At 66.6% G+C, this 54,339-nt stretch carries 51 protein-coding genes, 2 tRNA genes and 1 rRNA gene (1 of these 54 running past the window's edge); 35 read left to right on the forward strand and 19 right to left on the reverse strand.

Annotated elements, in window-relative coordinates:
* The 4 genes from ACFWFP_RS28440 to ACFWFP_RS28455 all read left to right on the forward strand — a co-directional run.
* Positions 1–1,103, forward strand: partial view of a tyrosine-type recombinase/integrase gene (locus ACFWFP_RS28440; RefSeq protein ID WP_379300029.1) — the end only. The gene continues 1,105 nt to the left of window position 1, outside the view; 1,103 of the gene's 2,208 nt are visible here — the last part of the coding sequence; its start codon lies beyond the left edge, outside the window; the stop codon is at positions 1,101–1,103.
* The gene (locus ACFWFP_RS28445; RefSeq protein ID WP_379300031.1) at positions 1,090–1,704 is read left to right on the forward strand and encodes a DUF6262 family protein; all 615 of its coding nucleotides are present in this window, start codon (positions 1,090–1,092) and stop codon (positions 1,702–1,704) included. Before ACFWFP_RS28440 ends, ACFWFP_RS28445 begins: the two co-directional genes overlap by 14 nt.
* An 18-nt stretch (positions 1,705–1,722) precedes the next feature.
* Positions 1,723–2,814, forward strand: coding sequence for a DUF4238 domain-containing protein (locus ACFWFP_RS28450; protein ID WP_379300033.1), 1,092 nt, complete (start codon positions 1,723–1,725; stop codon positions 2,812–2,814).
* A gap of 213 nt (positions 2,815–3,027) precedes the next feature.
* Positions 3,028–4,149: a hypothetical protein gene (locus ACFWFP_RS28455; RefSeq protein WP_379300035.1), complete on the forward strand. Its 1,122-nt coding sequence runs from the start codon at positions 3,028–3,030 to the stop codon at positions 4,147–4,149.
* Positions 4,150–4,168: 19 nt separating this feature from the next.
* Here the strand turns inward: ACFWFP_RS28455 and ACFWFP_RS28460 are convergent, their stop codons facing one another.
* The 5 genes from ACFWFP_RS28460 to ACFWFP_RS28480 all read right to left on the reverse strand — a co-directional run bounded on the left by ACFWFP_RS28460 (position 4,169) and on the right by ACFWFP_RS28480 (position 6,888).
* Positions 4,169–4,534 carry a hypothetical protein gene (locus ACFWFP_RS28460; RefSeq protein ID WP_379300037.1) on the reverse strand — a complete coding sequence of 122 codons (366 nt, stop codon included), beginning with the start codon at positions 4,532–4,534 and terminating at the stop codon, positions 4,169–4,171.
* Between the two features lie 8 nt (positions 4,535–4,542).
* On the reverse strand, positions 4,543–5,259 hold the full coding sequence (locus tag ACFWFP_RS28465) for a hypothetical protein (RefSeq protein WP_379300039.1): 717 nt from the start codon (positions 5,257–5,259) through the stop codon (positions 4,543–4,545).
* A 262-nt stretch (positions 5,260–5,521) separates the two neighbouring features.
* Complete coding sequence (locus ACFWFP_RS28470; protein WP_379300041.1) at positions 5,522–5,911, reverse strand: thermonuclease family protein; 390 nt, start codon at positions 5,909–5,911, stop codon at positions 5,522–5,524.
* A gap of 224 nt (positions 5,912–6,135) precedes the next feature.
* On the reverse strand, positions 6,136–6,435 hold the full coding sequence (locus tag ACFWFP_RS28475) for a hypothetical protein (protein WP_379300043.1): 300 nt from the start codon (positions 6,433–6,435) through the stop codon (positions 6,136–6,138).
* A 90-nt stretch (positions 6,436–6,525) separates the two neighbouring features.
* Positions 6,526–6,888 (reverse strand): hypothetical protein, encoded by a 363-nt coding sequence (locus tag ACFWFP_RS28480; RefSeq protein WP_379300045.1) that lies wholly within the window; start codon positions 6,886–6,888, stop codon positions 6,526–6,528.
* A gap of 199 nt (positions 6,889–7,087) precedes the next feature.
* Here ACFWFP_RS28480 and ACFWFP_RS28485 point away from each other — a divergent pair, with 199 nt between their 5' ends.
* Together ACFWFP_RS28485 and ACFWFP_RS28490 are read left to right on the forward strand one after the other, a co-directional pair.
* Positions 7,088–9,901, forward strand: a complete 2,814-nt coding sequence (locus ACFWFP_RS28485; protein WP_379300047.1) for an SNF2-related protein — start codon at positions 7,088–7,090, stop codon at positions 9,899–9,901.
* Positions 9,901–10,650, forward strand: a complete 750-nt coding sequence (locus ACFWFP_RS28490) for an SWIM zinc finger family protein (protein WP_379300049.1) — start codon at positions 9,901–9,903, stop codon at positions 10,648–10,650. The genes ACFWFP_RS28485 and ACFWFP_RS28490 overlap by 1 nt, the downstream gene beginning before the upstream one ends.
* A gap of 22 nt (positions 10,651–10,672) precedes the next feature.
* Here the strand turns inward: ACFWFP_RS28490 and ACFWFP_RS28495 are convergent, their stop codons facing one another.
* From ACFWFP_RS28495 to icmF, 3 genes are all read right to left on the reverse strand, one after another.
* Positions 10,673–11,080, reverse strand: a complete 408-nt coding sequence (locus ACFWFP_RS28495; protein WP_379300051.1) for a DUF3224 domain-containing protein — start codon at positions 11,078–11,080, stop codon at positions 10,673–10,675.
* Between the two features lie 52 nt (positions 11,081–11,132).
* Positions 11,133–12,200 (reverse strand): amidohydrolase family protein, encoded by a 1,068-nt coding sequence (locus ACFWFP_RS28500; RefSeq protein ID WP_379300053.1) that lies wholly within the window; start codon positions 12,198–12,200, stop codon positions 11,133–11,135.
* An 81-nt stretch (positions 12,201–12,281) separates the two neighbouring features.
* Complete coding sequence (icmF, locus tag ACFWFP_RS28505) at positions 12,282–15,491, reverse strand: fused isobutyryl-CoA mutase/GTPase IcmF (RefSeq protein ID WP_379300055.1); 3,210 nt, start codon at positions 15,489–15,491, stop codon at positions 12,282–12,284.
* Between the two features lie 135 nt (positions 15,492–15,626).
* On the opposite strand from icmF, the gene ACFWFP_RS28510 reads away from it, so the two are divergent.
* Complete coding sequence (locus ACFWFP_RS28510; protein WP_379300057.1) at positions 15,627–16,604, forward strand: DUF2157 domain-containing protein; 978 nt, start codon at positions 15,627–15,629, stop codon at positions 16,602–16,604.
* Positions 16,605–16,640: 36 nt separating this feature from the next.
* Here the strand turns inward: ACFWFP_RS28510 and ACFWFP_RS28515 are convergent, their stop codons facing one another.
* Positions 16,641–17,192 carry a hypothetical protein gene (locus ACFWFP_RS28515; protein ID WP_379300059.1) on the reverse strand — a complete coding sequence of 184 codons (552 nt, stop codon included), beginning with the start codon at positions 17,190–17,192 and terminating at the stop codon, positions 16,641–16,643.
* A 140-nt stretch (positions 17,193–17,332) separates the two neighbouring features.
* Here ACFWFP_RS28515 and ACFWFP_RS28520 point away from each other — a divergent pair, with 140 nt between their 5' ends.
* A complete protein-coding gene (locus ACFWFP_RS28520) occupies positions 17,333–18,127 on the forward strand; it encodes an enoyl-CoA hydratase (RefSeq protein WP_379300061.1) in 795 nt (264 codons plus the stop codon).
* On the opposite strand, the gene ACFWFP_RS28525 is transcribed toward ACFWFP_RS28520, so the two are convergent.
* The 3 genes from ACFWFP_RS28525 to ACFWFP_RS28535 form a co-directional block, all read right to left on the reverse strand.
* Complete coding sequence (locus tag ACFWFP_RS28525) at positions 18,124–19,176, reverse strand: hypothetical protein (protein WP_379300063.1); 1,053 nt, start codon at positions 19,174–19,176, stop codon at positions 18,124–18,126. The genes ACFWFP_RS28520 and ACFWFP_RS28525 overlap by 4 nt on opposite strands.
* Positions 19,177–19,201: 25 nt before the next feature.
* Positions 19,202–19,789, reverse strand: a complete 588-nt coding sequence (locus tag ACFWFP_RS28530; protein WP_379300065.1) for a MarR family winged helix-turn-helix transcriptional regulator — start codon at positions 19,787–19,789, stop codon at positions 19,202–19,204.
* A 38-nt stretch (positions 19,790–19,827) separates the two neighbouring features.
* Positions 19,828–19,898: transfer RNA gene (locus ACFWFP_RS28535), tRNA-Cys, on the reverse strand.
* A 115-nt stretch (positions 19,899–20,013) separates the two neighbouring features.
* On the opposite strand from ACFWFP_RS28535, the gene ACFWFP_RS28540 reads away from it, so the two are divergent.
* On the forward strand, positions 20,014–21,447 hold the full coding sequence (locus ACFWFP_RS28540; protein WP_379300067.1) for an RNA-guided endonuclease InsQ/TnpB family protein: 1,434 nt from the start codon (positions 20,014–20,016) through the stop codon (positions 21,445–21,447).
* A 118-nt stretch (positions 21,448–21,565) separates the two neighbouring features.
* Here ACFWFP_RS28540 and ACFWFP_RS28545 read toward each other — a convergent pair whose 3' ends face one another.
* The 3 genes from ACFWFP_RS28545 to ACFWFP_RS28555 all read right to left on the reverse strand — a co-directional run bounded on the left by ACFWFP_RS28545 (position 21,566) and on the right by ACFWFP_RS28555 (position 24,702).
* A complete protein-coding gene (locus tag ACFWFP_RS28545) occupies positions 21,566–22,582 on the reverse strand; it encodes an iron ABC transporter substrate-binding protein (RefSeq protein ID WP_379300069.1) in 1,017 nt (338 codons plus the stop codon).
* Positions 22,583–22,665: 83 nt separating this feature from the next.
* On the reverse strand, positions 22,666–24,021 hold the full coding sequence (locus tag ACFWFP_RS28550) for a metallophosphoesterase (RefSeq protein WP_379300071.1): 1,356 nt from the start codon (positions 24,019–24,021) through the stop codon (positions 22,666–22,668).
* Positions 24,022–24,078: 57 nt separating this feature from the next.
* Positions 24,079–24,702 carry a hypothetical protein gene (locus ACFWFP_RS28555; RefSeq protein ID WP_379300073.1) on the reverse strand — a complete coding sequence of 208 codons (624 nt, stop codon included), beginning with the start codon at positions 24,700–24,702 and terminating at the stop codon, positions 24,079–24,081.
* 394 nt (positions 24,703–25,096) lie between these two features.
* Here ACFWFP_RS28555 and ACFWFP_RS28560 point away from each other — a divergent pair, with 394 nt between their 5' ends.
* Complete coding sequence (locus ACFWFP_RS28560) at positions 25,097–26,128, forward strand: alpha/beta fold hydrolase (protein WP_379300074.1); 1,032 nt, start codon at positions 25,097–25,099, stop codon at positions 26,126–26,128.
* A gap of 14 nt (positions 26,129–26,142) precedes the next feature.
* Here the strand turns inward: ACFWFP_RS28560 and ACFWFP_RS28565 are convergent, their stop codons facing one another.
* Entirely contained in the window at positions 26,143–26,952 is an 810-nt protein-coding gene (locus ACFWFP_RS28565; protein WP_379300076.1) for a Cof-type HAD-IIB family hydrolase, read from the reverse strand.
* A 307-nt stretch (positions 26,953–27,259) separates the two neighbouring features.
* On the opposite strand from ACFWFP_RS28565, the gene ACFWFP_RS28570 reads away from it, so the two are divergent.
* Positions 27,260–27,688 carry a hypothetical protein gene (locus ACFWFP_RS28570; RefSeq protein WP_379300078.1) on the forward strand — a complete coding sequence of 143 codons (429 nt, stop codon included), beginning with the start codon at positions 27,260–27,262 and terminating at the stop codon, positions 27,686–27,688.
* Positions 27,689–27,737: 49 nt separating this feature from the next.
* Here ACFWFP_RS28570 and ACFWFP_RS28575 read toward each other — a convergent pair.
* From ACFWFP_RS28575 to ACFWFP_RS28585, 3 genes are all read right to left on the reverse strand, one after another.
* A tRNA-Arg gene (locus ACFWFP_RS28575) sits at positions 27,738–27,810 on the reverse strand.
* Positions 27,811–27,922: 112 nt separating this feature from the next.
* Complete coding sequence (locus tag ACFWFP_RS28580; RefSeq protein WP_379300080.1) at positions 27,923–28,648, reverse strand: DUF305 domain-containing protein; 726 nt, start codon at positions 28,646–28,648, stop codon at positions 27,923–27,925.
* Positions 28,648–29,535, reverse strand: coding sequence for a DUF3105 domain-containing protein (locus ACFWFP_RS28585; protein WP_379300082.1), 888 nt, complete (start codon positions 29,533–29,535; stop codon positions 28,648–28,650). The genes ACFWFP_RS28580 and ACFWFP_RS28585 overlap by 1 nt, the downstream gene beginning before the upstream one ends.
* An 89-nt stretch (positions 29,536–29,624) precedes the next feature.
* Between ACFWFP_RS28585 and argS the strand changes: the two genes are divergently transcribed.
* The 24 genes from argS to ACFWFP_RS28705 all read left to right on the forward strand — a co-directional run.
* A complete protein-coding gene (argS, locus tag ACFWFP_RS28590; protein ID WP_379300084.1) occupies positions 29,625–31,286 on the forward strand; it encodes an arginine--tRNA ligase in 1,662 nt (553 codons plus the stop codon).
* Between the two features lie 35 nt (positions 31,287–31,321).
* Positions 31,322–32,743 (forward strand): diaminopimelate decarboxylase, encoded by a 1,422-nt coding sequence (lysA, locus tag ACFWFP_RS28595; protein WP_379300086.1) that lies wholly within the window; start codon positions 31,322–31,324, stop codon positions 32,741–32,743.
* Positions 32,740–34,080 carry a homoserine dehydrogenase gene (locus ACFWFP_RS28600; RefSeq protein ID WP_379300088.1) on the forward strand — a complete coding sequence of 447 codons (1,341 nt, stop codon included), beginning with the start codon at positions 32,740–32,742 and terminating at the stop codon, positions 34,078–34,080. The genes lysA and ACFWFP_RS28600 overlap by 4 nt, the downstream gene beginning before the upstream one ends.
* Positions 34,077–35,168 carry a threonine synthase gene (gene thrC / locus ACFWFP_RS28605; RefSeq protein WP_379300090.1) on the forward strand — a complete coding sequence of 364 codons (1,092 nt, stop codon included), beginning with the start codon at positions 34,077–34,079 and terminating at the stop codon, positions 35,166–35,168. The genes ACFWFP_RS28600 and thrC overlap by 4 nt, the downstream gene beginning before the upstream one ends.
* Positions 35,169–35,193: 25 nt before the next feature.
* Positions 35,194–36,120 (forward strand): homoserine kinase, encoded by a 927-nt coding sequence (gene thrB, locus ACFWFP_RS28610; protein ID WP_379300126.1) that lies wholly within the window; start codon positions 35,194–35,196, stop codon positions 36,118–36,120.
* A 268-nt stretch (positions 36,121–36,388) separates the two neighbouring features.
* Positions 36,389–38,530 (forward strand): transcription termination factor Rho, encoded by a 2,142-nt coding sequence (rho, locus tag ACFWFP_RS28615; RefSeq protein ID WP_379300092.1) that lies wholly within the window; start codon positions 36,389–36,391, stop codon positions 38,528–38,530.
* A 228-nt stretch (positions 38,531–38,758) separates the two neighbouring features.
* Positions 38,759–38,995, forward strand: coding sequence for a 50S ribosomal protein L31 (rpmE, locus tag ACFWFP_RS28620; protein WP_067447685.1), 237 nt, complete (start codon positions 38,759–38,761; stop codon positions 38,993–38,995).
* Between the two features lie 98 nt (positions 38,996–39,093).
* Positions 39,094–40,164, forward strand: a complete 1,071-nt coding sequence (gene prfA, locus ACFWFP_RS28625; RefSeq protein WP_379300094.1) for a peptide chain release factor 1 — start codon at positions 39,094–39,096, stop codon at positions 40,162–40,164.
* 150 nt (positions 40,165–40,314) lie between these two features.
* Entirely contained in the window at positions 40,315–41,196 is an 882-nt protein-coding gene (gene prmC / locus ACFWFP_RS28630) for a peptide chain release factor N(5)-glutamine methyltransferase (RefSeq protein WP_379300096.1), read from the forward strand.
* 313 nt (positions 41,197–41,509) lie between these two features.
* Positions 41,510–42,175 carry an L-threonylcarbamoyladenylate synthase gene (locus ACFWFP_RS28635; protein WP_379300098.1) on the forward strand — a complete coding sequence of 222 codons (666 nt, stop codon included), beginning with the start codon at positions 41,510–41,512 and terminating at the stop codon, positions 42,173–42,175.
* A 13-nt stretch (positions 42,176–42,188) separates the two neighbouring features.
* Positions 42,189–43,319 carry an MraY family glycosyltransferase gene (locus tag ACFWFP_RS28640; protein ID WP_379220585.1) on the forward strand — a complete coding sequence of 377 codons (1,131 nt, stop codon included), beginning with the start codon at positions 42,189–42,191 and terminating at the stop codon, positions 43,317–43,319.
* A 28-nt stretch (positions 43,320–43,347) separates the two neighbouring features.
* On the forward strand, positions 43,348–43,806 hold the full coding sequence (locus ACFWFP_RS28645) for a hypothetical protein (RefSeq protein ID WP_379300100.1): 459 nt from the start codon (positions 43,348–43,350) through the stop codon (positions 43,804–43,806).
* A 286-nt stretch (positions 43,807–44,092) separates the two neighbouring features.
* Positions 44,093–44,947, forward strand: coding sequence for a F0F1 ATP synthase subunit A (atpB, locus tag ACFWFP_RS28650; protein ID WP_379300102.1), 855 nt, complete (start codon positions 44,093–44,095; stop codon positions 44,945–44,947).
* A gap of 72 nt (positions 44,948–45,019) precedes the next feature.
* The gene (locus tag ACFWFP_RS28655) at positions 45,020–45,268 is read left to right on the forward strand and encodes an ATP synthase F0 subunit C (RefSeq protein WP_056817903.1); all 249 of its coding nucleotides are present in this window, start codon (positions 45,020–45,022) and stop codon (positions 45,266–45,268) included.
* A gap of 5 nt (positions 45,269–45,273) precedes the next feature.
* The gene (locus tag ACFWFP_RS28660; protein WP_379220589.1) at positions 45,274–45,831 is read left to right on the forward strand and encodes a F0F1 ATP synthase subunit B; all 558 of its coding nucleotides are present in this window, start codon (positions 45,274–45,276) and stop codon (positions 45,829–45,831) included.
* A 19-nt stretch (positions 45,832–45,850) separates the two neighbouring features.
* Positions 45,851–46,663, forward strand: coding sequence for a F0F1 ATP synthase subunit delta (locus ACFWFP_RS28665; protein ID WP_379300104.1), 813 nt, complete (start codon positions 45,851–45,853; stop codon positions 46,661–46,663).
* A gap of 58 nt (positions 46,664–46,721) precedes the next feature.
* On the forward strand, positions 46,722–48,362 hold the full coding sequence (gene atpA / locus ACFWFP_RS28670; protein ID WP_379300106.1) for a F0F1 ATP synthase subunit alpha: 1,641 nt from the start codon (positions 46,722–46,724) through the stop codon (positions 48,360–48,362).
* A gap of 58 nt (positions 48,363–48,420) precedes the next feature.
* Positions 48,421–49,392 carry a F0F1 ATP synthase subunit gamma gene (locus ACFWFP_RS28675; RefSeq protein WP_379300108.1) on the forward strand — a complete coding sequence of 324 codons (972 nt, stop codon included), beginning with the start codon at positions 48,421–48,423 and terminating at the stop codon, positions 49,390–49,392.
* Between the two features lie 25 nt (positions 49,393–49,417).
* The gene (atpD, locus tag ACFWFP_RS28680; protein WP_056817894.1) at positions 49,418–50,866 is read left to right on the forward strand and encodes a F0F1 ATP synthase subunit beta; all 1,449 of its coding nucleotides are present in this window, start codon (positions 49,418–49,420) and stop codon (positions 50,864–50,866) included.
* Between the two features lie 6 nt (positions 50,867–50,872).
* Entirely contained in the window at positions 50,873–51,250 is a 378-nt protein-coding gene (locus ACFWFP_RS28685; RefSeq protein WP_378963587.1) for a F0F1 ATP synthase subunit epsilon, read from the forward strand.
* A gap of 186 nt (positions 51,251–51,436) precedes the next feature.
* Positions 51,437–51,865 carry a DUF2550 domain-containing protein gene (locus ACFWFP_RS28690; RefSeq protein ID WP_379300110.1) on the forward strand — a complete coding sequence of 143 codons (429 nt, stop codon included), beginning with the start codon at positions 51,437–51,439 and terminating at the stop codon, positions 51,863–51,865.
* Positions 51,862–52,440 (forward strand): cob(I)yrinic acid a,c-diamide adenosyltransferase, encoded by a 579-nt coding sequence (locus ACFWFP_RS28695; RefSeq protein WP_379300112.1) that lies wholly within the window; start codon positions 51,862–51,864, stop codon positions 52,438–52,440. The genes ACFWFP_RS28690 and ACFWFP_RS28695 overlap by 4 nt, the downstream gene beginning before the upstream one ends.
* A 91-nt stretch (positions 52,441–52,531) precedes the next feature.
* The gene (gene murA, locus ACFWFP_RS28700) at positions 52,532–53,812 is read left to right on the forward strand and encodes a UDP-N-acetylglucosamine 1-carboxyvinyltransferase (RefSeq protein ID WP_379300114.1); all 1,281 of its coding nucleotides are present in this window, start codon (positions 52,532–52,534) and stop codon (positions 53,810–53,812) included.
* 444 nt (positions 53,813–54,256) lie between these two features.
* Positions 54,257–54,339 (forward strand): 16S ribosomal RNA (locus ACFWFP_RS28705); the annotation flags it as partial.

The following is a 54,339-nucleotide window of genomic DNA, read 5'->3' on the forward strand; positions in this document are numbered from 1 at the left end:
CGCACATCGACCTGCTGGGCAGCCATTCCAGCTACGCGATGGCCGGATGGGCGGCAACGGATTTCGCCAGGATGTATCAGACGGTCTACAAGATCCTGCGCGACACCGGTCGCCGCCCGAACGAGATCACGTCGCTGCGACGCGGTTGCCTGGACTGGGTCGAGGGCAAGCCGACGCTCATCTACGACAACCACAAGCGCCGGCGGATGGGACGGCGGCTGCCGATCCACCAGGATACCGCCACGGTGATCCGATCCTGGCTCGACCATCTTGAGCAACTCTCTGTTCCGGATACGTTGCACGAGTGGGTATTTCCCACTCCGGGTACCCGCAACAACATTCGCCGGGGGCACCTGACGTCCCAGCACTTCGGTACGAAGGTCTTCGCGAGTTGGACCGACGCCATCCCCGAGATCGTCGATCAGCGCCTTGATGACGCGGGAAACCCCATTCCCTTCGACCGGTCGGTGATCACCCCCTACGGCCTGCGGCATGCCTATGCGCAGCGCCATGCCGACAACGGCACTCCGGTCGATGTCCTCTGCGAACTGATGGACCATCGCAGCATCGAGACCACGATGGGCTACTACTCGATCTCGTTGAAGCGCAAGCGATCTGCGACCGAGAAGATCGCCGCATTCGTCGTTGACCGGTCCGGGCGCCCCGCGGCTTTCACCTCCGCCACCGACTACGAACGCCAGTCGGTGGCCGTCCCGTTCGGCAACTGCACCGAGCCGTCGAACATCAAAGCCGGCGGCCAGCGCTGCCCGGTCCGATTCCAATGCGCGGGCTGCTCGTTCTACGCCCCGGACCCGTCCTATCTTCCGGCGATCGAACAGCACGTCGCCAGCCTGCGAGCCGACAAGGAGGTCGCGCTGGCCACCGACGCCGCCGACTGGGTCATCGGCAACTTCGATGCTCAGATCAGCGCGTTCTCCACCGTTGTCACCTCGATGGCCGACATGCTCGCCGGACTGCCGCCCGAGCAGCGCGCCGGTGTCGAAGACGCCGCGCGCGAACTGCGCAAGGCGCGCCAAGCCGCCGCGTTCATCCCCCTCGCCTCGATCACTACCCGCAAGGACGCACGCCATGGCAGTAGCTGATCGTGCCGAACGCACCCGCCGACTCATCGATGCCCGCCGCCGTGACAGCACCGCCAAACACGAGCGCGCCCTGGCCGCCGTCGCTGACCTGCTCGCCGCGGGCGAGCGGATCACCATCAGCGAGGTCGCGCGGCGCGCGGCCGTGTCCACCTGGTTCATCTACAACACCACCGCAGTCCACGATGCAGTCCAAGCCGCCATCGCCCAGCAGGTAACCACCAGCCCAAGCCCGCGGCGAGGGGCAACCACCAACGCTAGCGCTGAGGGTCTGCGCACCGAGTTGCTGCTGGCACGTGACGAAATCCGCAGCCTGCGGGCCGAACGGGAGCAACTGAGCAAGAAGGTTCAATTGCTGCTCGGCGGGCAGCTCGAGCAAGTTCCCCACGAACGGCTCGTCGAGCGCATCCACGAGCTCGAACGAATCGCCGCCGACCTGCGATCGCAGGTCGAAACCGAACGCGATCGTGCTGATACCGCCACTGGCCGTGCAGCCGCGCTGGACGAGGAACTTCTCGCTGCCCGCACCGCGCTCAAGCGCATGATGCAGACAGCATCTCCATCTCGGCAAACCGGGCAAGATCGTGAAAGCGACTCGGCGTGACCGCTATCGTCATCGATCATGGCGATCGTCAACAAGTGGCTCAGCGACGCGGAGATCGAACGATCCAAGGAACTCACGCGCAACAACTCGCAGCGCACGCGGATACACCACTTTGTCCCACAGATGTATTTGCGCCGATGGACGGCCGGACCCGAACGCCAACTACGGTTCACCGAGCTCGCGACCGGCCACAGTGACCTCGATGTTCCGGAGGCGATCGCGAACGACGAATTCTTCTATCAGATCGTTGGTAGCGACATCGATCCCGCCCAGGAACCGGACCTCTGGTTCGAGACCCACATGGGCAGGATCGAGGATGCTGCGGCGCGCTGGCTTCGGTCGCTTGACGATCGCGCGGTCGGGAAGATTACCGACCCCAATATGGTTGGAAATCTGGCCGTGTTCGTCGGCCTCCAAAGCCAGCGCACACCGCGAGCGCGGGCAGCGAACTTTGACATCACCGCTGCTCGGGGTCGATTCGATGTCCGTGAAGCACTCGATCATCCGGTGATTCTGCCGATCGTCTGCGCCGCTCTCGGACGTGATTACACGCCAGCGCGGCATTACGAGATCATCGACGAGATGCTGGCTGGGCCGGATTTCAGCAGTGATGCCAAGGCAGACGCGATCGGCACGGCGATCGGGGTTTGGCGGAATCACATCACCGGTTATCTGGCTCAGCGCACCTGGTGGCTCGTGACGTCCGACGATCCACTCCTGACCTGCGACGAACCGGTCGTGCTGATCGGCTGGCCCGGGCAACCGCGTCATCCGGCGCCGAGCTTTTCCACAGCGGCATTTGTGCTGTTTCCGATCGGTCCTCATCGACTACTGCTGGCAACACACGAAAAGTTGCGCATGCAAACACCTTTCGCGCTCACTCCGGAGGAGACTCGCGCAGTCAACCTGGAAATCGCCTCGAATGCACTCGAATTCACCTACGAAGAACCGGACACCGACATCGCCGCGCACATGACACTGCCGCCCCTGCCGCCCTTCGACCGGTCGACCGCATCCAGCTTCTGGGAGGCAGTGCTTCCACCGCCTGGTCGTTGGGCACGTGCTGACGCGCCTGCCTGGCCACTACAGCGTTGGACTGCCGCTAGCTAGGTCCGGGCGGTACCGCACATCGGCTTGTGCTGTAACGGCACTCTCCTGAGGCCATACGGGGAGATGTAGGGTGTGGTGTTGAATCATAATGTGGCCGAGTTGGATTCGCTGGTTGCCAGGATTGGTGTCCGGTTCACCCGGCCCGAGCCTCGGTGACCCGGCTGCGGCTGTGCCGGATCGGCATGTGGGCAGCGTTTGTCTCGGAGGGATGGAATGGTCGACTTCACTGTTGATGTGTCGAAGCTGTCCGGCTTCACACTGGATCTCCAGGACATCGGCGTCAATTTCACCGAGAACGCGGGCCGATTGCTACCGGGTTTAGCGCTACCAGCCGGAACATCCGGACAGCTGGCACAGCTGTCGCTGCCGATCCAGAAGCTGCAAACCACACTGTCTGGCGACCATCAGAAGGACACGAGCGCCCTCGGCACGCTGGGTTCCGGGCTGGGGACCGCGGCCACCGCGTACAAAAATTCCGATGAGCAGCACGCTGTGTCGATCAACCAGGCCGCGGCCACCATGACCGACGGGCAGGGTGTCGTAGTGACAAACCCGGCCGGGGACGTTCGCCGATTCACCGGCCTGCAGCAGCCCAGCCTGCAGAACGTGGAGGAAGCCCAGTGCACGGTCCGCCAGGTCGTCACCGGTTGCGTCGAGCTGCTCACCTCCTACGACGAGCCGCTCGGCCGGACCATCGGAATCAAGCCTGTCGCCGATTACCTGGCGCCGGTGGAAGCGGACTGGGAGGCGCTGCGGGGGGTGGGTAAGCGTATCGGCCTGCTCGGCATCAACGACTTCGCCCACTCGCAGAACCTGTCCGCGGGCACCGGGTGGATACAGGCCGACTGGACCGGTGCAGCCGCGACCGCGTTCGGAGCTACCGCGACCACCCTCGGACAGTCGTTCGACACCCGCAGCATCGATCTCGACGCGGTCTCCAAGATCGTCGAGAACGGCGCGTTACTGCTCGAACGGCTTGTCTACAACCAGGCCGCGGACCTGGCGAGCGCTCTCACGAAGCGCATGACTTTCGCTAATTTCACGCTCCCCCTGGCCAGTTGGGCGCAGCTGATCGACCAGCCGATGGACGAGCCGACCAAATCTCAGATCACCTCCGCCGTCGACGCGCTGAGGAAGTCGGCCGCGACTCGCCAGGACGCGATAACGACCACGATCCAGCGGATCTCCGGCGCTTTGGGCTACGAGTCCGGCCGGGCCACCCCGGTCTACAACGCGAGCGAATTCGAACTCCCGGAGAAGGTGATCGTCGACCTGGGTGCCATTCGGTACGGATACGGAGACAACGTGTGGTTCGAACACGCTGTCTCCGTCTGACCCGGCTACTCCGGTCAGGTCAGTCGGGTGCGAATCCGTTGATCTCGAAGGAAATCACGACAGCGGCGACCGCGGCAGCGCCGAGGACGAACGTCACCGTAGACGCCAGTGCGAAAACCCGGATGCGCCGCCAGCAGGACAATCCCAATCCGGCGGGAATCGCGACGAGCGCCGGAACCATCCACGTTATCCAATACCACGGCGAGATTGGTTCCGTGTCGCCTCGGTATTTCTTGGGAGTCGCAGTGGGCTCGGGCACGTCGAAGACGTTCTGCAGTAGCACGACCAAGGGGAAATAGGCGATCACCGCCAGTAAGCCGCCGATGATGACTCCGAAGATCGCCGGGACCAGTACATCATCGGTCCTGCTGTTCCTATCATTCATATCCCCACCTATTTCGAACCCGACCAGGAGTGCACCGCACCGGAACCGTATACCAGGAACGACTTGGCGAGGCCGAGTTCCTCGCTCTGCGCCATGGTGTTCACGGCGGACTGGGCCATGTTGCCGTAGTCGTCGTCGGTATGGAAATTGTAGATGTCGCAGATGTGGGACTGCTGCCTCAGTTCAATCTGATGTGATCCGGCCGCACCTGGATGGGCGACCACCACCGTGGTCGAGGCAAGGCTGTACCGGCCGAGCGATTGGACATGATCGTTCGAGATTCCGGCGACGATGACCCAGTCGGTGGACAGGATGACCTTGACGGGGTTCTGCGTCTTGTCCACTTCTGCGATCGCCCGGCTTATCGCGGCCTCCTTGTTGGCGGAGATCGCCGCGGGGCAGGTTGAAATCGCCGGGTTGTTGTACGCGTGGCGGTCTTCGCTGATCCAATTTTCGATCGTCGATTCATCCAGCACGTAATCATCACCGGTCACGCGATAATAGTGGTCGAACAATTTTTTGGCGACGGGGCGATCTCTCGAGCTGAAGTAGATCCCCACGGCCGCCGCTTGGGTAGCATTGGCTTGAATCAGCTCACCGGTGTAATCGCGAAGCGTCTTGAATTTACTCGTGTCCACTACCGGAAAATTTGGATGGATAGAAGTGTCGTAGCTCTTGATCGGCGGAGCCTGTCCATTCTCGCCACCTAGAACTTCCTCGTACATCACATTCTCCAACTCGCAGGTCTTCGATATTCCTGCGTGGTCCGATGCTGGTCGGGCCACTCGGACTCTACTTCGCCGGGGGTTCGATGGTCAATTTCGGTCGCATCGAATCTGTTGCGGTGCAGTGCGTCTGGGCTATCGGCGGTCAGTCCAATCGTAATCCGTGCGGGGCGGCCAGTACTGCAACTGCACTCGGTGGTCAGTCGAGCGGGTGCTCCGCCACCGGTAGTGCGATAGCCATCACACGGGTGCCGTTGCAGTATTAGTTCGTGACGCCGTTGCATGTCGCCGGGTTCCATAGCCCCAGGTGATGGACGCGCGCATACCGCGCTGCGGCGCGGAACTCGCGCTGATACCGGTAGGGGTGCGAGTGCGAATACGTGTATTCGTGTCCAAACCCCTGTGTGATCTGGTTGAGGTTGAACAGCGCCCCGTCCACCCAGACATACGCAAGGAGCCGACCGTATTTGTCGGTGCGGTCCTGCGACGGATCGGGCATCACCACTACTTGCTTGCCGACCAGTATCTGTGTGGCATGGTTCGCCGCCTCGGCCCCGAAGCACTGCACCGGCTTGCGCGGATCCTCGGTCTCAGGGGTGTCTAGACCCAACATCCGGATCTTCACCTCCCTGCTGTCCTTCAGGATCGACACTGTGTCACCGTCGATCACCCGTGACACCGGAAACGGCCCCTCCGCATCAGCCGGAACCGGAACTGGACTCGGCATCTCACCGGCAGGTGATGCCGACCCGACTCCCGGCGCCTGGCCACATGCCACAGCCAACGAGACCATCACCAGGGTGCAGACAGCTGCGACACCGTGCCTCACGTCCCTCGCACCGTGTCGTACCGGGCACTGCCGCACCACCAGGGAAATCACGCCGCATCTCCATTAACAATCCAGATAATGCGGGTGTCGCAGCCGTCGTGGCTGCCCGGTGCGTCGGAATCGTCGGTCCAGGCCGGGCCGAAGACGCAGGCCTGGCCCGCCTTGCATCCACGTTCGTAGCCGCCGGGCCGGGGGCGCGCGGCGATCACGCGCACCGTGTCGAGCAGGGCGGTGACCTCGGCGCGCGTCGGACTGCCGGGTGCGGGTGTGACCGGCTCATCCGGTCCGGCCACCGCGCACCCGGCAACCACGAGCACTGTGACGAGCAACCACGCCGGTTTCCCCATACCCGCATGTTGTAGCCGGTGGCACCGACAACAACCGCGCCGCGATCAGCGCTGGGTGAGGGGAACGGCCGCGTCAGGCGGCGATGCGGCCTATAACCAGGCTCGCGCGAGCAGGTCGTCGGCGGCCTGCTCGGCCGGGTTGGGCGGGAATCGGGTGGCCGCGATCGAGGAGACATGGACGCCGTCGTGGCCGACCAGCCACGAACCGCCACGGTCTTCGCATTCGGCGATCTTGGCGAAGACGGTGAGCAGGAAGGTGATGGATTCCCTGGGGTCGATGGTGTGCGCCAGGCGCTGGGATTCGCCTGGCCGCGACAGATCGAGCCAGACGCCCGCCTGGCCGTCCAGCCGCATGCCGAGGATCTTCGTGGTGTCGATGAAGGTGAATTTGCGCCGTTCCCATGGGGTGTTGGGTGTGTAGCTCTGCTCGAGAACCTGGAGCAGAATCGTCATCGCTGCCCTCCGCACGAATTACAAGGGGGTCATCGGTCGAACCGGATCCGTCCGGTCCGCCTGGGTCCGTATGGAGTTGTCGCCGGTGGGTGTTCCGGCCCATGACCTGGGGTTATTTAAGTATGTTCTCGTTGCGGCGAGAAATCCAGGGGGATGGCGGCCGTGATCGGTGTCGGTGCCGCCTGCTTGGATGGTGCCCATGCTGCACGGTCTGTGGTCCCCCGAATCGGGCCTGCTGCTGTGGCACGACGCGGAGCCGGTCGCCGTGGGGTCGGTGCTCGGCGACATCCTCGATCGCGCCAGGTTCCGGCACCGGGCCCAGGTGCTCGTCGTCGATGCCGAGGGGCAGTCCGGGACCGCCGAGGTTCGCGCGCACGCGCTCGCGCCACCGACGGCGGCCGTTGTGCTGCGCAGCCGACTGCCGCGCGAGAACATCTCCGGCGATCTGCGGTTCCTCGCCCACGTCGCGCGCGGCGTCGAACGGTGGGTGCGGGCCGGGCGCGTGGTGCCACAGATCGAGCGGGCCGACGGGCAGTGGTGGGTGCGGTGGCGGCTCGTCGGCGGACAACGGCAACGGGCCTGGCTGGCCGAGCTGGCCGCCGCGATGCCGCAGGCGCTGCGGGTGGCGGGCCCGCCCGCCGCCGTGCTCGACGACCTGTGCGCGCATCTCACCGACCCGATCGCCCGCGAATATCTCGCGCACCGCACGATGACGCACCCGCTGCTCGCCGCGCTGGTCGCCGACACCCCGTTGGACGTCGGCTCCTACCGCCTGTCGGAAACGCTGACGCAGTGGCGGGAAGGCTACGCCGCCGACGAGCCGGAACTGGTGTTGCGCCTGTGCGAACCCGACGGCGAATTCGGCACGGCCGACGAATCGGTGGCGCTGTGGCGACTCCAGGTGTGCCTTCGCCCGGTTGATGACGCGCCCAAACCCGTTGTCTTCGACGATGATCCGGTGCTCGTGCGCACGGCGGCGGAGAAACTCGGCCAGGCGCGCAAGGCCTACCCGCGCCTGCGCGACCTGCCCACCGATCCGCGCGGCCTCGACCTGCTGCTGCCCACCGAGGTGGTCGCCGATCTGGTGGCCCACGGCGCACATGCCCTGCAGGAAGCCGGCATTCGGTTGCTGCTGCCGCGCGCTTGGAACATCGCCGAACCGAGCATGCGATTGCGCGTGAGCAGCCCCGCGGCCGCCGAATCCACGGTCGGCCTCAGTGGGCTGCTCTCCTACCGGTGGGAGTTGGCGCTCGGCGATCTGGTGCTCACCCAGGCCGAGATGGAACGGCTGATCAGCAGCAAATCCGATCTGGTGCAGTTGCGCGGCGAGTGGGTGCAGGCCGACCACCGAGCACTGGCCGCCGCCGCCCGCTACGTCGCGCTGCACGCCGACGACAGCCCGATCACCCTGGCCGACATGATCGGTGAACTCGCCGCCGAGCGGGTCGACAATGTTCCGGTCACCGAGGTCACCGCCGACGGCTGGGCGGCCGAATTGTTCGCCAGGGAAAGCGAACCCGAGCCGGTTCCGGTGCCGGTCGGCCTGAAAGCCCAGCTGCGGCCCTACCAGGAACGCGGGCTGAGCTGGCTGGCCACGATGAGCCGGTTGAACTGCGGCGCGATCCTCGCTGACGACATGGGTCTGGGCAAGACCGTGCAGGTGCTGGCGCTTTTGGTGCACGAACGCGAGGTCGGAGCGACTTTCGCCCCGTCGTCACAGGTCGGACCGACGCTGCTGGTGTGTCCGATGTCGGTGGTCGGCAACTGGCAGCGGGAGACGCAACGCTTCGCCCCTGACCTGCGCGTGCTCGTGCACCACGGTCCGAGTCGGCTCCAGGGAGCGGAATTCGCCGCGGCGGTGGCCGATGCGGACTTGGTGATCACCACCTACGCGCTGCTCGCCCGCGATGTCACCCTGCTGAACGAGCAGCGGTGGGAGCGAATCGTGCTCGACGAAGCCCAGCACATCAAGAACGCGGTGACCAGGCAGGCGCGCGCGGCCAGAGCGCTCACCGCGCGACATCGGCTGGCGCTCACCGGAACTCCGGTGGAGAACCGCCTCGAAGAACTGCGCGCGCTGTTCGACTTCGCGATGCCGAAGCTGCTCGGCAGCCCGCAATCGTTTCGCGCCAAGTTCGCGGTGCCGATCGAACGCGAACGCGACCAGCAGGCCATCGATCGGCTTCGCCTGATCACCGATCCGTTCGTGCTGCGCAGGCTCAAAACCGATCCGGCGGTGATCAGCGACCTCCCGGAGAAGCTGGAAATGACGGTGCGGGCCAACCTCACCGTCGAACAGGCCGCCCTCTACCAGGCCGTCGTCGACGACATGCTGGACAAGCTCAAAGACGCGAAAGGGATGGCGCGCAAGGGCGCGGTGCTCGGCGCGCTGACCCGCCTCAAACAGGTCTGCAACCACCCCGCGCACTACCTGGGCGACGGGTCGCCGATCCTGCGACGCGGCGGCCACCGCTCCGGCAAGCTGGCGCTGGTGGAGGACGTGCTCGACGCGGTGCTCGCCGACGGCGAGAAAGCCCTGCTCTTCACCCAGTTCCGTGAGTTCGGCGACCTGATCCTGCCCTACCTCACCGAACGGTTCGGCACCCCGATCCCGTTCCTGCACGGCGGCGTGGCCAAGCAGCGTCGCGACGATATGGTGACCGGCTTCCAGGGCGAGAACGGCCCGCCGCTGATGCTGCTCTCGCTCAAGGCGGGCGGCACCGGCCTGAACCTCACCGCCGCCAATCACGTGGTCCACCTGGACCGCTGGTGGAATCCGGCCGTCGAGAACCAGGCCACCGACCGCGCGTTCCGGATCGGCCAGCAGCGCGCGGTGCAGGTCCGCAAGCTGGTGTGCGTCGACACCATCGAAGAGCGGATCGACGAAATGATCAACGGCAAGAAGCAATTGGCCGATCTGGCCGTCGGCGCCGGGGAGAACTGGATCACCGAGATGAGCACCGACGAACTGCGCGAGCTGTTCACCCTCGGCGCCGAGGCGGTGGGTGACTGATGGCCGACTTCAGCCAGTTCGGTCCGCGCAAACCGGTGCGCGGCGGCGCCCAGGCTCGCGGCGGTTTCGGCCGGACCTGGTGGGGCAAGTCGCTGCTCGACGCGGTGGAGAAGGTGGCCGACGCGGGCAGGCTCTCGCGCGGACGCACCTACGCCAGGGTCGGTCAGGTGGTGAACTACCGGATCGAACGCGGCGCGGTGACCGCGGAGGTGCAGGGCAGCCAGCCGAGCCCGTTCACTTCGGTGCTGTCGATCCGGCCGCTGCGCGAGGACGAGGTGGACCTGCTGCTCGCCGAGATCAGGGAGGCGCCCGGCATGCTCGCCGAGATCGCCTCGGGCGCGCTCCCGCCCGCGCTCGGCCCGCACCTGCTGCCGACCACGGCCTCCGAACTGGACTTCACCTGCAGCTGCCCGGACATGGGCTGGCCGTGCAAGCACGTCGCGGCGGTCTGCTATCTGCTCGCCGAGCGCCTCGACGAGCAGCCCAGCGAGATCCTCACCCTGCGCGGCCTCGACCTCGACACTCTCATCGGGGGTGTCGAGAAGTCCGCGCGCACCGCCGATTCCGACGACCCCTACGGCGACGAGCTGGTTCTGCCCGAGCTGCCCCGCGTGGAATTCCACGCCGTCATCGACGACCTCGACGCGACTGCACTGCGTCGCGCGCTGCGGATGTCGGCCGAGGACGAACCGACCGCGGCCACCGGCTTACGCGAACTGCGCTCGCTCTATTCCGAATTCGATATCTGAGTCTCGCGGGGACAGCCGAGGTTCAGCCCAGTTCGTACTCGAACCAGATGTGGTGTCCGCCTTCGGCATCCACGTACAGGGCGCCGGTACCGGTAATGCCGGTCAGTTCGCCGGTGCCGCTGCGGGGGACGATGTGGAAGAACTCGTCGGTGCGGTCGGTACCGCCGGTCGTGGCGGAGTGGACGAAGTTGAACGCACCGGCCTTGCCGTGCAGCGCGCCCTCGAACGACTCCATCGCTAGATAGGTGCCCGCGCCGGTGCTCATGTCGAACGCGGCGGTGAACAGCGTGGCCGAGAGCCCTTCGATCTCGCCCGCGTAGGACTTCGTCATGGTCGAGATGCCGACCGGCATCCCGGTGACGATGGGAGGCTGCGGCGTCAGCTCGGTGGGGTCGAACGCGGTGACTTCGAAGGTGCCGATGGCTTTCATGCGCCGATGCTAAACCCGTCCGCCGACAGAAACCGGCTCGCGGGCGCGCGATTCACGCGCTGGGCTCGATCCGGTAGAACCGGACGGCATTGCCGCCGAACACCTTCCGCAGGTCGCCGGTGCCCGCGCCCGCGTCGCTCAGCGCGGTGGACACGGTTTCCACCGCGCCGCGCAGGCTCGTGATCGGCTTGTCGACCGGAAAGTTCGACCCCCAGATCAGGCGGTCGGCGCCGAACACCGCCAGCGCGTGCGCCAGCAACGGGCCCACCCGTCCCAGCAGGGCCGGGACAGGCGTCGGAGTACCGCGTCGGGGCACCGGATGCCCGAGCACCGGCATCATCAGACCGCTCACCTTGGCCACCACGTTCGGCTGCGCGGCCAGATCGGTGAGGTCCTCGCGCCACCGCTCGAACAGGGCCGCCCGTTGCCCGGCGGTGTGCCCGGTGTCCTTGCCGACCGGCCCGAAGATGCCCGCGGGCGTCCCCAGGTGATCGAGCACGATCGGTACCTCGGGGAACCGTTCGGCCAGCGCCGTCACCTCGGGTAGCTGCCCCGAATACACCCACGCGTCGAACGAGAGCCCGCGCTCGGCGAGCTGCCCGAAGCCGTTCAGGAACGCCGGCGCGGTGAGTGCGCCGTCGTGGGCGGCGAAGGACTTCACGGCGGGATCCGGGTGGTAGGCGACCATCGTCCGGATGCCACGCAACAGCGGCGACGCGGACTGGTGCGCATCGAGCACCGCGCCGAAGTCCGCGGCGGCCGGGTCGGCCGAGCCGATGATCGTGGCCAAGGCGGGTGTGTCGACACCGAACGGCAGGCTCGCCACCCAGCGCGTTTCGTCGGGCTTCCAGCCCGTCCATTGCGCCTCGATTTCCACCACCGATTCGACCGGCGTATTTCCGCGGTCCGCGCGGTAGTCGGCGGGCAGATAGGGCTGGAGGTAGGCGCTGGGCTCGCCGACGAATTGGCGGTCACGCAGCGGGGCCAGCTTTGCCACGATATCGACCGGTAACGGCAGACAGCGCATCAATTTCGCGAGCTTGCTGAACTCGCGTGGTGTGGCGTGCGGATCCCATTGGTGAATATGGGCATCGATGATGTCGAAGTCGGTCAGATCCATGCTGTGCGTCCCATCGCCGCCGCTGGCAGAGCTCACGGCGATTGTCACACGCCAACTGCGCGCAGCGACGGATTACGCTGCTCAAACTGTGCGCCGATACTGTCCTCCCACCGCGAAGAAGGCATCGGTGACCTGCTGCAATGTGCATACCCGCGCCGCGTCCATGAGCACGTCGAAGATATTGCCGTCGGTGTGCGCGACCTCGGTCAGCCGGGCCAGCGCGCGATGGGATTGCTCGGCGTGATCAGCCTGGAAACTGTGCAGCCGGTCCAGTTGGGAGCGGCGTTCGGCTTCGGTGCCGCGAGCCAGTTCCAGCGGTGCGTGCTCGGTGCCGTCGTCGCGGCCGCGGAAGGTGTTCACCCCCACGATCGGCAGTGATCCGTCGTGTTTGCGCTGCTCGTAACGCATGGACTCGTCCTGGATGCGACCGCGCTGGTAACCGGTCTCCATCGCGCCGAGCACGCCGCCGCGTTCGCTGATCCGCTCGAATTCGACCAGCACGGCCTCTTCGACGAGGTCGGTGAGTTCGTCGACGATGAAACTGCCCTGGAGCGGATTCTCGTTGACAGCCAGACCCCATTCTTTGGCGATGATGAGCTGAATCGCCAGCGCGCGGCGCACCGAGTCCTCGGTCGGGGTGGTGACCGCCTCGTCGAAGGCATTGGTGTGCAGGCTGTTGCAATTGTCGTAGACGGCGATCAGTGCCTGCAGAGTGGTGCGAATGTCGTTGAACTGCATTTCCTGCGCGTGCAGCGAACGCCCCGAGGTCTGCACGTGGTACTTGAGTTTCTGGGCGCGTTCGCCCGCACCGTAGCGGTCGCGCATCGCGATCGCCCAGATCCGGCGGGCCACCCGGCCGATCACCGTGTATTCGGGATCCATGCCGTTGGAGAAGAAAAACGACAGATTCGGGGCGAAATCGTCGATCGCCAGCCCGCGTGCGAGGTAGGTCTCCACATAGGTGAATCCGTTGGCGAGGGTGAAGGCGAGCTGGCTGATGGGGTTCGCGCCCGCCTCGGCGATGTGATACCCCGAAATCGAGACCGAATAGAAGTTCCGGACCTCGTTGCGCACGAACCATTCCTGGACGTCGGCCATCATGCGCAGGCTGAATTCGGTGGAGAACAGGCAGGTGTTCTGGCCCTGGTCCTCCTTGAGAATGTCGGCCTGCACGGTGCCGCGCACGGTCGACAGCGTGCGTGCCCGGACATCGGCGGCTTCCGCCGATGTCGGTGCGCGGCCCTCGGCCTCGGAGAAGCGTCGCAGCGCTTGATCGATCGCGGTGTTGAGGAAGAAGGCGAGGATCGTCGGGGCCGGCCCGTTGATGGTCATCGAGACCGAGGTGGCCGGTGCGCCGAGGTCGAAACCGTCGAACAGGGTGCGCATGTCCTCGACGGTGGCCACCGAGACACCCGAGGTGCCGACCTTGCCGTAGATGTCGGGGCGCTCGGCCGGATCGTGGCCGTAGAGGGTGACGGAGTCGAACGCGGTGGACAGCCGGGTGGCGTCGGCATGGGCGCTGAGGACTTTGAAGCGGCGGTTGGTGCGGGCCGGATCACCCTCGCCCGCGAACATCCTGGCGGGGTCCTCGTTGTCGCGTTTGAACGGGAAAACGCCTGCGGTGAAAGGGAATCGGCCGGGCAGGTTCTCCGCACGCAGAAACCGCAGGAGTTCGCCGTCGTCGGTGTATCGCGGAAGGGCGACACGGGCGATGCTGGTGCCGGACAAAGATTCCCGGCGCAGCGGCGTGCGCAGTTCGCGGTCGCGGATGCGCACCACCTGTTCGTCGCCGCGATAGCTCTCGGCGACCGTCGGCCATTCGGCCAGCGCCGCGGTCGAGGCCGCGGAGAGGGTGGGCCGGGCCCGCGTGAGCAGGTCGGTGACCGCCGCGTCGTCGGGGAGCTCCTCGTGTACCAGCGCCAGCCGTTGAATCCGTTGGGCGGCAGCGGCTTCCCGCCGGGTATCGGCGTGGTAGCCGCGGACCGTGTCGGCGATGTCGGCCAGATAGCGGACCCGTGACGGGGGCACGAGCTGGGCGAAACGGGTGGAGACCGAGGTGTCGACACGGGGCAGGGCGCCGGGCTCGAGCGCCAGGCCGTGTTCGGTGAGCAGGCCGGTGAGGTGCTGGTACAGGGCGGTGACGCCGTCGTCGTCGAAGGTCGCCGCGCTGGTGCCGAAGACGGGCATGTCAGCGGGGCTCGCGCCGAATTCCGCGCGGTTGCGGATCAATTGGCGCGCCACGTCGCGGACCGCGTCGGCCGCGCCGCGGCGTTCGTACTTGTTGATCGCGACGACGTCGGCGTAGTCGAGCATGTCGATCTTCTCCAGCTGCGAGGCGGCGCCGAACTCCGGCGTCATCACATACAGCGCCACGTCCACGTGGTCGACGATGCCCGCGTCACCCTGGCCGATGCCGGGGGTCTCGAGGATGATCAGGTCGTGACCGGCGGCCCGGCAGGCGGCGATCATGGTGTCGATATCGTCGGGCAGTTCGTGATTGCCGCGGGTGGCCAGTGATCGGAAGTACACGTGATCGCCGTCGAGGGCGTTCATCCGGATCCGGTCACCGAGCAGGGCGCCGCCTGCTCGCCTGCGGGTCGGGTCCACCGCGAGCACGGCGATGCGCAGCTTGTCCTGCTGGTCGGTCCGCAGCCTGCGCACCAATTCATCGGTGAGGGAGGACTTTCCGGACCCGCCCGTGCCGGTGATGCCGAGGACGGGAACACGCCGTGTGGTCGCGGCCGCGAGAATCGCATCACGATCGGAGTCGGGCAGCGAGCCCTGCTGCAGGCAGGTGATGGTGCGCGCCAGCGCGTGTCGATCGCCGGTATAGAGCGCGTCGAGATCGGGGGCGGTGCACGCGGGGTCGACATCGCAGAGCTGGATCAGTTCGTTGATCATGCCGGGCAAGCCGAGGCGCTGGCCGTCCTCGGGGGAGAAGATCCGCACGCCGCTCGCCGCGAGCCGCTCGATCTCCTCGGCGACGATCACCCCGCCGCCACCGCCGAAGATCCGCACCTCACCGGCACCCGCCTCGCGCAGGGCCTGCGCCAGGTACTCGAAGAACTCGATGTGCCCGCCCTGATAGGAGCTCACCGCGACGCCCTGCACGTCCTCCTCGATCACCGCGTCGACGATCTCGCGCACCGACCGGTTGTGCCCGAGATGGATCACCTCGGCGCCCTGGGCCTGCAGAATCCGCCGCATGATGTTGATCGCCGCGTCGTGCCCGTCGAACAGCGCCGCCGAGGTCACGAATCGCACGGGATTCACCGGAACGTGCAGGCTCATGACCGCCTCCGCCATTGATAGATCGCCCGATACTAGGACATCAAACTAATTCTACTGTGAACTGCGTCACTTGGGGGCGAAACGCCCCGCCCGGCTTGCGGCGGAATCGCCGTCGCGGGTCGACATACTCGGCGGATGGTTCGCGAGCACCGGGTGGATGTGGCGTTGGAGCGACTCGTGGCGTCCGGAGTGCTCAGCGGGGAGCAGCGAGGGGCGGTGCTGCGGGCGGTCGACGAGCAGGAGCGGGCCGGGCGCGCCGGCGGGGGACGGGTGGCCGCCGAGATCGTGGCGTACGTGGGGGCCGCGCTGGTGGCCGCGGGTTTGGGCCTGTTCATCGACGAGGCGTGGGCGCAGGTGGCGCAGTCGGGGCGGGTGGTGTTGCTGGTGGTGGTGGCCGGGTGCGCGATGTGGGGAGCGGTGGTACTGGCCGGTGGATGCGCGGGGGTGTTGCGCCGGGTGCCGATCGCGTCGGCGGGGCGGGTGCGGTTGGCCGCGGTACTGCTCGTGCTGGCCGCGGTGTCGGTGACCGGGGCGGTGGCGACGGCGTTCGACGGACAGCACGGCGACGCGACGGCCATCGCGGCCTCGATCGCGGGACTGTTCGTCGCGATTCTCGGATATCTGCTGGTGCCGAGCGTGCTCGGGATGATCGCCACGGCGTGCTTCGGTGTCGCGAGCATTCTGAGCGTCACCGCGGAGCTGTTCGATGTCCGGTCGCCGTGGCAGGGAATCGCGCTGATGGTGTTCGGTGCGCTGTGGTTCGGACTCGCGTCGGCTCGCCTGCTGGTGGCCGAATGGGCCGGATATCTGCTCGGCGGGGTGATCGCGGTGATCGGGGCGCAATCGGTGACGTTCGGCGAATCGCTGTGGCGACCCGGCCTGACCGCGCTGATCGGGGTGCTCTGCTTCGCGCTGTACGTGTCGCGTCGCGAGGCCGTGCTGGTGCTCGGCGGGGCGGCGGGGACCGCGGTCGCGGTCGTGCAGGTGGTGGCCGACTACACCACCGGTGGACCGGTCGTCGCGAGCGTGGTGTTGGGGATCGGCGCGCTGGTGCTCACCGCCGGGGTCGTGGTCGTGGTCGGCAGGAAGGCCGACCCGGGTCGTGGCTGGTAACACGCGGGCCGCGAGGCCTCGGGAGGAACGGTTCGATCAGCGGATCAGGGTGGTTTCCTGAGCGCGGATCGTGCGGAAGAAGCGCGGGCCCACGTCGGCGCCGTCGTGGTTGTAGCTGTCGATGATCTCGGCGAGTTCGTCGGCGAGTCGCCGCAGGTCCTTTGTGGCGGTGATGCGGTCGAATTCGTCGGGTTCCCAGCCCCACGCGGGTGGGATGTCGGTGATGGTCACGACGATCTGGTCGGCGAACGGGGTCGTCACGGCCACGGTGAGCTCGGCGGGTGCCGCGGCGAGGGGACTGTGGACGGTGACCTCGCCGGGCGCGCCCGCGGCCACGAAAGTACGGGCGAAGGCGATGTCCTCGCGGACCGACTCCACGATCGACGCGGTACTCGCGTGCCTACCCGCACGGTGGTGCCGCGACCCGTAGACGCGGTCCGGCGCGGCATGGGAAGCAGTGTGGTCCACGGATTTTCGAAGCAATCGGTCGAGCATGCGCTCCGCGGTGGCGCGCTCGCCCGCGCCGGTGTTCTCGTGGTCGATCAGTGCGCGCAGGCGGGTGATCCGCACGAAGTGGTCGCTGCCCATGCCGACGATTGTGCCGCAAATCGGGCGCGGTGGAATGCGTCACAGACGGCGTGCCACAGTTCAGATCCAGGTCACCGGAGGGCGGTGCGGCTCGGTATGGTCTGCACCATCCGTGACCGTTGATTGACAAGAGGGTGGCTGTGACCGAATTCGAGACGATTCTGCTGGAGCGCAAGGGCGGCACCGACGGTAAGGGCGGGGTCGGCTGGATCACCCTCAACCGGCCCAAGGCACTCAATGCTCTCAATGCCCAGGTCCTCGACGACGTCATCGCCGCGCTCGACGAGCTCGACCGCGATGACACCATCGGCGCCGTCGTGATCACCGGCTCGGCGAAGGCCTTCGCGGCGGGCGCCGACATCAAGGAGATGGCGCCCAAGTCGTACATGGACATGTTCCTGGCCGACTACTTCGCCCGCTGGGACCGCCTGGCCAACTTCCGCAAGCCCACCATCGCCGCCGTCTCCGGATACGCGCTCGGTGGCGGCTGTGAGCTGGCGATGCTGTGCGACATCCTGATCGCCGCCGACAACGCCAAGTTCGGCCAGCCCGAGATCACGCTCGGCGTCATCCCCGGTATCGGCGGCTCGCAGCGTCTCACCCGGGCGATCGGCAAGGCCAAGGCGATGGATCTGATCCTGACCGGCCGGATGATCGGTGCCGAGGAAGCCGAGCGCTCCGGGCTCGTCTCGCGGGTCGTGCCCGCCGACGAACTGCTCGACACCGCGCTCGAGGCCGCGCAGACCATCGCGTCGATGTCGCTGCCGGTCGCGATGATCGCCAAGGAAGCGGTGAACCGCTCGTTCGAGAGCACGCTCGCCGAGGGGCTGCTGTTCGAACGCCGGGTGTTCCATTCGCTGTTCGCGACCGAGGATCAGAAGGAAGGCATGGCCGCCTTCGTCGAGAAGCGTCCGCCGAACTTCACCAACCGCTAGTTCGGTCTCCAGTGCGGCGCACCGTCGATGAAGTGCGCGGTACTCGGCGCGGTGCCCTGTTCAGGGGACCGCGCCGAGGGACTGTCGTTGCTGAGCAGGCCGGCGACCGTACCACCGAGGGTGGCCGTCACCGCGACCGCGGCGAGAAGTTTTCGGCGGCCCTGGCGCGGCGGCACTCCGATGACGCCCGCGCCTCGTCGCGGCATCCGTAACCGCGCCGACGGACGCCGGGCGCACAGCAGCACCGCCCCCCGCGCCGAAACATATTCCGGCTCAGGGTCGTACACGATCGGCAAGCCGATCAGCTGGGCCAGATCCGCGCGCAGACTCGGGTTGCGGGTGCAGCCGCCCAGCAGCGCCAGCGCTCCCGGCTGCACCCCCGTCTCCTCGATCAGCAGGCGCACGAACGACGCCGAATGATGCAGTCCCGCTTCGCAGAGCGCGGCCAGATCGCTGCGGGTCAGCACGGCGCGGCCACCGGTGTCGGCATCGGCGGCGGTGACAACTCTGGTGCGGCTCAACGATTCTCGGTGTTCGCGGCTGGCGTGCGCGTCGGCCGAGACGCCACTGCGCGCGAGTTGCCAGCGCAGGAGCGCGTCGTAGCCGTTGCCGCTGAGGACGGTGCTGCGCTTGCCGGCGAGGATGGTTTCGGTGCGGCAATCGGCGTGGGTGATGGTCAGGCCGGAACTGCCGAGGTCGTAGAGCATCACCGAGTCGGTGGCGGGCAGCAGTCCGCTGAAACGCAGGTAGCGCAACTGAGCCAATGGTTCGTCGACGATCGCGAAGTCGGCCCGGCCCGCTGCCGCTCTGATCGCGTCGGCCTGTAACTCGCTGCGGCAGGTGACCGCGGTGCCGGAAATGTACTCGTCGCGTTCAGCGGCCGCGGCGCGCATGCGATGGATCGCGGTGAGGACCGATTCCTCCACCGATCCGCCCGCCCGGCGCGGTACGTGGATCCGGTCGATGGGCGGCATGTGGGGCTGATCGGAATGGGTCAGCAACGCACGGGCTCCACCCGCGCCCGCCGACACCCCGAGGATCAGCACCATGGGCTACATCGTGGACCTTTTCGGGCTAGCTGCCAAGGGAATCGGCAGAAGATTCTCCGGTCGATTGCCAGGTCGCGTGGAATGTGAGGTTTTCCGGATCGTCGACCTCGAAATCGCCCGCGTCGTGACGGAATTGTGCCAGCAGTCGTAACAGGTCGCGGCCCTGGTCGGCGGGCAGGCCAGGTTCGGCGAACACCTCGGCGTTCAGTGCCGCCGTGGCGTCGGCCACGGATTGCCTTCCCTCGCTGGTGATTTCGATGAGAGTTGCCCGTCGATCACTGGGGTGCGGAACGCGGACCACCAGTCCGGCGGCTTCGAGCCGATCGACGGTATTGGTCACGCTCGTCGGGTGCACCTGCAGACGTGCACTCGCCTTGGCCATCGGCAGCGCGCCGGTGCGGCTGAAACTGAGCAGTTGCAGGAGTTCGTAGCGGGAAAATGTCAGCCCCGACGGTTTGAGCGCCTCGTCGACACGCGCCATCACGATCTGCTGCGCCCGAACCAGCGAGGTCACCAGGGCCATCCCATCGGCAACCGACTCCCAGCCGTGGGCGACCCACTGCCGGTGAGCCTCGGCGATCGGGTCCTCGGAAAGCGGTCTGGGCCGTGACATGAAAACGATCATTCCACGACCCAGCCGCTTTCCCACAGAGCGAGCGGCGGGAATTGAACCCGCGTAGACGGCTTTGCAGACCGTTGCCTTACCACTCAGCCACGCCCGCCTCGCGATAGATATTGCCGTGCCCCATTGCTCGCGGCGAGGGTTGGGATCAGCGTGATCTCAACCCTCAATCTCGTGAAAATCTGATGTCGGTGGCCTGTGTCACACTGTCGACGATGAGCCGACACACGACTTTCCGGTACTGCCTCGACCCCACGGTCGAGCAGTCTGTCGTGCTCGCCCGTCATGCCGGAGCGGCGCGGTTCGCGTTCAACCAAAGCCTAGATTTTGTCAAGGACGCGCTAGCCAAACGAAAGATCTCTCGGAAACATCCAGTGCCGTGGACCCGGTTCGATCTGATCAACACATTCAACACCTGGAAGAAGTCCGAAGACGCGGGACGGGTCTTCGCTGTCGACGCGGACGGGGTCACCGAGATCCTCGTGACCGGGCTGGCGTGGCGTACCCAGGTGTGCCAGCAGGTCTTCGAGGAAGCCGCCGTCGACTGCGGTCGCGCCTTGGCTGCGTTCTCGGACTCCAGGACCGGCAAACGCGCAGGTAAGCGGATCAGGTTTCCTCGATTCAAGAAGAAGATCAACACTGTCCCGGCGTTTCGGATCCGCAACAAACATGCCAAGGCTGGATGGACGGCGATCCGAATCGGTGACGACCAGATCGCGCGGTCGGTGACCTTGCCGGGGATCGGTGCGGTCAGGGTGCGTGAGGACACGCGCCGGTTGCGGCGGATGCTCGCCAACGGACGAGCGAAGATCCTCTATGCCACCGTCACTTTTCGGGCGCGGCGCTGGTGGATCAGCCTGACTACCGAGGCATCCGATCTGCACCCGGCTCACCATCACCGGCCGCGGGAACACAACGATGACGGAGGCTGGGTCGGCATCGACCGAGGGTTGACCGTGTTCGCGGTCGCGGCGACCGCCGACGGGGCCGAAGTCGCGCGCGTCGCCACCGCTCCCAAACCCTTGGCTACCGAACTGGCCGAGCAACGCCGTCTGGCGAAGTCGTTGTCTCGGAAACAGAAAGGGTCACATAACCGCAGACAGGCAGCTGCCCGGCTGGGACGCCACCATCATCGAGTCGCCAATATTCGTCGCCACTTCACCCATCAGATCGCGAACAGTCTGGTCAAAACCCACGACCGGATTGTTGTCGAAGACCTGAACGTGGTGGGGATGCTCGGCAACCACCGCTTGGCGCGCGCAATCAGCGATGCCGGATGGTCCGACTTCGCTCGGCTGCTGACTTACAAACAAGCGTGGTGCGGCGGCACGGTCACTATCGCGAATCGCTGGTATCCCTCGAGCAAACGGTGCTCGGCCTGCGGAACGATCAACCCCGACTCGTCGCTGGCGAATCGAGTATTCCTCTGCAAGTGCGGATTTCGTGCTGATCGTGATCACAACGCGGCGATCAACCTCGCCAAATGGCCGACGATCGAACAGGACTTCTCACGATCCCCGGACCCCCGAGCAGGAGGCCGGGTAAACAATGTCCGCCGACGGGCAGGCGCTGACCGGCACCTTGCGGGTGCTGGTGAAACCATTCCGATTGACGCGGAAACAGACGTTTGTGCCACATTTGTGGCGTGAACCGACGACGCCCGAGAAGGGCGGTCTCTGGAAACCGTCTGGTTTCCGGAGATGTTGTAAACCACTCAGCCGCGCGCCGGCACTTCGGTGCGCTCGACCAACGAGGTCGACCCGGCGCCTAGAGCAGCCCCGCCTCGGTCATCAGCTGGGTGACCTTCTTCGCGTCGAGCTTGCTCGGGTCGATCGCGGGCGCCTGCAGGTCGGCCAGTGGTGGCAGCGCGGGGTTGGCGGCGACATCGCCTGCCACCGGGTACACCATCGAATCGCCGTCGCGCAGGATTTCCTGGCCCTTCTTCGCGGTGATGAAGGCCAGGAATCTCTGCGCGGATTCCTGCTTCTTGCTCGACTTCAGCACGCCGCCACCCGATACGCTGACGAAGGCGCCGGGGTCCTGGTTCTTGAAGTAGTGCAGCGCCGTGTTCGCGCTGCCCTGCGCGGCTTGGTCGCGGTACCAGGAGGAGTGGTAGATCACGCCGCTGTCGGGAGTGCCCGCGTTGACCGCCTTCATGGTCGCGACATTGTTGCGCACGGTGGTCGCGTTGGCCTTCATGCCGCGCAGCCAGGCGCGGGTGACGTTCTCGCCCTTCACGGCGAGCAAACCCGCCACGAGCGCCTGGAAGTCGGCGCCGAACGTGGCCGCCGCCCAGCGGCCCTGCCACTGTGGCTGCGCGAGATCCAGCAGCGAGGCGGGCAGCTCCGCGATCTGGAGATCGTCCTTGTTGTAGACGAAAACCGTTGCACGAGCGGCGGTTCCTGTCCACATGCCCGTCGACGGACGGTACCGGGCCGGCACCTGATCGAGGGTCGCCTTGTCGACATCGGCAAACAGACCCGCGTTCTCCACGAGCGTCATGGCCGGCGAGTTCTCGGTGAGGAAGGCGTCGGCGGGGGAGTTGGGGCCCTCGGCGACGAGCTGATCGCCCAGCGCGGTGTCACCACCCTGGCGCAAGGTGACCTTGATGCCGGTCTCCTCGGTGAACGCCGCGACCCACTTCTTGGTGAGCGACTCGTGCTGGGCGTTGTAGACGGTGATCTCGCCGGCGCTGCCAGAGGAGGAGGAGCAGGCGCTCAGACCGAGCGACACCATGGCGACCGTCATCAGCCCGGCCAAAGGTTTCCAACCGCGCGAGGCCATTCGCGTCCTTCCACCAGGGGCCCATCCTGTGATGGGGGGTGCCTCAGGCAAGATACCCCGCGTGACATGCGCAGACCGGCGAATCAGAGTCCGGAGAGATCCCGGGTGACGACGTGGTTGCGGTCCTCGATCGTGCCGAGGAGATAGTCCGGCGCGGTGCCGAAGTACTGGCCGCGAGTCAGGCTGCTCCAGCGGCGGGCATCCTCGGATCGGGTCTTGTAGAAGTTCGCCCGGTAGCCGCCCTCGTAGATGTGGAGCAGGCAGTACCCGCCCGGATACTCCTTCACCGCACCGACTTCCAGGAATTCCACCGCGCAGGACAGGTCGGGCCGGGTGCGCCGGGTTCGGTGGGTATGACCGCTGTGGTGCAGGAACACGCCCGGTGCCCGCTGGTAGAGGCCCTGTAGTTCGAGGGCGGCAGCGCGGTCGAGGATGAAGCCGGGGCCGCCGATGTTGGTGAAGCCCGCCTCGGCGGTGACGGGATGGTGGCCGAACACGATGGTCGGCCGGTCCGGGTCGGCGCGCAGGGTCGCGGTGAGAGCGTCGAGTTGCGCGCGGTCCATGGTGCCGCCCGCCGCGTCAGGGGCGCTGGTGTCGAGGCCGAGGATGCGCAGGTCGCCGAGATGGTGTTCGGTCACTTGCTGACGGGGCAGGAAATGGTCGCCCCAGCAGTCGGCGCAGTCCGGATAGCTGTGCGGGCGGTCGTGGTTGCCACGGGCGACCAGGTAGTCGGTGCCGAGAGTCCCCCACGAGTCCAGATGTGCGCGGACAGAACGGGATTCGTCGGCGGTTGCCTCGTTCGTGAGATCGCCGGCCAGAAGCAGAAGCGAGGCGTCGCGGGCACTGATATCGGCCAGGAGGGCGTCGAGCATAAACCGCGGATACGGCGGGTCGCTCTGGTATCCGGGTGGGAAACCGGCGATCACGATGCCACTCACCGTTTCGCCGTAGTGCACGTCATTGGCCAGAGCGATGGTGTGCAGCAGGCGGCCGGGAGGTGGGGTGAGCGTGGTGAATTCGCCGCGTGCTTCGGAAGTGCCGGGTCCAGCCGTGGTGAGCGTCGGGGCGGGGGCCGCGCGAATTCCGTTGGACAGGGCCTGGAATCGGTACGGGCGGCCGGGTTCGAGGTCGTCGATCTCGGCGTAGTGGAACGGGGTTCTGGTGTCGTCGTAGTAGACGGTGACCGGCTCGCGGAAGGAATCCGCCGGGGCCAGGCGCACTTCGGTATCAGCGGGGACCGGGAACGGTCGGCCTCCCGGGTCGAGACCGAACGTGGTCCAGGTCAGCACCACGCCACGATCGGTCACCGTGACGACTTCCAAGTCGAGCGCGATCAGCGGATCGAAGTGCGCCGCACCGGAACCCGGTATCGCCGCGGCGAGCGCCGTGCCCACCGCGGCGGCCAGTACTGTCCGGCGCGACGCTCCGCAGCAGCCCATGTTTTCGAGGGTAGCGGCGGTTCCAGGCGATACCGGGAGGCGTCACCGGGTGTTCGGTCAGTGTTTGTTGGCCGGTGCCGAGCAGATCTTCCAGGTGCCGTCTTCCTTGGTGAGGTGCTCCTCGGTGCTCGACTCGGTATCGGGCTCCTCGCCCTCCACCGACAGCGTCAGCTGGCCGGTGACCGTCGCTTTCGCGTCGTCGCCGGTGATGACGATGTCCTTGACCTCGTCGATCGTCACCTGCACCGTCGCCCGCTCGAACTGCGCCCGCTGTTCGGGGGTGAGATTGTCGATCTCCGTGCGATCCGCCTGGCAGGCCAGTTGCGCGGCGGCGATGAAACCCTCGGAATCGAGCGTGTCGTAGAAGTCGCGCACCGCGACTTCGATCTGCTTCTCGTCCGACGACAGCGGCGTACGTCCCTGCAACGTGAGTACGACGCCCGCCACCAGCACGCCGATCACCACCAGCGCGACAATCCCCAGCGCGACGAACAACCCGGTCCGCTTCTTCTTCGGCGCGGGCGGCGGCACGAACACATCGGGCCCATCCGGATACTCGGGCCCCGGCGGCCCGCCCGCCCCGAACCCCGCATGTGGATACCCCGGCGGCCCGGACGGCATCCCCGGATCGGGCGGCTGCTGACCGAAGGGAGGCTGTTGTCCCTCGGGCGGATTCGTCATGGCAACGCTCCTGATGTCATCGGGGGCGTCGGCCCCCACAACGTATGGAACCGTGCGAGATCAAAAACCAACATCGAACTGTGTCCCGGCGGGAATCGAAACCGCGGCCTTCTGCTCCGAAGCAGCCTCGCCCGGTTCGTGCGGGTACACCAAGCTTTCGGCGTACCGTAACCTGCCGATCCGGTCCCGCCAAATTTGGCCGGTTATCCGCCACGCCGCGCGAAACCTCCCGGTGTCGTTCCGTGCGCACCCGCCTGTCGCCGATGCCGACGCTGGAACGATCACGGCTACTCGCTGCCGTCACTGTGGTCTGTGACCATTCACCCTCAGCACCAGCAACCGGGCACCTCCGTGGCCTTACTGTCTCGATCAGTAACAACAAAGGAGTTGTCCGATGCTTGCCTTGCTGGCGGCGGCGTGGACGGGCATATCCAGTGCTCTGTTCGACGCTCACCGCGCCGACCTACGGTCCCGTTCCTACGCGACCGCCGCGTTCAACCCGCCTACCGTCGCCTGTCGGGTCGTCCCCGTGACCACCAGGGACGGAACTCGGCTGCGCGTGCACTCCTACGGCCCCGAGGACGCACCGGCGATCGTGTTGGTGCACGGCTGGACCTGCGCTATCGAATACTGGAATGCCCAGATCAACGCGTTCGCCGGTGCGTACCGCGTCATCGCCTACGACCAGCGCGGTCACGGTGCCAGCGAGTTCGGCACGAGCAAGCTCAGCATGGACCTGCTCGCCGACGATCTCGCCGATGTGCTCGACGCGACCCTGGACGCCGGGCAGCGCGCGGTCCTGGTCGGTCACAGCATGGGGGGTATGACTCTGCAAGCCTGGGCCGGTCGCTATCCGCAACAGGTTGCGGCAAGGGCGCATTCGGTGCTGCTCGCCAATACCGCGGCCGCGCACCTGATCTTCGAGACCACCGTGGTGCCGTTGTTCAACCGGCCGTCGCGGCTACTGAAGCTGAAAGTGCCGCTGCCGTTCCTGCTCGGCCGCGCCGGCATCGGCTTCCCGATCGTCTTCCCGCCGATCGCCCCGGTGGAGTGGCTGTTCGCCCGGCAGATCATGAGCACCGCCGCCAAGGGGGACCTGCTCGACTTCGGCATGAATATCGTCCGGTCCTGTCCGGCGCTGGTCCGGGCTCGCTTCGGGTTGCTGGCCGCCGATATGGATCTGGGCGAATCCGCGCGAAACCTGGTGGTGCCCACCTCGATCGTCGCAAGTTCCTTCGATGACGTGATCCCAGTCGCACATTCGGTTCGAATTTCCGAAATGCTGCGGACGACAGGAAGTTTCGTGCGGATGGAAGTATTGCCGACCGGTCATCTCAGCAATATCGAAGCCCTGCCGGAATTCAACGCGGAACTGACGCGATTGGTCGAGGCCGCCTACCACGGCCCGAAGGAGGCGGCCGGCTAGACACCATGGCTCGACTACAGACGCTCGAAGAGCCTTTCGATGACGACAGCGACCCCGTCCTCCTCGTTCGACGCGGTATGTCTGGCCACCGCCGCCCGCACACTGGCATGGGCGTTGCCCATCGCGTACCCGGTGCCTGCCCAGTTCAGGATCGTGAGGTCGTTGGGCATGTCGCCGAAGGCGTGGACGTCGGCGGCGGCGATGCCGCGTTCGGCGCACAGCTCGGCGAGCGTGCCGGCTTTGGTGACGCCGGACGCGCTGATCTCCAGCAGGCCGCGGCCGCCGGAGTGGGTGAACTGCGCCGCCCCCGGCGCGGATTCCTCGGCGGCGGCGACGAGGAAGTCCGCGTCGTGCCGCGCGGAATAGGCGAGGAGCTTCACGATGGGGCCATCGAGGGCCCACAGGTCGGCGAGAACCGGCACGGGCGACTCGGCCCCGGTGTCGCGCGTCAGCCTCGGCCGGTAGCCCGGCTCGAAGAACACCCGGTGGCCGGTCTCGACCGCGAACCCGACCCCCTCGACCGCTCCCGCGACCGCGTACGCCACGGCGCGCGCCGCGGCGACGGAGAGGGCACGGCACTCGACCACGGTGCGAGATGCGATGTCGTAGACGAGGGCCCCGTTGCTGCACACCGCCGTTCCGGTGAGCCCTGTCGCGGCGACGACAGCGTCGAGGTAGCGGGGTGGGCGCGCGGTGACGACAACCACCTCGATCCCGGCGCTGACAGCGGTCCGCAATGCGTCGACCGTGCGCTGGGAGATCGTCCCGTCAGCGCGTAAGAGGGTGCCATCGAGGTCGGTGGCGATCAGGCGGGGCAGCGTCATCGGATCACTTCGAGGATCCGTCCGATGCCCGCCAACTCTCGATGAATTGCTCGCACAAGCCCGGTGATCCGACGCGCGCGCCAGCCATCTGGGTAGCCTCTTTCGTCATCGATCAATGCGAAGCACCGCACTGCGGGTTCGTTGCTGCCAGGCATCGTTTGTTGTCCTTCAACGAGATTCGCGTCAGCGCCGCTCTCGACTCTATCCAGCGAAGACGAAGAAGTCCGATACCGGTCTCCTGCTCTGATCGAGGTAGATGTCGAATTCCGCGCTGCGGCAACATCGGACGCACTTGTAGCCTCATGGTGTGAGCACACATGGGATGGGATCGGTTGTCGCGTATGCGCAGAAGCGATGGTCGAGGTTCAAGGGGGTCGGCGCGCTTGCGGTCATCGGCCTGTACCTTGCTTCCCTGATCAGAATGGCTGTCAGCAAGGACTGGGACGACCTGGCGGCAGGTCGCCTGTTCGGCCTGGCGCTCTTTGTTGCGGGTCTGCTGGTGTTGGCAGACGGGCTGGACACTATTGCGGCAAACCGTCCGGCGAAACCATGGACACAGCGTAGGAAGGTTGCCCTGCTGGTCGTAGCCAGTTCGGTCCTGGTGGGCATCACCACGTCGATCATCCGTACCGGGATGCCCTTGGGCGACCCGGTGGCACAGCTGTTCACACAAACGGCGCTGATTGCATCCATGCTGTTCTTCATCGCGGATGGACCCGATCGGGATCAGACGTAACCGCTCGACGAAGAAGGCCCCCGACCGTTGGTCGGGGGCCTTCTTCGCGTGCCCTCGGCAGGAATCGAACCTGCGGCCTTCTGCTCCGGAGGCAGACGCTCTATCCCCTGAGCTACGAGGGCGGGATAGATGCCGGTCGCGGTGAGGCGATCGGGCAGCGACAGCGTATCGCATGGAGTGCGGTGCGCCAAAAACTGTGCCGGACCGGGGGTTGGCCGGTCCGGCACCAGGGGGTCAGCTGAGGGGGAGGGGCGTGGCGTTGCGGGCGGCGAGCATGGTGGTCATCAGCTGCGATTCGCCCTCTTGGGTTTTCGACATGGTGGCGGCCAAGGTGCGGACCGCGGTGGTGTCGGCGTGCTCGGCGGCGTAGTCGAGCATCGGGACGCCGCCCTGGTGGTGGCGCAGCATCAGTTGCAGGAACATCGTGTCCAGCGCCGGGCCGGTGGACCGGCGCAGCGCGGTCATCTCCTCCTGGCTGGCCATCCCGGGCATGGATTGCATCGGCCCCGGCATCGCCGGTTCGGCGGTGGAACCACCGTGGTGGCCGGTGCTGCCGTGGTCGTCGGTCATCCAGCCCATGTAGCCGTCCACGTTCTGGTTGGACTCGCCCCACAGCTGCAACCAGGCCTGCATGCGGCCGATCTGGTTCTGCTGGGTGGTCAGGATGTCGTAGGCGAGGCGGCGCACGTCGTTGTCGGTCGAGGCGATCAGCGCCACTCCGGCCATGTCGACGGCCTGCGCGTGGTGCGCCGACATGTCCTGGCTGAAACCGATGTCGACAGCGCTCGGCTCCGGTTCGGCGTTCTTCTCCAGCGGCATCCGCAACAGCACACCCGCCACCGCGCCGAGCAGCAGCAGACCGATCGCGCCGAGGACCAGCACCGCCCCGGCCGGGCGACGCGCGCTCGACTCGGACGCGGTGTCGTCGGGTTCGACGGTGTTCTCTTCGGGCGCGCTCACTACTGACCCGAGGGCAGGCCGCCCGGCATCGGGATGTTCGGCAGGCCGGGGATGCCCGAGCCCGTGCCGCCGCCGCCGAGTTCGGTCTGGTCCTGCGTCAGGCCCTTACCGTCCATCGGGACCGCTTCGGGACCGTAGGGCGTGGAGTCGAACGGCGGCGGGTTGTTCGCGTCGAAGATCGGGTTCGAGCAGCTCGCGCCGACCTCGGGGTAGGCGTAGGGGTTCTCGCGCAGGGCGGAGATGAACTGCTTGATCCGCGCGTCGTCGGCGTTGTCCAGCTTGAGCTGGTGCCCCCACGACTGCAGCGAGATCGCCGAGTCCAGACCCGGGTACGGCGACATCAGCGAGTACTGGCGGCCCTTGACGAAGTTCGACAGCTTCTCGACACCGGCCGCGTCGACCTTGTCGGGGTTGTACGCGATCCAGACCGCGCCGTGCTCGAGCGAGTGCACCGCGTTCTCCATGCGGATCGGCTTGGCGTACACGGTGCCCGTGCAGTTCGCCCACGCGCCGTCGTGCGGGCCACCGAAGGCGGGGGTCTTGTCGTAGGCCACGCGCTGGCTGGCGGTCACGTGCAGACCGGCCGGGTACTCCGCCTTCACGACGCCGTCGATCTTCGCCGACGGGTCCTGGTTCTCCTTGGAGGGGACCCATTCCTTGAGGTCGGTCTGGGCTTCGCGGATCGCGGCCTGGTCCATGTACTTGGGCACGAGGCTGTAGGCCAGCAGTCCGATCAGCGCGACGATGGCGACGCCCGCGCCGAGCAGCACCCAGGGGGTGTCGCGCTTCTTGCCCGGAAGGTTGCCCTTGCGGGTCTTGCGGGACGGAGACGACTTCCCCGCGGCCCGCACGGCCTTGGCTGATGTGGCGCTGGTCCTGCTAGGCATCGCTCGTTGTGCTCTTTCGACGTGTGGATCGGTGGGTTCGCGGCGGGCGGTCGTGGTTGCAAGGGGCCCAGCCAATAGGATAGAGACTCGTGACTCCAGCTGACCTTGCAGATCTCCTTCGTACCACCGCGGCGAAGGTGCTTGTCGAACGCGGACTGGACTCGTCGGTCCTGCCCGAGCAGGTCACAGTGGAGCGTCCGCGCAACCCCGAACACGGCGACTATGCCACGAATGTGGCCATGCAGGTGGCCAAGCGGGTCGGAACCAACCCTCGCGAGCTGGCCGGCTGGCTGGCCGAGGCGCTGTCGGCCACCGAGGGCATAGAGGTGGCCGAGATCGCCGGGCCCGGGTTCCTGAACATCCGTCTCGCCGCGTCGGCGCAGGGCGCCATCGTCAGCCAGATCCTGGCCGCGGGGCAGACCTACGGCACCGGGTCCGCGCTGGCAGGCACCAAGATCAACCTCGAATTCGTCTCCGCGAACCCCACCGGTCCGGTGCACCTCGGCGGTACCCGCTGGGCCGCCGTCGGTGACGCGCTGGGTCGCATCCTGGCCGCTCAGGGCGCCGATGTGACCCGCGAGTACTACTTCAACGACCACGGCGCGCAGATCGACCGCTTCGCGAAGTCGCTGGTCGCGTCCGCGCTGGGCGAACCGACCCCCGAGGACGGGTACGCGGGCGAGTACATCGCCGAGATCAGCGCCGGCATCGTCGCCGCGCATCCCGACGTGCTCACCCTGCCCGCCGACGAGCGGCACGAGGTGTTCCGCAGCGAGGGCGTGCAGCAGATGTTCGCCCAGATCCGCGCGGACCTGCACGAGTTCGGCACCGATTTCGACGTGTACTTCAACGAGAGCGAACTGTTCGCCTCCGGCGCCGTCGAACAGGCCGTCGAGCAGCTGAAGAACTCGGGCAACCTGTACGAGAAGGACGGTGCGTGGTGGATCGCCAGCACCGAATACGGCGACGACAAGGACCGCGTCGTCCTCAAGAGCGACGGCAACGCCGCCTACATCGCCGGTGACATCGCCTACTTCCAGAACAAGCGCGCCCGCGGCTTCGACCTGGCCATCTACATGCTCGGCGCCGACCACCACGGCTACATCGGCCGGTTGAAGGCTGCCGCCGCCGCGTTCGGCGACAACCCCGACACCGTCGAGGTGCTGATCGGGCAGATGGTGAACCTGGTGCGCGACGGCGTCGCCGTGAAGATGAGCAAGCGCGCGGGCACCGTGGTGACCCTCAACGACCTCGTCGAGCAGATCGGTGTCGACGCCTCGCGCTACTCGCTGGTGCGTTCCTCGGTGAACTCGAGCATCGACATCGACCTGGACCTGTGGACCAAGGCGAGCAGCGAGAACCCGGTCTACTACGTCCAGTACGCGCACTCGCGGACCAACAGCATCATCGGCAACGCCGCGAAGTATCCCGAATTCGCTTCTGCCGAACCGGATTTCGCGCTGATGACCTCCGGTCGCGAAGGTGATCTGATCCGCACTCTCGGCGATTTCCCGCGCGTGGTCGCGACCGCCGCCGACGCCCGCGAACCGCATCGCATCGCCCGCTACCTCGAAGAACTGGCCGGTGTCTACCACCCGTTCCAGTCCGACGACGACATGCGCGTGCTGCCCAAGGGCGACGACGCCGTCACCGGGCTCAACGCCGCCCGGCTCGAACTGGTCAAGGCGACCCGCCAGGTGCTGGCCAACGGCCTTGCCCTGCTCGGCGTGAGCGCACCGGAGCGCATGTGAACACCGGCAAGCTTTTCATGGAAGGACGCACCGAAATGAGTGCACACCCGGCCGGTCCCCGGCACGCAGAGATCCCGCACGCGCCGAGCCTGGCCGAGCGCCCGACCGACCCGAGGCAGATGATCGACCTCCCCGAGAACGTCTGGCCGCGCAACGCCGCACGCGGTGACGACGGTGTGGTCCGGCTGGCGGGCGTGCCCGTCACGCAGCTCGCCGAGCAGTACGGCACCCCGCTGTTCGTGATCGACGAGGACGACTTCCGCTCGCGCTGCCGCGACATGGTCGCCGCGTTCGGGCCGAACGCTCGCGTGCACTACGCGTCCAAGGCGTTCCTGTGCGGCGAGATCGCGCGCTGGATCCGGGACGAGGGCCTTTCCCTGGACGTGTGCTCCGGCGGCGAGCTCGCGGTCGCGCTGAACGCCGGTTTCCCGGCCGAGCGCATCGCGCTGCACGGCAACAACAAGTCGGTGCCCGAGCTCGAAGCGGCCGTCACGGCCGGTGTCGGGCACGTGGTCGTCGACTCGCTCTACGAGATCGAGCGGCTCGAAGCCGTCGCCGGTGCGGCGGGCGTGGTGCAGGACGTGCTGGTCCGCGTCACCGTCGGCGTCGAGGCACACACCCACGAGTACATCTCCACCGCGCACGAGGACCAGAAGTTCGGCTTCTCGATCGCGGGCGGCGACGCCATGGAAGCCCTCGCGCGCGTCTTCGAGGCCGACAACCTGCGTCTGGTCGGTCTGCACAGCCACATCGGCTCGCAGATCTTCGAACTCGACGGCTTCGAGATCGCCGCACGCCGCATGCTCGGCCTGCTGCGCGAGGCCATCGACAAGTTCGGCATCGACCGCACCGCGCAGATCTCGACCCTGGACCTCGGCGGTGGCCTCGGCATTTCGTACCTGCCGAGCGACAACCCGCCGCCGCTGGGCGAATTCGCCACCAACCTGCGCGCGCTGGTCGCCGCCGAAGCCGACCGTGCCGGGCTGCCCGAGCCGACCATCGCCGTGGAACCGGGGCGCGCCATCGCGGGCCCCGGCACCGTGACCCTGTACGAGGTCGGCACCATCAAGGATGTCGAACTCGACGGTGGCGCGCGCCGTCGCTACGTCAGCGTGGACGGCGGGATGAGCGACAATATCCGCCCCGCGCTGTACCAGGCCGACTACGATTGCCGTCTGGTCTCGCGCTCGTCGGACGCCAACGCGGTCGTCGCGCGCGTGGTCGGAAAGCATTGCGAGAGTGGCGATATCGTCATTCGTGACACCTGGATGCCCGCTGACGCGGCCCCCGGTGACCTGGTGGCCGTGGCGGCGACCGGTGCGTACTGCTACTCGATGTCGAGCCGCTACAACCTGCTCACCCGGCCCGCGGTGGTCGCGGTGCGTGACGGTGCGGCGCGACTGATTCTGCGCCGGGAAACGGTAGCGGACCTGCTCAGCCTGGAGGTGGAAGAATGAACGGCACCAAGGACGCGGGACGTCCGCTCGGCGTAGCCGTGCTCGGGATGGGCACTGTCGGCACCGAGGTGGTTCGCGTGCTGCGCGATCACGCCGATGACCTGCGTTCGCGTATCGGAGCGCCGCTCGTGCTGCGCGGTGTCGCGGTGCGCGACCTCGGCAAGGACCGCGGTCTGCCCGCCGAGCTGCTCACCACCGACGCCTCCGCGCTCGTCGCCCGCGACGATGTCGACCTGGTCGTCGAGGTCATGGGCGGCATCGACCCCGCTCGCAAGCTGATCGGCGACGCGCTCAACGCGGGCAAGTCCGTCGTCACCGCCAACAAGGCGCTGCTGGCCGACTACACCGGCGAACTCGCCGCCGCCGCCGAGGGCAGCCGCGCCGACCTGTACTTCGAGGCCGCCGTCGCCGGTGCGATCCCGGTGGTCCGGCCGTTGATCCAGTCGCTGTCGGGTGACCGGGTGAACAAGGTCGTCGGCATCGTCAACGGCACCACCAACTTCATCCTCTCCGCGATGGACGAGACCGGCGCCGCCTACGACGACGTGCTCGCCGAGGCCACCGCGCTCGGCTACGCCGAAGCCGACCCCACCGCCGACGTCGAGGGCTACGACGCCGCCGCCAAGGCCGCGATCCTGGCCTCGCTGGCGTTCCACACCCGCGTGACCGCGGCCGATGTCTATCGCGAGGGCATCTCCAAGATCACCGCCGAGGACCTGGAGACCGCGTCGGCTGTCGGCTGCACGGTCAAGCTGCTCGCCATCTGCGAGCGCGTCTCGGCCGGTCCGGGCGAGCCGACGCTGGAAGAGGGCGGCAAGGATCGCGTCTCGGTGCGCGTCTACCCGGCGCTCATCCCGCGCAAGCACCCGCTGGCCTCGGTGAACGGCGCGTTCAACGCGGTCGTCGTGGAAGCCGACAACGCCGGTCGCCTGATGTTCTACGGGCAGGGCGCCGGTGGCGCCCCCACCGCGTCGGCCGTGCTCGGCGACCTGGTGATGGCCGCGCGTAACAAGTTCTACGGTGGTCGTGCGCCCGGCGAATCGGTCTATGCTGAGCTGCCGATCGCGCCGATCGGTGACACCCCCACCCGCTACCACGTGAACCTGCAGGTGGAGGACCGCCCCGGCGTGCTCGCCGCGGTCGCCGACACCTTCGCCCAGCACGGGGTGAGCATCTCGACCGTGCGTCAGCAGGGCCACGGCGACGGCGCCCGGCTCGTGGTCGTCACCCACCATGCGGTGGAGTCGTCGCTGGCAGATACTGTCGCGGTATTGGCGGACATGGAATCCGTCACCGCTGTGACCAGCGTTCTCAGATTGGAAGGCACCGAAGAATGACGAACGGCATCGCCCCCCAGACCGGCGTGCACTCGCGCTGGCCCGGTCTGATCGCTGCCTACCGCGACCGTTTGGCCGGTGCGGCCGACTGGGAGCCGGTGACCCTGTTCGAGGGCGGTACCCCGCTGGTCCCCGCGCCGCACCTGTCCGCGCTCACCGGGTGCGAGGTGTATCTCAAGGTCGAGGGTGCCAACCCGACCGGTTCGTTCAAGGACCGTGGCATGACCATGGCGATGACCGACGCCAAGTACCGCGGTCAGAAGGCCGTGCTGTGCGCGTCGACCGGCAACACCTCGGCCTCGGCCGCGGCGTACGCCACCCGCGCGGGCATGGAATGCGCGGTGCTGATCCCGCAGGGCAAGATCGCGATGGGCAAGCTGGCCCAGGCCGTGATGCTCGGCGCCAAGATCATCCAGGTCGAGGGCAACTTCGACGACTGTCTGGAGCTGGCGCGCAAGGTGACGGCGGAGTTCCCGCAGGTCGGCCTCGTGAACTCGGTGAATCCGGCGCGTATCGAAGGCCAGAAGACCGCCTCGTTCGAGATCTGCGACGTGCTCGGCAAGGCGCCCGATGTGCACGTGCTTCCGGTCGGTAACGCCGGCAACATCACCGCCTACTGGCGTGGGTACCGCGAGTACCACGCCGACGGCATCACCTCGGTGCTGCCGCGCATGCTCGGCGTGCAGGCCGCCGGTGCCGCGCCGCTGGTCAACGGCGCGCCGGTGAAGGACCCGGAGACCATCGCGACCGCCATCCGGATCGGCGCCCCGGCGTCGTGGAACGGTGCGATGGAGGCCAAGGAGCAGTCCGGTGGCGCGTTCCGCGCGGCCACCGACGACGAGATCTTGGCCGCGTATCGTTTGGTCGCCGCGACAGAGGGCGTCTTCGTGGAGCCCGCGTCGGCGGCGAGCGTGGCCGGTCTGCTGGCCGCGCGCAAGGAAGGCTGGCTGGATTCGGGCCTGACCGTCGTGTGCACCGTGACCGGCAACGGTCTCAAGGACCCCGACAACGCGCTGGCCGGGATGCCCGAGGTCAAGCCGATCGCCGTCGACCCGGTCGCTATCGCCCGTGAACTCGAGCTGGCCTGAGTTGGCCGCACCCGAGCCCACGCTGATGACAGCGACGCTGCCCGCCGGTCTCGAAGTGTCCGTGCGCGTTCCCGCCTCCACGGCCAATCTCGGTCCCGGATTCGATTGTCTGGGAATGGCATTGGGCATCTACGACGAAATCGTGGTGCGCACCACCGAATCGGGTCTCGCCATCCGTGTCGAGGGTGAAGGCGCCGACGACGTGCCCTGGGGCCCAACGCATCTGGTGGTTCGCGCGATCGAGCGTGGACTGGAATCGCTGGGTGTGTGGGCCGACGGTCTCGACGTGGTGTGCCGCAACGTGATTCCACATTCGCGTGGCCTGGGCTCCAGCGCCTCGGCCGTGGTCGGTGGGCTCGCCGCCGGCGCCGGCCTGGCCGCGAAGTTCGACCCGGAGCTGCGCATGGACGATGACCGGCTGGTGCAGCTCGCCTCGGAGTTCGAAGGACATCCCGACAACGCGGCGGCCAGCGTGCTCGGCGCAATCGTGGTGTCGTGGACCGAAACCGATGCCGTGCAGGCCCGTGCCTATCGGGCGGTGCGGCTCACCCCGGCGCCCGCGCTGCGCCCGGTGGTGCTGATCCCGCAGGAACGCTCCTCCACGGCGCACACCCGGGGGCTGCTGCCCGAGCAGGTACCCCACGGTGACGCGGCGTTCAACGTCAGCCGGGCGGCGCTGGCCGTTGTCGCGCTGACCGATCGCCCCGATCTGCTGATGCCGGCCACCGCCGACCGGTTGCACCAGAGCCAGCGTGCCCCCGCGCTACCGCTCACCACGAAGTGGATCGAGCTGTTGCGCGCCGCGGGTATCGCGGCGACCGTCTCGGGTGCCGGCCCGACCATTCTGGCCTTGACCACCGAAGAATTCCCCGATGACCTGCGCAAACAGGCCGAATCGGACGGTCTGCGCGTGGTCGAGCCCGGCATTGCCGACGGGGTATCGATCGACTGACGGCGTGCCTGCCTTGCCGTTGTTCGCAATAGACAGCTATTCTGAGCAAGTCCGTACATCGTGCGCATCAGACGCCGGTGCTTCATCAGGGCAATCGCTCCCCTCACCACTGTCTTCTGGTGGCGAAGGCCTCCGGTCCTCCCGCGGCGGGTAGTACGGCACAGGCGTCGAACATGGACGCATAATCCGAGCTCGGCATATGTTGCCGGGTCTACGGAACGGAACCCTCGAATCAGCACACGGCATTCGAGGGAAGGAAAGGACTTCCGTGACAGAAACGGACCTGCTCGCGACACCCGGGGTGGATTCCAACCCTACGAACTCGGGCAGCCGCGAAAGTGAATCCGGACAGATTTCGAAAATGAGCGAACAAACCGACGTCGCACGATCGGGGCTGACTGGAATGCTGTTGCCGCAGTTGCGCGCACTGGCGGGGGAGCTCGGTATCCGAGGTACCTCCGGAATGCGTAAGGGCGATCTCATCGCCGCTATCAAGGAAAATCAATCCGGAGCGCCCGCCAAGGGTGACAAGCCCGCCGCCGCGCCTGTCGCGAACGACGCCCCGGCGAAGAACGAAGCGCCGGCCAAGAACGAAGCGCCCGTCAAGAACGAAGCGCCCGCGAAGGTGGAGAAGTCCGCCAAGGCCGACAAGCAGGCCGCGCCCGCCGAGAAGCAGGCTCCCGTCGAGGTCAAGGCTCCCGAGGCCAAGACCGTCGAGGCTCCCGCCGAGCAGGCCGTGACCGAGCAGGTCAAGACCGATGCCCCCGCCGACGCAGGCGAGGATTCCGGTCGCGACGGCGGTCAGCGTGGTCGTGGCCGGCAGCGTCGTGGCCGTGACCAGGCCCGTTCCGGTGGTGGCGACAGTGCCCCCGCCGAGAACCGCGCCCCGGCCGAGAACCGCGCCGAGGAGACCAAGCAGGCCGACAAGGCCGAGGGCGGCGACCAGGGCGAGCGTCGCCGTGAGCGCGGCGACCGCAACGGCGCCGAGCGTGGCGAGCGCACCGGTAACGACCGCAACGGCAACGACCGTGGCGAGCGCACCGGTGGCGACCGTAATCAGAACGAGCGCAACCAGAACCAGAGCCAGAACGGCAACAGCGGTGGCAATCGCGGACCCCGCGACGACCGCGGTGGTGACGACGAGGAAGGCGGCCGCGGTCGCCGGGGTCGTCGATTCCGCGAGCGTCGTCGTGGTCGTGACCGCGATGGTGGTCCCGCCGGTGGCGGCCAGTCCGAGGCCCGCGATTACGACATTCGCGAAGACGATGTGCTCCAGCCGGTAGCGGGCATCCTCGATGTCCTCGACAACTACGCGTTCGTGCGGACCTCCGGCTACCTCGCAGGCCCCAACGACGTGTACGTGTCGATGAACCTGGTGCGCAAGAACGGCCTGCGCCGCGGTGACGCGATCACCGGTGCGGTGCGCGCCCCGCGCGACGGCGAGCAGAACAACCAGCGCCAGAAGTTCGACCCGCTGGTTCGCCTGGACACCGTGAACGGTGGCGAGCTCGAAGCGGCGCGTCGCCGGCCGGACTTCCAGAAGCTCACCCCGCTGTACCCGAACGAGCGGCTGCGCCTGGAAACCACGCAGAACAAGCTCACCACGCGTGTGATCGACCTGATCATGCCGATCGGTAAGGGTCAGCGTGCGCTGATCGTGTCCCCGCCCAAGGCGGGTAAGACCACGATCATGCAGGACATCGCCAACGCGATCTCGGTCAACAACCCCGAGTGCTACCTCATGGTCGTCCTGGTCGACGAACGTCCCGAAGAGGTCACCGATATGCAGCGTTCGGTGAAGGGCGAGGTCATCGCCTCCACCTTCGACCGCCCGCCGGGTGACCACACCTCCGTCGCCGAGCTCGCCATCGAGCGGGCCAAGCGTCTGGTGGAAATGGGCAAAGACGTTGTGGTGCTGCTCGATTCGATCACCCGATTGGGTCGTGCGTACAACAACTCCTCGCCGGCCTCGGGCCGCATCCTCTCCGGTGGTGTCGACTCGACCGCGCTGTACCCGCCGAAGCGTTTCCTCGGCGCGGCCCGCAACATCGAGAACGGTGGCTCGCTCACCATCATCGCCACGGCGATGGTGGAGACCGGTTCCACCGGCGACACGGTGATCTTCGAAGAGTTCAAGGGCACCGGCAACGCCGAGCTCAAGCTCGACCGCAAGATCGCCGAGCGGCGCGTGTTCCCCGCGGTGGACATCAATCCGTCGAGCACCCGCCACGACGAGCTGCTGCTCTCGCCCGACGAGATGGCTGTGGTGCACAAGCTGCGGCGCGTGCTGTCGGGTCTGGACTCGCACCAGGCGATCGATCTGCTGATGGATCGTCTGCGCAAGTCCAAGAACAACCTCGAGTTCTTGATGACGGTCTCCAAGACCGCACCGAGCGCGCTCGACGAGTGATCGACTGAACCACGAGTAAAGGGCCCCGCTTCGGCGGGGCCCTTTGCTCGTTCCCGCCTGCCTTGGAACAAAGTGGAGGTGGGGGGTGTTCTGGGAGGGTGCGGTCTGCTCTGGCATACTGGACAACTGTGTGTCTGCGAGTTCGCAGACATCCCGCCTAGTCGGTTCCGGTTCACGTACTCCACTCCATGGGGCTACGACCCGGCGACCATTATCGAGAGGACGCCCATGAAGGCAGGAATCCACCCCACGTATGTCGAGACCACCGTTGTGTGTGGTTGCGGCAACACCTTCCAGACTCGCTCCACCAAGGAGTCCGGCCAGATCTCGGTCGAGGTCTGCTCGCAGTGCCACCCGTTCTACACGGGCAAGCAGAAGATCCTCGACACCGGCGGCCGCGTGGCTCGCTTCGAGGCTCGCTACGGCAAGCGCGCAGGTGCCAAGAAGGCCGAAGACGCCTCCTAGTTACCTCCCCCGACGCCCGGACTGCTTTTCGCAGGCCGGGCGTCGGTGGTTTCTGTACCCGAGGTCATCGCTTTCGCACACCACATAAGGAACTTCACGTGACGCAGCCGTCCGCAATCGACGACATTCTGGCCGAGTACGCCGGTCTGGAGATGCAGCTCGCCGATCCGTCGTTGCACAACGACGCGGGTGCGGCGCGGCGGGTGGGCAAGCGGTTCGCCGAGTTGGCGCCGGTGATGAGCACCTATCGCAAGCTCGAGACCGTGCGAGACGATCTGGAGGCCGCCCGTGAGCTGGCCTCCGACGACGCCTCGTTCGCCGCGGAGGTGCCCGGGCTGGAGACGCAGCTGGTGGAGCTTGAGCAGTCGCTGGCCGACTTGCTCGCCCCGCGCGACCCGCACGACGGGGACGACGTGGTGCTCGAGGTGAAGTCCGGCGAAGGCGGCGAGGAATCCGCGCTGTTCGCGGCCGATCTGGCACGCATGTACATCCGTTACGCCGAGCGGCACGGCTGGAAGGTGGAGACGCTCGACGTCACCTATTCCGACCTGGGCGGATACAAGGACGCGACGCTGTCGATCAAGAGCAAGGACGCCGCGCGCGACGGGGTGTGGTCGCGATTCAAGTTCGAGGGCGGAGTGCACCGGGTGCAGCGCGTGCCGGTGACCGAATCGCAGGGCCGCATTCACACTTCTGCCGCGGGCGTGCTGATCTACCCCGAGCCCGACGAGGTCGAGCAGGTGCAGATCGACGAGACCGACCTGCGCATCGACGTCTACCGGTCCTCCGGCAAGGGCGGACAGGGCGTCAACACCACCGACTCCGCGGTCCGCATCACCCACCTGCCCTCGGGCATCGTGGTGACCTGCCAGAACGAACGCTCCCAGCTGCAGAACAAGGCGCGCGCCATGCAGGTACTCGCCGCCCGGCTGCAGGCACTGGCCGAGGAGCAGGCCGACCAGGAAGCCGCGGCCGGTCGCGCCAGCCAGATCCGCACGGTCGACCGCTCCGAGCGGATCCGCACCTACAACTTCCCCGAGAACCGGATCGCCGATCACCGCATCGGGTTCAAATCGCACAATCTCGACGCCGTCCTCGACGGTGACCTCGACGCGCTGCTCGACGCCCTCGGCAAGGCCGACCGCGAAGCGCGGATGGCGGCGGAATAGCCGGTGCGGTCAGCGCCTGGAGGTAGCGGCTCGCCGCGGCATACCCGGTGTGTGGGTGGTGGGCTGTCAGCGCCTGGCACGCACGGGTGCGCAGTGCTCGGCAGCGACGGCTCGCCCGCGGGGCGCTAGCGGATGACGAGGGAGGATCCAGTGACCGAGCGCATTCGGCTGCGCCCGCTGATCGTCGAGGCGGCCGGGCGGCTGGCCGAGGCCGGAGTCGGTTCGCCGATGTCGGACGCGGAGAACCTGGCTGCCCATGTGCTCGGCACCGAACGCATGCGGCTGGCGCTGATTCCGATGGTCGAGCCGGAGATCGCCGACCGGTATCGCGCGCTGATCGCGCAGCGGGCCACGCGAATTCCCTTGCAGCACTTGACCGGAACGGCCGCGATGGGCGAGATCGACCTCGCTGTCGGCCCCGGCGTGTTCGTCCCGCGCCCGGAGACCGAACTACTGTTCGCGTGGGCGCTGGCCTACCTCGCGACCCTCCCGCACGACCACACCCCGATCGTCGTCGACCTGTGCACCGGCTCGGGCGCCCTGGCCCTTGCCATCGCCCACGCCAGGCCCGACGCCGAGGTCCACGCGGTGGAACTGGACCCCGACGCCCTCGTGTGGGCACGGCGTAACGCCGATACCCGGACAGCCGCGGGCGACACGGCCATCACTGTGCACGCCGCCGACGTCACCGACCCGGCCCTGCTCACCGACCTCACCGGCCGCGTCGACCTGGTCGTCGCCAACCCGCCCTACATCCCCGAAGCCGCGATCCTCGACCCCGAGGTCGCCGACCACGACCCCCATCGCGCCCTCTTCGGCGGCCCGGACGGCCTCGACGTCATCCGGGCGATGATCCCCACCATCGCCCGCCTCCTGCGCCAAGGCGGTGCCACCGCCATCGAGCACGACGACACCAACGGCGGGGGAGTAGCCGCGCTGCTCACCGAATCCGACTTCGTCGACACCGTCGAGCACCCCGACCTCGCGGGCAAACCCCGCTTCGTAGTCGCGCGCCGCCACAGCAAACCCTGACCGCGATCGTCGCTCGAGCGACAAGGCAGCCGAACGCACCGACCGCGCAGAGCCTCGGCACCGTCGCAGCCAACAGAACCCCGCGTTGTCGTAGCGCACCACCCAGCAAACCATGATCTCGGCTATATCCTGCGGTAGTAGATCTTTCCGTCGACCTGGCACATCCGGAGCATCCAACCGCCCACCCGATCTCGCAGGAATATGGGTAACTCACCGAGTACGCCCAAAAGTCCCCCTATATCTGACCGCCGACCCGACAGCTACACTCTTGCCGCACCTAAGACCGGCAAAATACTCGGAGAGGCGGAACAGCGTGAGTACCGTCTATGACTGTGCTGAGGGCGATTCGCGGGCCGCGGGGATTACGGCGGCCACCAGCGCATTGAAGTCCGGTCGATTGGTCGTGATGCCTACCGACACGCTCTACGGCCTCGCCGCCGACGCGTTCGATTCCGCCGCCGTGAGCGATCTGCTGGCCGCCAAGCGGCGCGGACGCGATATGCCCGTCCCGGTACTCGTCGGGTCGTGGCACACGATCGACGGTCTGGTGTTCTCGGTGCGGCCGCAGGCGCGCGATCTGATTCGCGCGTTCTGGCCCGGTGCGCTGAGTCTTGTCGTGCAGGCGGCGCCTTCGCTCGCGTGGGATCTCGGCGATACCCGGGGCACCGTGATGTTGCGGATGCCGTTGCATCCGGTCGCGCTGGAATTGCTGCGCGAAGTGGGCCCGCTCGCGGTGTCCAGCGCGAATGTGTCGGGACAGCCGCCCGCGACCACCGCCGCGCAGGCGCGTGAGCAGCTGGGGTCGCTGGCGAGCGTGTATCTCGACGGCGGTCCGGCCGAACACGCCGTGGCTTCGACGATCGTCGATCTCACCGCGGATCAGCCGCGGGTGTTGCGGGAGGGTGCTGTGCCGGTGGCCGATATCGCGGAGGTGCTCGGGATGGTCCCGGAAGCCCTGATCAACTCCGCGCAGCGGTGATCGCACGACGCTGATGAGCTCCGTCGTTCCCCTGCGCGAGCTACTGCTCGTGCTGCTCGTCTCCGCCACGGTGACCTTCCTGGCCACCGGAGGTGTGCGGGTGCTCGCCATCGCGTTCGGCGCGGTGGCGGTGCCACGTGAGCGCGATGTGCACGTGAAGCCGGTGCCGCGGATGGGCGGCGTCGGCATGTACGTCGGCGTCGTCGCCGCGGTGTTGTTCGCGCACCAATTGCCCGCGCTGCGACGAGGTTTCGACTACGCCCCGGATATCCCGGCGGTGCTGGTCGCCGCGACGATCATCGTGCTGGTCGGCATCGTCGACGACCGGTGGGGATTGGACGCGCTCACCAAATTCGTCGGTCAGATCACCGCGGCGGGCGTCATGGCCGTGATGGGCCTGAGCTGGTACGTGATCTACAACCCCTTCAACGACACCACCGTTGTGCTCGACGCGTTGCAGGGCGGCCTGGTCACCGTCGGCATCACCGTCACTCTGGTGAACGCGATGAACTTCGTCGACGGTTTGGACGGCCTCGCCGCCGGTCTCGGTTTGATCTGCGCGAGCGCCGTTTTCGTGTTCTCCATCGGTTTGCTCTACGACCAGGGCGGCTCCGTCGACACCTATCCGCCCGCGTTGCTGGCCGCCGCGCTGGCCGGTGCCTGCCTCGGATTTCTGCCGCACAATTTCTCGCCCGCCCGAATATTCATGGGCGATACCGGTTCGATGATGATCGGTTTGATCTTGGCCGCGGTATCCACCGGCGCCTCCGGCCGAATTCCGCTGCAGGGTTACGGCCCGCGCGACATTGTCGGTTTGCTGTCGCCGCTGTTGCTGGTCGGCGCGGTGATGTTCATTCCGGTGCTCGATCTGTTGCTGGCGATCGTGCGCCGGGTGCGCGCCGGCGTGAGTTTCTCCACACCGGACAAAATGCATCTGCACCACCGATTGCTCCAGATCGGACATTCGCACCGGCGCGTGGTCCTGCTGATCTATTTATGGGTCGGCGTACTCGCGTTCGGCGCGGTGGGAACTTCCCTGATGGATAGGCGCCTCGTTGTTCTGCTGGTGGCGGGCGGATTGGTGTTCGCGCTGGTAGTGACCGCGATCCCGTCCGTGCGCAGGTCGGAGTCGACGCAGCACTGAGTTCGGCCCGCAAGGTAAAGTTCGGGCCGTGAGCTTTACACCCGAAACCGTGCCAGGCCCTGACGCTCCTCTGCGCGCCGCGCTGCGCTACGGCCTGATCGGCCTCGGCGTGCTCGTCGTCGTCTCGGTGGCGATCGCCACCGCGGTGGCCGGGATGCCCGGTCTGTGGGGCGCGCTGCTCGGCGCCGCGATCGGCGGTGGGTTCATTCTCACCACGGTCGTCGCGGTGCTGCTCGGCGCGAAGCTGCCGCCGACCATGGCGGGTGCGGTGATGCTGGTCAGCTGGGTCGGCAAGATGCTGGTGGCGCTGCTGGTGATCGTCGTGCTCAACCAGTTCGACTTCTACAGCAGGCCCGCGCTGTTCTTTACGGTGGTAGGAGCCCTGCTGATCGTCCTCGGTGCCGAGACGTACGGCGTTGTGAGCCAGAAGGTTCCGTACGTCACGACACGCGCGGGAGACGGCGAAACGGCTTCCGAGCAGGAATAATCCCACCCAGCTACGCACTGTCGTAGATAGCTTGGTAAAGTGTTGGTAAGCAAGCACCCAAGCTAGAGGCTCGGCCCGACAAACTCGGGGCATTGCCTCGAGTTACCAGGGGGGATCATCGAGATCCCACCCGGTGCCGCTATGCTTACTGCCGATCCGGGTGGAATGTATCCGGTTGAAGCATGTCGACGATGTCGCCGACGCCCGATCAGTAGCTGTACGGGTTACACCGTACAAGCGGCTGTCGAATTTCGAGCCGACCAGAGTCGACCCCCATTGATCGTCAATGTCCGATCGAACCGCGGGAATGACCGTCGTACCCGCGGCCCGAACACGGGAGAGAACGCTGAGCGTCATCACTTTGGCGGCGGGCGAGTTTCACGCGCCATCGCTGTCCGACTTCTACCCTCCAGCAGTGCTGTTCGCGGGGACGCCGTTCGAACTCGATCGCCTGATGCTGGTCCGCCTATTGATGACCGCCGTTCTGGTGGCCGTCTTCGTGCTGGCTTTCCGGTCACCGAAGATCGTGCCCCGCGGCCTGCAGAACGTGATGGAAGCCGGTGTGGTTTTCGTCAAGGAGCAGATCGCCGACGAGGTGCTCGGTAAGGAAACCGGCAAGAAGTTCCTCCCGCTGATCGCGACGATCTTCTTCACGGTTCTGTTCCTGAACTTCTCCGGCGTGATTCCCGGTTTGAACATCTCGTCCAATGCGCGCATCGGCATGCCGCTGGTCCTGGCCGCGATCGTCTATGTCGCCTACAACTACGTCGGCATCCGGAAGTACGGGTTCTTCTCCTACATCCGCCACAGCATCATCGTGCCCGACGTCCCGATCGCGCTGCACGTGCTGCTGATCCCGATCGAGTTCATCTCGACCTTCATCCTGCGCCCGTTCACGCTCACCGTGCGTCTTTTGGCCAACATGCTGGCCGGCCACATCATGCTGGTGCTGTTCTTCAGCGCGACCTGGTTCTTCCTGTTCGACGCCGCCGCGTGGATGAAGGTCTTCTCGCCGTTCTCGCTGCTGGCCGGCATCGGCTTCACGCTCTTCGAGCTGCTGGTGATCTTCCTGCAGGCTTACGTTTTCGCGCTGCTGACCGCCGTGTACATCGGCCAGTCGCAGCACGCTGCCGACCACTGACCTGACCGACCAACGACCGGAAACCTGCTACACACGCCGACCGGCGGGTGAGCAACAGAAAGGGAAAGATTCATGAGCCTCGCTTACCTGGCCCAGGAAGCCGCGACCACCGAGAGCACCTTCAAGGGCTTCGGCGCCATCGGCTACGGTCTGGCCGCGATCGGCCCCGGCATCGGCGTGGGTATCGTCGTCGGTAAGGCCATCGAGGGCATCGCTCGTCAGCCCGAGCTGTCCGGCCAGATCCGCACCACCATGTTCCTCGGTATCGCGTTCACCGAGGCCCTGGCGCTGATCGGCCTCGTCGCCGGCTTCATCTTCTGATTCCGATGCGCGAACTCATCACGCTCGCAGCTGAGGGTGGAGAGGATGTGAATCCTCTCGTTCCCGCAACGTACGACATCGTCTGGTCGATCGTCTGCGTCGTCATCATCGGCGTGCTCTTCTGGAAATACGTGATCCCGCGTGTGACCAAGACACTCGAAGAGCGCACGGACAAGATCGAAGGCGGTATCGCCAGGGCCGAAGCAGCCCAGGCCGAAGCCCAGCAGACGCTGCAGCAGTATCAGCAGCAGCTGGCCGACGCCCGGCTCGAGGCCGCGCGCATCCGTGAGGAAGCACGCACCCAGGGTCAGCAGATCCTCGCGCAGATGCGCACGGATGCCCAGGCCGAAAGCGACCGTATCGTCGCCGCCGGTCACTCCCAGCTGGAAGCCCAGCGCCAGCAGATCCTGACGGAGCTGCGTTCCGAGGTCGGCCGTACGGCCGTCGACCTGGCCGAGAAGATCATCGGTCAGTCTGTTTCGGACGAAGCCAAGCAGGCGGCGTCGATCGACAAGTTCCTCAGCGAACTCGACGACACCGACGCCATCGGGGTCGGAAGGTAGCGACGCGAAAGTGAGAAGCATGTACGCAGCGAGCCGCGAGGCCAGTACCCGGTCTCGTGAGGCGCTTCGGGTCGCTCTGACCGGAAGCGAAACTGTTGCGGCCACGACGGGGTCGGAACTGTTCGCCGTTGTCGCCGTGCTGGACGACCAGCGTTCGCTGCGTGTGGCGCTCGCGGACGCCTCGGTGCCGGGTTCGGCGCGCGCTGAACTCAGCGAGCGGGTCTTCGGCGGCAAGGTCAGCATTGCCACGCAGGCAGTGCTGACCACCGCGGTGGCGCAGGACTGGTCACGCACCCGCGACTTGGTCGACACCCTGGTGCTGCTCGGGCAGGAGGCTCTGCTGGAGTCCGCCGCCGTCGGCGGTCGGCAGGACGCGGTGGAGGACGAGCTGTTCCGGCTCGGACGCATCATCGCCGACAACCCGAAGCTGGAGCAGGCACTGTCCGATCAGGGAAAGCCCGCCTCGGCGCGGCGCGAACTGGTCGAGCGGCTGCTCAACGGCAAGGTCGAGCCGGTCACCCTGGCGCTGGCCGAGCAGGCGGTGACCCGCCTGCGGACCAACAACATCGGCGTCGCCTTCGACGCCCTGTCCGATCTGGCGGCGGCCCGTCGTGACCAGATCGTCGCCCACGTGAACTCGGCGGTCGAGCTGAACGATCAGCAGAAGGAGAAGCTGTCGGCTTCCCTGCGGCGGATCTACGGCAAGGCGGTCACCGTGCACGTGCAGGTCGACTCGACGCTGCTGAGCGGCGTCGTCGTCCGCGTCGGAGACGACGTGATCGACGGCAGCGCCACCGGCCGACTGGAGAAGCTGCGTCGGGCACTGTCCTGACGGACACCACGCAGACTCCAACCCCCGACATTCGAGACACAGCGAGAGCAGGAACAACATGGCGGAGCTGACGATCTCCTCCGACGAGATCCGTAGCGCGATCGAGAGCTACACCCAGAGCTACACCCCGGAAACCTCCATCGAAGAAGTCGGCGTCGTGACCGATACCGGCGACGGTATCGCGCACGTCAGCGGCCTGCCTTCGGCGATGGCCAACGAGCTGCTCGAGTTCCCCGGCGGGGTTCTCGGCGTCGCGCTGAACCTCGAGGACACCAACATCGGTGCCGTCATTCTCGGCGAGTACGCCTCGCTGGAAGAGGGCCAGCAGGTCCGTCGCACCGGCGACGTGCTCTCGGTCCCGGTGGGTGACAAGTTCCTCGGTCGCGTCGTCAACCCGCTCGGCCAGCCGATCGACGGCCTGGGCGAGATCGAGTCCGACGAGCGCCGCGTGCTGGAGCTGCAGGCCGCGTCCGTGCTGGAGCGTCAGCCGGTCGAAGAGCCCCTCGCCACCGGCATCACCGCGATCGACGCGCTGACCGCCATCGGCCGCGGCCAGCGTCAGCTGATCATCGGCGACCGCAAGACGGGCAAGACCGCCGTCGCGATCGACGCGATCCTGAACCAGAAGGCGAACTGGGAGACCGGCGACGCCGACAAGCAGGTTCGCTGCATCTACGTCGCGATCGGCCAGAAGGGCTCCACCATCGCGGGCGTCAAGACCGCGCTCGAGGAGCACGGCGCGATGGAGTACACCACCATCGTCGCGGCCCCGGCCTCCGACTCCGCCGGCTTCAAGTGGCTGGCTCCGTACACCGGTTCGGCCATCGGCCAGCACTGGATGTACCAGGGTAAGCACGTCCTCATCGTGTTCGACGACCTGACCAAGCAGGCCGAGGCGTACCGCGCCATCTCGCTGCTGCTGCGTCGTCCGCCGGGCCGCGAGGCGTACCCCGGTGACGTCTTCTACCTGCACTCCCGTCTGCTGGAGCGTTGCGCGAAGCTGTCCGACGAGATGGGCGCGGGCTCGATGACCGGTCTGCCGATCATCGAGACCAAGGCCAACGACGTCTCGGCGTTCATCCCGACCAACGTCATCTCCATCACCGACGGCCAGGTCTTCCTCGAGTCCGACCTGTTCAACAAGGGCGTCCGCCCGGCGATCAACGTCGGTACCTCGGTCTCCCGTGTCGGTGGCGCCGCTCAGACCAAGGCCATGAAGAAGGTCGCCGGTTCGCTGCGTCTGGAAATGGCGCAGTACCGCGAGCTGGAGGCGTTCTCCGCCTTCGCCTCCGACCTCGATGCCGCGTCGCTGGCGCAGCTCGAGCGTGGCGCGCGCTGGGTCGAGCTGCTCAAGCAGGACCAGTACGCCCCGGTCTCGGTCGAGGATCAGGTCGTCTCGATCTTCCTGGTCGACGCCGGCTACTACGAGTCGGTGCCCGTCGCCGACGTGCGTCGCTTCACCAATGAGCTGCTGGAGTACCTGCACGGTGCGACCCAGTCCTCGTTCGACGCGCTCGAGGGTGGCAAGAAGCCGCTCGCCGGCGAGGCCGCCGACGCGATCAAGGCCGAAACCGACAAGTTCAAGCAGGGCTTCCTCGATTCGGACGGCAACCGCATCGTGAACGAGGCTGCCGCGGGCGAGCTGGACCACGAAGAGGTCGAGTCGCTGTCGGTCACCCGCAAGCACGTCGACAAGTAAGCCGGGTCATGATGTCGGCAATTTCCGATCTGGCGAATGAAGGGAGTGTGAACCGCTAGTGGCAAGTTTGCGCGAATTGCGCTCCCGCATTCGTGGTGTGAATTCGATCAAGAAGATCACCAAGGCTCAGGAACTGATCGCGACCTCGCGAATCTCCAAGGCCCAGGCCAGGGTCGCGGCTGCCAAGCCGTACGCCGAGGAGATCACCAAGGTCCTCGGCGAACTGGCGAGCGCTTCGAAGAACCTGTCGCACCCGCTGCTGACCGAGCGTCCCAACGCTCGTCGGGCCGCCGTCCTGGTGATCACCAGTGACAGCGGTATGTGCGGTGGCTACAACTCGAACGTGCTCAAGCGTGCCGAGGAGCTCATGACCTCGCTGCGTGGCGACGGCAAGGAACCCGTTCTGTACGTGATGGGCAGTAAGGGCATCACGTACTACAAGTTCCGCAACCGTCCGTTCCAGGCGTCGTGGGCAGGCTTCTCCCAGCAGCCCAAGTACACCGACGCGTCGGCCGCGTGCCAGCACCTGGTCGAGGCCTTCATGGCCGGCTCCGACGGCGAGGTCCCCTCGCTCGACGGCACCGGAACCATCGAGGGCGTCGACGAGCTGCACATCGTGTACACCAAGTTCGTCTCGATGCTGACCCAGAACCCGGAGGTGCGCCGCCTGGCGCCGATCCAGGTCAGCTACGTCGACGAGAACTACGAGCTCGGTGACGACATCATGTCGGATTCGCCGAATGCGGTGGCCACGGCGCAGTACGAGTTCGAGCCGGACGCCGATGTGCTGCTCGGGGCTCTGCTGCCCAAGTACATCAACACGCGTATCTACGCATCGTTGCTCGAGGCAGCGGCATCCGAGTCCGCGGCTCGGCGCACCGCAATGAAGGCGGCGACCGATAACGCCAACGAGCTGGCCAATGTGCTCCAGCGCGAGGCGAACTCGGTGCGTCAGGCCCAGATCACGCAGGAAATCAGCGAAATCGTCGGCGGCGTCAATGCGCTGGCGTCGAGCTCGGACCGCGACTAAGTAGCGCAGGAAGAGAACCAATCTAATGACCGCAGCTGTCACTCAGGACAACGCGAAGAAGGCGGGCGAAACCGCTGGTCGCGTCGTCCGTGTCATCGGCCCCGTCGTGGACGTCGAGTTCCCGCGTGGCGCCATTCCCGAGCTGTTCAACGCTCTGAACTCCGACATCGAACTGCCGTCGGTGGCCAAGACCCTCACCCTCGAGGTCGCTCAGCACCTCGGCGACAACATCGTGCGCACCATCTCGATGCAGCCGACCGACGGCCTGGTCCGTGGCGCGACCGTCACCGACACCGGCAAGCCGATCTCGGTGCCCGTCGGCGACATCGTCAAGGGCCACGTGTTCAACGCCCTCGGTGACTGCCTCGACACCCCCGGCCTCGGCCGGGACGGCGAGCAGTGGGGCATCCACCGTCAGCCGCCGAGCTTCGACCAGCTCGAGGGCAAGACCGAGATCCTCGAGACCGGCGTCAAGGTCATCGACCTGCTGACCCCGTACGTCAAGGGCGGCAAGATCGGTCTGTTCGGTGGTGCCGGTGTCGGCAAGACCGTGCTGATCCAGGAGATGATCACCCGTATCGCTCGCGAGTTCTCGGGCACCTCGGTGTTCGCGGGCGTCGGTGAGCGTACCCGTGAGGGCACCGACCTCCGTCTGGAAATGGAAGAGATGGGCGTCCTTCCGGACACCGCCCTCGTCTTCGGCCAGATGGACGAGCCGCCGGGCACGCGTATGCGCGTGGCCCTGTCGGCGCTGACCATGGCGGAGTACTTCCGCGATGTCCAGCACCAGGACGTGCTGCTCTTCATCGACAACATCTTCCGTTTCACCCAGGCCGGTTCCGAGGTCTCGACCCTGCTGGGTCGCATGCCTTCGGCCGTGGGTTACCAGCCGACGCTGGCGGACGAGATGGGTCAGCTCCAGGAGCGCATCACCTCGACCAAGGGTCGCTCGATCACCTCGCTGCAGGCGATCTACGTCCCCGCCGACGACTACACCGACCCGGCGCCGGCGACCACCTTCGCCCACCTGGATGCGACGACCGAGCTTTCGCGCCCGATCTCGCAGAAGGGCATCTACCCGGCCGTCGACCCGCTGACCTCGACCTCTCGTATCCTCGAGGCTTCGATCGTCGGCGAGCGCCACTTCCGGGTTGCCAACGAGGTCAAGCGGATCCTGCAGAAGTACAAGGAACTGCAGGACATCATCGCCATCCTCGGCATGGACGAGCTCTCCGAAGAGGACAAGGTCCTCGTCGGTCGCGCCCGTCGCCTGGAGAAGTTCCTCGGTCAGAACTTCATCGTCGCCGAGAAGTTCACCGGCCAGGTCGGCTCGGTCGTTCCGCTGGAACAGACCATCGACGACTTCGACCGTGTCTGCAAGGGCGAGTTCGACCACTACCCGGAGCAGGCGTTCAACTCCTGCGGTGGTCTCGACGACGTCGAGGCAGCCGCGAAGAAGATCCTCGGGAAGTAGTCCACTATGGCGGAGATGACAGTTGATCTCGTAGCTGTCGAACGCAAGATCTGGTCCGGCCAGGCTTCGTTCGTCAGCGCGCAGACCACCGAAGGTCAGATCGGCATCATGGCAGGCCACGAGCCGCTGCTCGGTCAGCTCGTCGAGGGCGGCACGGTCTCCATCGTGTCGACCGACGGTGAGCGGATCGTCGCCGCGGTGCACGGCGGCTTCTTCTCGGTCACCGCCGACACCGTGCGTGTGCTGGCCGAGTCCGCGGATCTCGCGGGTGAGGTCGACGTCGACGCGGCACGCAAGGTGCTGGCCGACGCGAGCGCCACCGAGGTGGAGCTGCGCGCGGCGCAGGGCCAGGTGCGCGCGGTCGAAGCGACCGTGACCGACTGATCGCAGTAGTACGACTCCCTGCCGGCGAGGAACTTCGGTTCCTCGCCGGCAGAGTTGTTTGTACCGCCTTTTTCTGGGGATAGACGATCCGGCCGGAGCGCCCCGTAGTGGGCGTGATTGAATGTCTGGGCGGGGGTGTCTTTGACACCGGCTAGAGCGAAAGGGCGTACGGCATTGCAAACCGGGATGGTTCTCCTGATCATTCTGGTACTGACGCTCGTGTTCGTAGCCGGTGCGTCGACCTATCGCCTGGTGATGTTGCGCCGCGGGGGCACGGCCGCGCTCCTACGTTCACTGCCCGCGCGCGGCGGCCAAGGCTGGCGGCACGGGCTCATTCGCTACGACGAGGATCGCCTCGTCTTCTTCAAATTGACCAGCCTGAAATTCGGACCCGACTCCACGGTGCATCGGCAGGGCCTCGAGATCGTCGAGCGCCGAGCGCCGCAGGGCGACGAATTCGACATCATGAGCGATGACATCGTGGTGGTAGCCGTCACCGATCCGCACAACAGCTTCGAGCTCGCGCTCGACCGCGGTTCGATGGCGGCTTTTCTGTCCTGGGTGGAGTCGCGACCGTCCGATCGCGCCCGCCGCACTCGTGGAGGCCCATCGTGAGCGTGCATTTGACCCGGATCTATACCCGCACGGGTGACGACGGTACGACCGGTCTCAGCGATTTCTCCCGGGTCGCCAAGAATGATCCGCGGCTGATCGCCTACGCCGACTGTGACGAGGCGAACGCGGCCCTCGGTGTCGCTGTCGCGCTCGGTGCGCCCGAGCCCGCTGTGCTGGCGGTGCTGCGCCAGATCCAGAACGATCTGTTCGACGCGGGCGCCGATCTGTCCACCCCGGTTGTCGCCGAGCCGAAGTACCCGCCGCTGCGCATCACCCAGCCCTATATCGACCGGCTGGAGAAGTGGTGCGACGAGTTCAACGACGGTCTGGCACCGCTGAATTCGTTCATCCTGCCCGGCGGCACGCCGTTGGCTGCGTTGTTGCACACAGCCCGTACCGTGGTGCGCCGCGCCGAGCGATCCGCGTGGGCGGCCGTCGATTCCCACCCCGACAACACCAGCGTGCTGCCCGCGAAATACCTGAATCGACTCTCGGACCTGCTGTTCATCCTCAGCCGGGCCACCAACCCCTCCGGTGACGTGTTGTGGCAGCCCGGCGGCGGACTGCCACGCTGAAAGCGACTCTCCGACGCGGAGAATCGGCCGGTTTCTTGTTCTTTCGTGGCAGGGGGGCGTGTCGTCGCGTGACGGTCGATAAGCTGGCGTGGTGAGCGAACGGTTTCTGGTCTCCGGCGGCAATCGACTCGTCGGCGAGGTCGCGGTCGGCGGCGCGAAGAACAGCGTGCTGAAGCTGATGGCTGCCTCGTTGCTGGCCGAGGGCACGACCACCATCACCAACTGCCCCGACATCCTCGATGTCCCCCTGATGGCGGAGGTGCTGCGCGGTCTCGGCTGCGACGTGACAATCTCCGACGACGTCGGCGGCGACAACTCGGTGGTCACCATCGATACTCCCGCCGAACCCAAGTACCACGCGGATTTCCCCGCGGTGACCCAGTTCCGCGCGTCGGTGTGTGTGCTCGGTCCGCTGATGGCGCGCTGCAAACGCGCCGTGGTGGCGCTTCCCGGTGGTGACGCGATCGGTTCGCGTCCCCTCGATATGCACCAGGCGGGCCTGCGCCTGCTCGGCGCGACCAGCGAGATCGAGCACGGTTGCGTCGTGGCGCGCGCCGACGAGCTGCAGGGCGCGCGCATCCGCCTCGACTTCCCGTCGGTGGGTGCGACCGAGAACATCCTGATGGCCGCGGTCCTGGCCGAGGGGGAGACGGTCATCGACAACGCGGCACGCGAGCCCGACATCGTCGACCTGTGCACCATGCTCGTCCAGATGGGTGCGCGGATCGAGGGTGCCGGTTCCTCGGTGCTCACCGTGCAGGGCGTCAAGAGCCTCTCGCCCACCACGCACCGGGTGATCGGCGACCGTATCGTCGCCGCCACCTGGGGGATCGCCGCGGCGATGACCACCGGCGATGTCCGGGTCACCGGTGTCAACCCCAAGCACCTGGCCCTGGTGCTGGACAAGCTGCGCTCGGCCGGTGCGCGAATCTCCTACGAGCCCAACGGCTTCCGGGTCGTGCAGGCCGAGCGTCCGCGCGCGGTGAACTTCGCGACGCTGCCGTTCCCCGGTTTTCCGACCGACCTGCAGCCGATGGCCATCGGCCTGGCCGCCATCGCCGACGGCACCTCGATGATCACCGAGAACGTCTTCGAGGCGCGGTTCCGTTTCGTGGAGGAGATGATCCGGCTCGGTTCCGACGCCCGGACCGACGGTCACCACGCGGTGGTACGTGGGATCCCGCGGTTGTCCAGTGCGCCGGTCTGGTCGTCGGATATCCGTGCGGGTGCGGGCCTGGTGCTCGCCGGCCTCGTCGCCGATGGCGTCACCGAAGTGCACGACGTCTATCACATCGACCGCGGCTACCCGAGGTTCGTCGAGCAGATGCAAGCGCTCGGAGGACAGGTCGAACGGGTGGATGCGCCGAAATAGGCCGCTGACCAGCCGATTTGACTTCGTGTTGGTCGGCACGTAACTTTATTCGAGTCAGAGCGACACGGACACCGACTCAGCCACTGGCTGGGACACGAGGTAGGACGTTGAGCGCCTGACTGATCATGTGTTCAGGGCAACATACTCCGGGATTTGCTTCCGAGGTTGGTCTTGAGCTAAAGTATGAACCCTTGCCTCACCGAAACCCCTCCGAGAAGTTGTGGGTAGAAGTGTGTGCGTGTGTTCTTTGAGAACTCAATAGTGTGTCGATGAATGTCAGTGCCAATATTATTATTGGTTCCAGCCTTCGCGTACCCCCCGGTCGTGGAAGGTTGGACATTGAACAACAGCGAAAACTTTTTTGCTGGTGTTTGGCTTTGCTAGGTTTTCGGACTCTAGTTAGATAATTTTGATTGCACCCCTTTGGGGTGTTTTCGAGAGTCTTCAACGGAGAGTTTGATCCTGGCTCAGGACGAACGCTGGCGGCGTGCTTAACACATGCAAGTCGAGCGGTAAGGCCCTTCGGG

This window comes from Nocardia sp. NPDC060249 (genome assembly GCF_042728755.1).
In the GTDB taxonomy this organism is placed as follows: domain Bacteria; phylum Actinomycetota; class Actinomycetes; order Mycobacteriales; family Mycobacteriaceae; genus Nocardia.

What these genes read in the sequence shown, in the direction of transcription:
- ACFWFP_RS28450 (WP_379300033.1), top strand. Translation starts at nt 1,723, where the DNA reads ATGGCGATCGTCAACAAGTGGCTCAGCGACGCGGAGATCGAACGATCC.
- atpD (WP_056817894.1), top strand. Translation starts at nt 49,418, where the DNA reads ATGACCGCAGCTGTCACTCAGGACAACGCGAAGAAGGCGGGCGAAACC.
- ACFWFP_RS28690 (WP_379300110.1), top strand. Translation starts at nt 51,437, where the DNA reads ATGGTTCTCCTGATCATTCTGGTACTGACGCTCGTGTTCGTAGCCGGT.
- ACFWFP_RS28685 (WP_378963587.1), top strand. Translation starts at nt 50,873, where the DNA reads ATGGCGGAGATGACAGTTGATCTCGTAGCTGTCGAACGCAAGATCTGG.
- atpB (WP_379300102.1), top strand. Translation starts at nt 44,093, where the DNA reads ATGTCCGATCGAACCGCGGGAATGACCGTCGTACCCGCGGCCCGAACA.
- ACFWFP_RS28445 (WP_379300031.1), top strand. Translation starts at nt 1,090, where the DNA reads ATGGCAGTAGCTGATCGTGCCGAACGCACCCGCCGACTCATCGATGCC.
- ACFWFP_RS28485 (WP_379300047.1), top strand. Translation starts at nt 7,088, where the DNA reads ATGCTGCACGGTCTGTGGTCCCCCGAATCGGGCCTGCTGCTGTGGCAC.
- ACFWFP_RS28565 (WP_379300076.1), bottom strand. Translation starts at nt 26,952, where the DNA reads ATGACGCTGCCCCGCCTGATCGCCACCGACCTCGATGGCACCCTCTTA.
- icmF (WP_379300055.1), bottom strand. Translation starts at nt 15,491, where the DNA reads ATGAGCCTGCACGTTCCGGTGAATCCCGTGCGATTCGTGACCTCGGCG.
- ACFWFP_RS28545 (WP_379300069.1), bottom strand. Translation starts at nt 22,582, where the DNA reads ATGGCCTCGCGCGGTTGGAAACCTTTGGCCGGGCTGATGACGGTCGCC.
- ACFWFP_RS28480 (WP_379300045.1), bottom strand. Translation starts at nt 6,888, where the DNA reads ATGACGATTCTGCTCCAGGTTCTCGAGCAGAGCTACACACCCAACACC.
- ACFWFP_RS28530 (WP_379300065.1), bottom strand. Translation starts at nt 19,789, where the DNA reads ATGTCACGGCCCAGACCGCTTTCCGAGGACCCGATCGCCGAGGCTCAC.
- ACFWFP_RS28465 (WP_379300039.1), bottom strand. Translation starts at nt 5,259, where the DNA reads ATGTACGAGGAAGTTCTAGGTGGCGAGAATGGACAGGCTCCGCCGATC.
- ACFWFP_RS28510 (WP_379300057.1), top strand. Translation starts at nt 15,627, where the DNA reads ATGGTTCGCGAGCACCGGGTGGATGTGGCGTTGGAGCGACTCGTGGCG.
- rpmE (WP_067447685.1), top strand. Translation starts at nt 38,759, where the DNA reads ATGAAGGCAGGAATCCACCCCACGTATGTCGAGACCACCGTTGTGTGT.
- thrC (WP_379300090.1), top strand. Translation starts at nt 34,077, where the DNA reads ATGACGAACGGCATCGCCCCCCAGACCGGCGTGCACTCGCGCTGGCCC.
- ACFWFP_RS28660 (WP_379220589.1), top strand. Translation starts at nt 45,274, where the DNA reads ATGCGCGAACTCATCACGCTCGCAGCTGAGGGTGGAGAGGATGTGAAT.
- ACFWFP_RS28495 (WP_379300051.1), bottom strand. Translation starts at nt 11,080, where the DNA reads ATGAAAGCCATCGGCACCTTCGAAGTCACCGCGTTCGACCCCACCGAG.
- ACFWFP_RS28600 (WP_379300088.1), top strand. Translation starts at nt 32,740, where the DNA reads ATGAACGGCACCAAGGACGCGGGACGTCCGCTCGGCGTAGCCGTGCTC.
- lysA (WP_379300086.1), top strand. Translation starts at nt 31,322, where the DNA reads ATGAGTGCACACCCGGCCGGTCCCCGGCACGCAGAGATCCCGCACGCG.
- atpA (WP_379300106.1), top strand. Translation starts at nt 46,722, where the DNA reads ATGGCGGAGCTGACGATCTCCTCCGACGAGATCCGTAGCGCGATCGAG.
- ACFWFP_RS28555 (WP_379300073.1), bottom strand. Translation starts at nt 24,702, where the DNA reads ATGACGAATCCGCCCGAGGGACAACAGCCTCCCTTCGGTCAGCAGCCG.
- ACFWFP_RS28665 (WP_379300104.1), top strand. Translation starts at nt 45,851, where the DNA reads ATGTACGCAGCGAGCCGCGAGGCCAGTACCCGGTCTCGTGAGGCGCTT.
- ACFWFP_RS28455 (WP_379300035.1), top strand. Translation starts at nt 3,028, where the DNA reads ATGGTCGACTTCACTGTTGATGTGTCGAAGCTGTCCGGCTTCACACTG.
- ACFWFP_RS28540 (WP_379300067.1), top strand. Translation starts at nt 20,014, where the DNA reads ATGAGCCGACACACGACTTTCCGGTACTGCCTCGACCCCACGGTCGAG.
- ACFWFP_RS28525 (WP_379300063.1), bottom strand. Translation starts at nt 19,176, where the DNA reads ATGGTGCTGATCCTCGGGGTGTCGGCGGGCGCGGGTGGAGCCCGTGCG.
- ACFWFP_RS28550 (WP_379300071.1), bottom strand. Translation starts at nt 24,021, where the DNA reads ATGGGCTGCTGCGGAGCGTCGCGCCGGACAGTACTGGCCGCCGCGGTG.
- ACFWFP_RS28500 (WP_379300053.1), bottom strand. Translation starts at nt 12,200, where the DNA reads ATGGATCTGACCGACTTCGACATCATCGATGCCCATATTCACCAATGG.
- ACFWFP_RS28560 (WP_379300074.1), top strand. Translation starts at nt 25,097, where the DNA reads ATGCTTGCCTTGCTGGCGGCGGCGTGGACGGGCATATCCAGTGCTCTG.
- ACFWFP_RS28640 (WP_379220585.1), top strand. Translation starts at nt 42,189, where the DNA reads ATGAGCTCCGTCGTTCCCCTGCGCGAGCTACTGCTCGTGCTGCTCGTC.
- ACFWFP_RS28585 (WP_379300082.1), bottom strand. Translation starts at nt 29,535, where the DNA reads ATGCCTAGCAGGACCAGCGCCACATCAGCCAAGGCCGTGCGGGCCGCG.
- ACFWFP_RS28490 (WP_379300049.1), top strand. Translation starts at nt 9,901, where the DNA reads ATGGCCGACTTCAGCCAGTTCGGTCCGCGCAAACCGGTGCGCGGCGGC.
- ACFWFP_RS28655 (WP_056817903.1), top strand. Translation starts at nt 45,020, where the DNA reads ATGAGCCTCGCTTACCTGGCCCAGGAAGCCGCGACCACCGAGAGCACC.
- ACFWFP_RS28460 (WP_379300037.1), bottom strand. Translation starts at nt 4,534, where the DNA reads ATGAATGATAGGAACAGCAGGACCGATGATGTACTGGTCCCGGCGATC.
- ACFWFP_RS28515 (WP_379300059.1), bottom strand. Translation starts at nt 17,192, where the DNA reads ATGGGCAGCGACCACTTCGTGCGGATCACCCGCCTGCGCGCACTGATC.
- thrB (WP_379300126.1), top strand. Translation starts at nt 35,194, where the DNA reads ATGACAGCGACGCTGCCCGCCGGTCTCGAAGTGTCCGTGCGCGTTCCC.
- ACFWFP_RS28475 (WP_379300043.1), bottom strand. Translation starts at nt 6,435, where the DNA reads ATGGGGAAACCGGCGTGGTTGCTCGTCACAGTGCTCGTGGTTGCCGGG.